This is a genomic window from Streptomyces sp. NBC_01546 (assembly GCF_045208355.1).
In the GTDB taxonomy this organism is placed as follows: Bacteria; Actinomycetota; Actinomycetes; order Streptomycetales; family Streptomycetaceae; genus Streptomyces.
In genome coordinates, this window is record NZ_CP109379.1 from 5,322,201 (window position 1) to 5,379,871 (window position 57,671).

Annotated in this window: 46 protein-coding genes, 2 tRNA genes and 2 pseudogenes (2 of these 50 cut by a window edge); 39 read left to right on the forward strand and 11 right to left on the reverse strand. The window is 70.7% G+C overall.

Annotated elements, in window-relative coordinates:
- Together OHA89_RS24320 and OHA89_RS24325 are read right to left on the reverse strand one after the other, a co-directional pair.
- Nucleotides 1-383 carry the 5' portion of a superoxide dismutase gene (locus OHA89_RS24320; RefSeq protein WP_266609710.1) on the reverse strand. Its footprint begins 277 nt before the window's first position, so only the first 383 of its 660 coding nucleotides appear in the window; its start codon is at nucleotides 381-383; the stop codon falls past the left edge of the window.
- Nucleotides 384-555: 172 nt separating this feature from the next.
- Nucleotides 556-1,980, reverse strand: coding sequence for an amino acid permease (locus tag OHA89_RS24325; protein WP_266609711.1), 1,425 nt, complete (start codon nucleotides 1,978-1,980; stop codon nucleotides 556-558).
- 166 nt (nucleotides 1,981-2,146) lie between these two features.
- Between OHA89_RS24325 and OHA89_RS24330 the strand changes: the two genes are divergently transcribed.
- Nucleotides 2,147-2,941, forward strand: coding sequence for an SDR family NAD(P)-dependent oxidoreductase (locus OHA89_RS24330; protein WP_266609712.1), 795 nt, complete (start codon nucleotides 2,147-2,149; stop codon nucleotides 2,939-2,941).
- A gap of 51 nt (nucleotides 2,942-2,992) precedes the next feature.
- Here the strand turns inward: OHA89_RS24330 and OHA89_RS24335 are convergent, their stop codons facing one another.
- On the reverse strand, nucleotides 2,993-4,390 hold the full coding sequence (locus tag OHA89_RS24335; protein ID WP_266609713.1) for an amino acid permease: 1,398 nt from the start codon (nucleotides 4,388-4,390) through the stop codon (nucleotides 2,993-2,995).
- A 286-nt stretch (nucleotides 4,391-4,676) separates the two neighbouring features.
- On the opposite strand from OHA89_RS24335, the gene OHA89_RS24340 reads away from it, so the two are divergent.
- Complete coding sequence (locus OHA89_RS24340) at nucleotides 4,677-5,261, forward strand: biotin transporter BioY (RefSeq protein ID WP_266609714.1); 585 nt, start codon at nucleotides 4,677-4,679, stop codon at nucleotides 5,259-5,261.
- Between the two features lie 120 nt (nucleotides 5,262-5,381).
- On the opposite strand, the gene OHA89_RS24345 is transcribed toward OHA89_RS24340, so the two are convergent.
- Nucleotides 5,382-6,815, reverse strand: coding sequence for an amino acid permease (locus tag OHA89_RS24345; protein ID WP_215140021.1), 1,434 nt, complete (start codon nucleotides 6,813-6,815; stop codon nucleotides 5,382-5,384).
- A 220-nt stretch (nucleotides 6,816-7,035) separates the two neighbouring features.
- On the opposite strand from OHA89_RS24345, the gene OHA89_RS24350 reads away from it, so the two are divergent.
- Nucleotides 7,036-7,521, forward strand: coding sequence for a ribose-5-phosphate isomerase (locus OHA89_RS24350; protein ID WP_266609715.1), 486 nt, complete (start codon nucleotides 7,036-7,038; stop codon nucleotides 7,519-7,521).
- 67 nt (nucleotides 7,522-7,588) lie between these two features.
- Complete coding sequence (locus tag OHA89_RS24355; protein WP_266609716.1) at nucleotides 7,589-8,395, forward strand: Fpg/Nei family DNA glycosylase; 807 nt, start codon at nucleotides 7,589-7,591, stop codon at nucleotides 8,393-8,395.
- Nucleotides 8,396-8,405: 10 nt separating this feature from the next.
- On the opposite strand, the gene OHA89_RS24360 is transcribed toward OHA89_RS24355, so the two are convergent.
- Nucleotides 8,406-9,641 (reverse strand): GNAT family N-acetyltransferase, encoded by a 1,236-nt coding sequence (locus OHA89_RS24360; RefSeq protein ID WP_266609717.1) that lies wholly within the window; start codon nucleotides 9,639-9,641, stop codon nucleotides 8,406-8,408.
- Between the two features lie 117 nt (nucleotides 9,642-9,758).
- Between OHA89_RS24360 and OHA89_RS24365 the strand changes: the two genes are divergently transcribed.
- From OHA89_RS24365 to OHA89_RS24385, 5 genes and pseudogenes are all read left to right on the forward strand, one after another.
- A complete protein-coding gene (locus OHA89_RS24365; RefSeq protein ID WP_215140024.1) occupies nucleotides 9,759-10,901 on the forward strand; it encodes a PP2C family protein-serine/threonine phosphatase in 1,143 nt (380 codons plus the stop codon).
- 114 nt (nucleotides 10,902-11,015) lie between these two features.
- Nucleotides 11,016-11,715: pseudogene (locus OHA89_RS24370) on the forward strand (ABC transporter ATP-binding protein).
- Between the two features lie 86 nt (nucleotides 11,716-11,801).
- The gene (locus OHA89_RS24375; RefSeq protein ID WP_266609719.1) at nucleotides 11,802-13,193 is read left to right on the forward strand and encodes a pyridoxal-dependent decarboxylase; all 1,392 of its coding nucleotides are present in this window, start codon (nucleotides 11,802-11,804) and stop codon (nucleotides 13,191-13,193) included.
- Entirely contained in the window at nucleotides 13,190-13,639 is a 450-nt protein-coding gene (locus OHA89_RS24380; protein WP_257556326.1) for an HD domain-containing protein, read from the forward strand. Before OHA89_RS24375 ends, OHA89_RS24380 begins: the two co-directional genes overlap by 4 nt.
- A gap of 151 nt (nucleotides 13,640-13,790) precedes the next feature.
- Nucleotides 13,791-13,985 carry a hypothetical protein gene (locus OHA89_RS24385; RefSeq protein WP_215140028.1) on the forward strand — a complete coding sequence of 65 codons (195 nt, stop codon included), beginning with the start codon at nucleotides 13,791-13,793 and terminating at the stop codon, nucleotides 13,983-13,985.
- Here OHA89_RS24385 and OHA89_RS24390 read toward each other — a convergent pair.
- Entirely contained in the window at nucleotides 13,975-14,457 is a 483-nt protein-coding gene (locus OHA89_RS24390; RefSeq protein ID WP_406367102.1) for a DUF4231 domain-containing protein, read from the reverse strand. The two genes, OHA89_RS24385 and OHA89_RS24390, sit on opposite strands and share 11 nt — an antisense overlap.
- A gap of 127 nt (nucleotides 14,458-14,584) precedes the next feature.
- Nucleotides 14,585-14,655 (reverse strand) — tRNA-Gly (locus OHA89_RS24395).
- 178 nt (nucleotides 14,656-14,833) lie between these two features.
- Here OHA89_RS24395 and OHA89_RS24400 point away from each other — a divergent pair.
- The 6 genes from OHA89_RS24400 to OHA89_RS24425 all read left to right on the forward strand — a co-directional run bounded on the left by OHA89_RS24400 (nucleotide 14,834) and on the right by OHA89_RS24425 (nucleotide 20,003).
- Nucleotides 14,834-14,910, forward strand: a tRNA-Pro gene (locus tag OHA89_RS24400).
- Between the two features lie 186 nt (nucleotides 14,911-15,096).
- Complete coding sequence (gene tig / locus OHA89_RS24405; protein WP_266609721.1) at nucleotides 15,097-16,485, forward strand: trigger factor; 1,389 nt, start codon at nucleotides 15,097-15,099, stop codon at nucleotides 16,483-16,485.
- 276 nt (nucleotides 16,486-16,761) lie between these two features.
- On the forward strand, nucleotides 16,762-17,379 hold the full coding sequence (locus tag OHA89_RS24410) for an ATP-dependent Clp protease proteolytic subunit (protein WP_215140031.1): 618 nt from the start codon (nucleotides 16,762-16,764) through the stop codon (nucleotides 17,377-17,379).
- 67 nt (nucleotides 17,380-17,446) lie between these two features.
- Entirely contained in the window at nucleotides 17,447-18,118 is a 672-nt protein-coding gene (locus OHA89_RS24415) for an ATP-dependent Clp protease proteolytic subunit (protein WP_285443927.1), read from the forward strand.
- Nucleotides 18,119-18,271: 153 nt separating this feature from the next.
- A complete protein-coding gene (gene clpX, locus OHA89_RS24420) occupies nucleotides 18,272-19,558 on the forward strand; it encodes an ATP-dependent Clp protease ATP-binding subunit ClpX (protein WP_215140032.1) in 1,287 nt (428 codons plus the stop codon).
- Nucleotides 19,559-19,727: 169 nt separating this feature from the next.
- On the forward strand, nucleotides 19,728-20,003 hold the full coding sequence (locus OHA89_RS24425) for a hypothetical protein (RefSeq protein ID WP_266609722.1): 276 nt from the start codon (nucleotides 19,728-19,730) through the stop codon (nucleotides 20,001-20,003).
- Nucleotides 20,004-20,055: 52 nt separating this feature from the next.
- On the opposite strand, the gene OHA89_RS24430 is transcribed toward OHA89_RS24425, so the two are convergent.
- On the reverse strand, nucleotides 20,056-20,961 hold the full coding sequence (locus OHA89_RS24430; protein WP_406367103.1) for a hypothetical protein: 906 nt from the start codon (nucleotides 20,959-20,961) through the stop codon (nucleotides 20,056-20,058).
- 126 nt (nucleotides 20,962-21,087) lie between these two features.
- Here OHA89_RS24430 and OHA89_RS24435 point away from each other — a divergent pair, with 126 nt between their 5' ends.
- Together OHA89_RS24435 and OHA89_RS24440 are read left to right on the forward strand one after the other, a co-directional pair.
- Nucleotides 21,088-23,709 (forward strand): valine--tRNA ligase, encoded by a 2,622-nt coding sequence (locus OHA89_RS24435; RefSeq protein ID WP_257556331.1) that lies wholly within the window; start codon nucleotides 21,088-21,090, stop codon nucleotides 23,707-23,709.
- Nucleotides 23,710-23,911: 202 nt separating this feature from the next.
- On the forward strand, nucleotides 23,912-25,060 hold the full coding sequence (locus OHA89_RS24440) for a sensor histidine kinase (protein WP_257556332.1): 1,149 nt from the start codon (nucleotides 23,912-23,914) through the stop codon (nucleotides 25,058-25,060).
- A 19-nt stretch (nucleotides 25,061-25,079) separates the two neighbouring features.
- Here OHA89_RS24440 and OHA89_RS24445 read toward each other — a convergent pair whose 3' ends face one another.
- Nucleotides 25,080-26,129: a rod shape-determining protein gene (locus OHA89_RS24445; RefSeq protein ID WP_266609725.1), complete on the reverse strand. Its 1,050-nt coding sequence runs from the start codon at nucleotides 26,127-26,129 to the stop codon at nucleotides 25,080-25,082.
- A 118-nt stretch (nucleotides 26,130-26,247) separates the two neighbouring features.
- Between OHA89_RS24445 and OHA89_RS24450 the strand changes: the two genes are divergently transcribed.
- The 18 genes and pseudogenes from OHA89_RS24450 to galE all read left to right on the forward strand — a co-directional run bounded on the left by OHA89_RS24450 (nucleotide 26,248) and on the right by galE (nucleotide 50,571).
- Nucleotides 26,248-27,792, forward strand: a complete 1,545-nt coding sequence (locus tag OHA89_RS24450) for a folylpolyglutamate synthase/dihydrofolate synthase family protein (protein WP_215140038.1) — start codon at nucleotides 26,248-26,250, stop codon at nucleotides 27,790-27,792.
- Nucleotides 27,793-27,794: 2 nt separating this feature from the next.
- A complete protein-coding gene (locus OHA89_RS24455) occupies nucleotides 27,795-28,163 on the forward strand; it encodes a DUF4233 domain-containing protein (protein ID WP_266609726.1) in 369 nt (122 codons plus the stop codon).
- 64 nt (nucleotides 28,164-28,227) lie between these two features.
- Nucleotides 28,228-28,638, forward strand: a complete 411-nt coding sequence (gene ndk / locus OHA89_RS24460; RefSeq protein WP_215140040.1) for a nucleoside-diphosphate kinase — start codon at nucleotides 28,228-28,230, stop codon at nucleotides 28,636-28,638.
- A 318-nt stretch (nucleotides 28,639-28,956) separates the two neighbouring features.
- Nucleotides 28,957-29,976, forward strand: a complete 1,020-nt coding sequence (locus OHA89_RS24465) for a rod shape-determining protein (protein ID WP_008738981.1) — start codon at nucleotides 28,957-28,959, stop codon at nucleotides 29,974-29,976.
- 135 nt (nucleotides 29,977-30,111) lie between these two features.
- A complete protein-coding gene (mreC, locus tag OHA89_RS24470) occupies nucleotides 30,112-31,059 on the forward strand; it encodes a rod shape-determining protein MreC (protein ID WP_215140041.1) in 948 nt (315 codons plus the stop codon).
- 13 nt (nucleotides 31,060-31,072) lie between these two features.
- Entirely contained in the window at nucleotides 31,073-31,777 is a 705-nt protein-coding gene (gene mreD / locus OHA89_RS24475; protein ID WP_266609727.1) for a rod shape-determining protein MreD, read from the forward strand.
- A gap of 13 nt (nucleotides 31,778-31,790) precedes the next feature.
- Nucleotides 31,791-33,971, forward strand: a complete 2,181-nt coding sequence (gene mrdA / locus OHA89_RS24480) for a penicillin-binding protein 2 (protein ID WP_266609728.1) — start codon at nucleotides 31,791-31,793, stop codon at nucleotides 33,969-33,971.
- A gap of 20 nt (nucleotides 33,972-33,991) precedes the next feature.
- The gene (gene rodA, locus OHA89_RS24485) at nucleotides 33,992-35,191 is read left to right on the forward strand and encodes a rod shape-determining protein RodA (RefSeq protein ID WP_215140044.1); all 1,200 of its coding nucleotides are present in this window, start codon (nucleotides 33,992-33,994) and stop codon (nucleotides 35,189-35,191) included.
- 49 nt (nucleotides 35,192-35,240) lie between these two features.
- Entirely contained in the window at nucleotides 35,241-36,785 is a 1,545-nt protein-coding gene (locus OHA89_RS24490) for a CYTH and CHAD domain-containing protein (protein WP_266609729.1), read from the forward strand.
- Nucleotides 36,786-36,857: 72 nt separating this feature from the next.
- Nucleotides 36,858-38,783 (forward strand): TIGR03960 family B12-binding radical SAM protein, encoded by a 1,926-nt coding sequence (locus OHA89_RS24495; protein WP_257556340.1) that lies wholly within the window; start codon nucleotides 36,858-36,860, stop codon nucleotides 38,781-38,783.
- Between the two features lie 134 nt (nucleotides 38,784-38,917).
- Nucleotides 38,918-40,264: a hypothetical protein gene (locus OHA89_RS24500; protein ID WP_406367107.1), complete on the forward strand. Its 1,347-nt coding sequence runs from the start codon at nucleotides 38,918-38,920 to the stop codon at nucleotides 40,262-40,264.
- A gap of 127 nt (nucleotides 40,265-40,391) precedes the next feature.
- Nucleotides 40,392-41,171, forward strand: a complete 780-nt coding sequence (locus OHA89_RS24505) for a TIGR03936 family radical SAM-associated protein (RefSeq protein ID WP_215140047.1) — start codon at nucleotides 40,392-40,394, stop codon at nucleotides 41,169-41,171.
- A 236-nt stretch (nucleotides 41,172-41,407) separates the two neighbouring features.
- A pseudogene (locus OHA89_RS24510) lies at nucleotides 41,408-45,335 on the forward strand (ribonuclease E/G).
- 260 nt (nucleotides 45,336-45,595) lie between these two features.
- Nucleotides 45,596-45,916 (forward strand): 50S ribosomal protein L21, encoded by a 321-nt coding sequence (gene rplU / locus OHA89_RS24515; RefSeq protein ID WP_214950890.1) that lies wholly within the window; start codon nucleotides 45,596-45,598, stop codon nucleotides 45,914-45,916.
- 13 nt (nucleotides 45,917-45,929) lie between these two features.
- A complete protein-coding gene (gene rpmA, locus OHA89_RS24520; protein WP_048480572.1) occupies nucleotides 45,930-46,184 on the forward strand; it encodes a 50S ribosomal protein L27 in 255 nt (84 codons plus the stop codon).
- Between the two features lie 167 nt (nucleotides 46,185-46,351).
- The gene (gene obgE, locus OHA89_RS24525; RefSeq protein WP_215141836.1) at nucleotides 46,352-47,797 is read left to right on the forward strand and encodes a GTPase ObgE; all 1,446 of its coding nucleotides are present in this window, start codon (nucleotides 46,352-46,354) and stop codon (nucleotides 47,795-47,797) included.
- 70 nt (nucleotides 47,798-47,867) lie between these two features.
- On the forward strand, nucleotides 47,868-49,484 hold the full coding sequence (locus OHA89_RS24530; protein ID WP_266609731.1) for a glycosyltransferase family 2 protein: 1,617 nt from the start codon (nucleotides 47,868-47,870) through the stop codon (nucleotides 49,482-49,484).
- Nucleotides 49,485-49,545: 61 nt separating this feature from the next.
- The gene (gene galE, locus OHA89_RS24535; protein ID WP_406367108.1) at nucleotides 49,546-50,571 is read left to right on the forward strand and encodes a UDP-glucose 4-epimerase GalE; all 1,026 of its coding nucleotides are present in this window, start codon (nucleotides 49,546-49,548) and stop codon (nucleotides 50,569-50,571) included.
- A 72-nt stretch (nucleotides 50,572-50,643) separates the two neighbouring features.
- Here the strand turns inward: galE and OHA89_RS24540 are convergent, their stop codons facing one another.
- On the reverse strand, nucleotides 50,644-51,816 hold the full coding sequence (locus OHA89_RS24540; protein ID WP_215141842.1) for a glycosyltransferase: 1,173 nt from the start codon (nucleotides 51,814-51,816) through the stop codon (nucleotides 50,644-50,646).
- On the reverse strand, nucleotides 51,813-54,683 hold the full coding sequence (locus tag OHA89_RS24545) for a bifunctional glycosyltransferase family 2 protein/CDP-glycerol:glycerophosphate glycerophosphotransferase (protein WP_266609732.1): 2,871 nt from the start codon (nucleotides 54,681-54,683) through the stop codon (nucleotides 51,813-51,815). Before OHA89_RS24545 ends, OHA89_RS24540 begins: the two co-directional genes overlap by 4 nt.
- Before the next feature lie 177 nt (nucleotides 54,684-54,860).
- On the opposite strand from OHA89_RS24545, the gene OHA89_RS24550 reads away from it, so the two are divergent.
- The 4 genes from OHA89_RS24550 to OHA89_RS24565 form a co-directional block, all read left to right on the forward strand.
- Nucleotides 54,861-55,898, forward strand: coding sequence for a glycosyltransferase family 2 protein (locus OHA89_RS24550; RefSeq protein ID WP_266609733.1), 1,038 nt, complete (start codon nucleotides 54,861-54,863; stop codon nucleotides 55,896-55,898).
- Nucleotides 55,895-56,329, forward strand: coding sequence for a GtrA family protein (locus OHA89_RS24555; RefSeq protein WP_266609734.1), 435 nt, complete (start codon nucleotides 55,895-55,897; stop codon nucleotides 56,327-56,329). The genes OHA89_RS24550 and OHA89_RS24555 overlap by 4 nt, the downstream gene beginning before the upstream one ends.
- A gap of 77 nt (nucleotides 56,330-56,406) precedes the next feature.
- Nucleotides 56,407-57,534, forward strand: a complete 1,128-nt coding sequence (gene proB / locus OHA89_RS24560) for a glutamate 5-kinase (RefSeq protein WP_266609735.1) — start codon at nucleotides 56,407-56,409, stop codon at nucleotides 57,532-57,534.
- 88 nt (nucleotides 57,535-57,622) lie between these two features.
- Nucleotides 57,623-57,671 carry the 5' portion of a hypothetical protein gene (locus OHA89_RS24565; RefSeq protein WP_406367109.1) on the forward strand. It continues 371 nt past the right edge of the window, so the window shows 49 of its 420 coding nt (coding positions 1-49); it begins with the start codon at nucleotides 57,623-57,625; its stop codon lies beyond the right edge, outside the window.

Below are 57,671 nucleotides of genomic sequence, written 5' to 3' on the forward strand. Positions count from 1 at the left end.
GCGGAGGACGCGAAGGTCAGCTGCTTCCTGAAGGCGGCGAAGGAGCCGAAGGACTCGGTGATCGCGGCCGGGAGCTCGCCCAGGCCGTCCTTCTCGTCCGGGACGCCGCCGCCCTCACCGGTCTTCGGGCTGGCCATGTTGTGCCAGTAGATGCTGTGCAGGATGTGGCCGGAGAGGTGGAACGCGAGGTTCTTCTCCAGGCCGTTCAGCGCGCCCCAGTTCTCCTTGTCGCGCGCCTCCTCCAGCTGTTCCAGCGTGGTGTTGGCGCCCGCGACGTAGGCCGCGTGGTGCTTGTCGTGGTGCAGTTCGATGATCTGCGGGTTGATCACCGGCTCCAGCGCCGCGTAGTCGTAAGGAAGCTCAGGAAGCGTGTAGATGGCCATGCGTGTATCCGGTCCCCTCGGCGTGCCAACTGCTTATTGCAATCCATGCGCAACTGCACGCTAGCAGTATCTATCCCTGGTTACGCATAAGGGTTACCTGAGTGCGGGGGCGCACGAAGAAGGCGGGCCCCGTGCCTGTGCACGGGGCCCGCCTTCGGTTGCCGTCGGGGCGTCAGGCGCGCGCGGCGGCCCGGCGCTGGAGTGCACGCTTCTGAAGCACCCAGCCGGTCGCCGCGAGGGCGAGGGTCAAGCCACCGGTGAAGATCACCTGGATCCGGGTGTCCTCGCCCAGGGCCATCAGCACCAGCACCCCGGCCACGCCCGCCAGCGCCACCCAGGTCAGATACGGGAACCCCCACATCCGCACGACCAGCTTCTCGGGAGCCTCCCGCTCCAGCCGGCGGCGCAGCACGAACTGCGAGACGGCGATGAAGCCCCAGACGATCAGGATCACCCCGCCGACCATGTTCAGCAGCCAGGCGAACAGGGTGTCCGGGTACCAGTACGACAGCAGCACGGTGACGAAACCGAAGCCGGAGGAGGCGAGCACCGCCCGGCGCGGCACGCGGCCGGTGACCTTGCCCAGCGCCTTCGGGCCCTGGCCGCGGGAGACGAGGGAGTAGGCCATGCGCGAGGAGCCGTAGATGTTGGCGTTCATCGCCGACAGCAGGGCGATCAGGATGACCACGTTCATGATCTCGCCGGCGGCCGGGATGCCCAGGTGGTCCAGGGTCGCGGCGTAGGGGCCGTCCGCCGTGACCGCCGGGTCGTTCCACGGCAGCAGGGTGACGATCACCAGCATGGAGCCGACGTAGACGACCGCGATCCGCCACATGGTCGTCTTTACCGCCTTGGCCACGCCCTTGACCGGGTTCTCGGACTCGGCGGCCGCGATGGTCACCGTCTCCAGCCCGCCGTACGCGACGACCGAGGCCAGCAGTCCGACCAGCAGGCCCTCCACCCCGTTGGGCAGGAAGCCGCCGTCGTGCAGCAGGTTGGCGGTGCCGGGGGAGCCGGCGCCGGGCAGCACGCCCAGGACGGCCAGCACGCCCAGGCCCAGGAAGAGCCCGATGGCGCCGATCTTGAGGGTGGCGAACCAGAACTCGAACTCGCCGAAGTTCGAGACGGCGGCCAGGTTGGACCCGCAGAAGACCGCCATGAAGACCAGCACCCACATCCAGGAGGGGGTGCCCGGGAACCAGCCGGTCATGATGTGCGCCGCTCCGATGGCCTCGATGGCCACGCCCACGCACAGCAGCGTCCAGAACATCCAGCCGGCGGTGAATCCGGCCCACGGGCCGATGGCCCGCTCGGCGTGGACGGAGAAGGCGCCGGAGGCGGGATCCGCGGCGGACATCTCGCCGAGCATCCGCATCACGAACATCACCAGGATCCCGGACGCGGCGTACGCGAGCACGATCGAGGGGCCGGCGGCGGCGATGCCCGCGCCGGAGCCCACGAAGAGTCCGGCGCCGATGACACCGCCGAGGGCGATCATCGAGAGGTGGCGCTGCTTGAGTCCGTTGCCGAGGGGGGATCCGGCGTCGGTCAGCGGCGGCGCCTGCTGCCCGGGGGGTGTGATGGTGCTCTGGCTCATTGGGGTGTGCCTGTCCGGTGTGCGGGGGACGTGATGAGGTGCCCCAGTCTCACCTCTGTCCGATCTTCGGATGGTCGACGTCCGATATTCGGACAGCCGGATGACCGGCCGTGATCATCCCCGTACGCTGCCGACAGGACGCGCTGACGCGACGACAGGGGGACCGATGAACGACCGAACGGACCACGTCATACGGGAATTGCCGGCGACGGGCCGGGGGGTGCTCGTCACCGGGGCCTCCCGCGGGATCGGACGGGCCATCGCCACCGCCTTCGCAGGGCAGGGCGACCGGGTCGCCGTGCACTGCACGGCCCGGCAGGCGGACGCCGAGCGCACCCTCGCGGAACTGCCGGGAGAGGGCCACGTCCTCGTCAGCGGCGACCTCCGCGACCCGGACCGCGTGGAAGCCCTCGCGGCCGAGGCCGAGGAGGCGCTCGGCGGCATCGACGTCCTCGTGAACAACGCCGCCGTGATGCTCGCGCACCCGCTGCCCACGACCTCGTACGCCGACTGGCAGGAGGCCTGGCGGCAGACGGCCGCCGTGAACCTCTTCGCCCCGGCCAACCTCACCCACTGCGTCGCCCGCCACATGATCGCCGGCCGGCGGGAGGGCCGCGTCGTCAACATCGGCTCGCGCGGGGCGTTCCGCGGCGAGCCCGACCACCCCGCCTACGGCGCCACCAAGGCGGCCCTGCACGCACTCGGCCAGTCCCTCGCCGTCTCCCTGGCTCCGCACGGCATCGCCGTGGCCTCCGTGGCGCCCGGCTTCGTGGCCACCGAGCGGGTCGCCGGGCGGCTCGAAGGGGAGGAGGGCGAGCGGATCCGGGGGCAGAGTCCCTTCGGCCGGGTCGGCGCCCCGCAGGAGGTCGCCGCCGCCGTGCTGCACCTGGCCTCGCCCGCCGCTCGCTGGAGCTCGGGCACCGTGCTCGACGTCAACGGAGCCTCGTACCTGCGCACCTGACGCGACGAGGCCCCCGCGCACCCGGCGCGGGGGCCTCGGGCCGGTGGCCGGTCAGGACTTCGGGGTGCGCCGCTCCCGTACGAAGGCCACCACGAGGACGAGGGCCGCCGCACCCGTGGACCACAACAGTTGCGGGCGGGTCGCGTCGTCGAACAGCATCAGGAGCAGCACCGCCGCCATGCCCAGCAGCGCCGCCCACGTCGCGTACGGGAACAGCCACATGGGCAGGGTCAGCCGCTCCGGCATGTCCCGCTCGATCACGCGGCGCAGCTTCAGCTCCGAGACCGCGATCAGCGCCCACACGAACAGCAGCACCGCGCCGACCGCGTTGAGCATGTAGAGGAAGATCGTGTCCGGCCACAGCAGGTTCAGCACCACCGACACGAAACCGAAGGCCACGGAGGCGAAGACCGCGCGGCGCGGCACTCCGCCGCCCGAGACCTTCAGCAGCGCCTTCGGCGCCTCTCCCCGCTCGGCCAGCGAGAACACCATGCGCGAGGACCCGTACAGGTTCGCGTTCAGCGCCGACAGCAGGGCCACGAACACCACGATGTTCATGATCTGGCCGGCCGCCGGGATGCCGATCGAGTCGAGGACCGCGACGTAGGGGCTCTCGCCCGGCTTCAGCGAGTCCCACGGCAGCAGGGTCACGATGACCACCATCGAGCCGACGTAGAAGAAGAGGATGCGCCACACCGCGCTGCGCACCGCCCGGGACACCGACCGAGCGGGGTCGTCCGACTCGGCGGCCGCGATGGTGACGACCTCCAGGCCGCCGAAGGCGAAGATGACGGCCAGCATGCCGGCGACCACTCCGCCGAAGCCCTCGGGGAAGAAGCCGCCCTGGCCGGTCAGGTTGGCCATGCCCACGGGGTCGGTGTCGGGGAGGACGCCGAAGATCGCGAGGGTGCCGAGGATCAGGAACAGCACGATCGCGCCGACCTTGAGGGCGGCGAACCAGAACTCGAACTCGCCGAAGTTCCGTACGGCGGCCAGGTTGCTCACGGTGAAGACCACCATGAAGAGCAGCACCCAGACCCACTGGTCGATCGAGGGGACCCAGCCGTTGGCGATCTTCGCGGCGCCGGTGGCCTCGACGGCGAGCACCACGACCAGCAGGAACCAGTAGAGCCAGCCCGCCGAGAAACCGGCCCAGCGGCCCAGGGCCTTCTCCGCGTAGACCGAGAAGGAGCCGGAGGCGGGCATCGCCGCGGACATCTCGCCGAGCGCCCGCATCACCAGCATCGCGAGCACGCCCGCGAGCAGGTAGGAGCAGATGATCGCCGGTCCGGCGATGCCGATGCCGGCGCCGGAGCCGACGAAGAGCCCGGCGCCGATCACGCCGCCGAGGCCCAGCATGGTCAGGTGGCGCTGCTTGAGGCTGTGACTGAGGGGTTCCGCGGGCAGGTCGCCCGTCATCGGAGGTGCTTCGGGCAAGCGGTCGCGCATGAGGGGGTGCTCGTACTCTCGTTCGGCCCAGCGGCGGTGGGGGCTTCGCCTCAGGATTGGCGGGACCCTACAGTCTCGCTGAGCGGCGGCCTTGCGTGCAAAACGGACGTGTTGTGGGATCTTCCCCGTGACGCGGATCACGCGAACACAGGTGTGAGTGAGGGTCTTTGTGCGGTCTCCACCAAACCGAGGAGTATGCCTTTGTACCGGGCGGCGGTGGGGGCGCGGCGGGCCTCGGACTAACGTCGGTGATCGTCCTGTCACCACCACCCTTCCGGAGCCCCCGATGAGCACCGCTTCCGTCTCCTTCCGGCCCGGCGCCGTCCTCGCCGATCTGCTGCCCGCGAGCCGCGTCCGCGACATCGCGCTCGTCGTCGGCGGAGCCGCGCTCACCGGACTGGCCGCGCAGATCGCCGTGCCCGTGCCCGGCTCCCCGGTCCCGGTCACCGGCCAGACCTTCGCGGCGCTGCTCGTCGGCACCGCGTTCGGCGCCCGCCGCGGTTTCCTCGCGCTGGGGCTGTACGCCCTCCTCGGCGCGGCCGGGATGCCCTGGTTCGCGAACGGCACCTCCGGTGCGAGCGGCGCCTCCTTCGGCTACGTGCTCGGCATGCTGCTCGCCGCCACCCTCGTCGGCGCCCTCGCGCGGCGCGGCGCCGACCGCTCGGTCCTGCGCACGGCGGGCACGATGGTGCTCGGCTCCGCGGTGATCTACGCGGTGGGCGTGCCGTACCTGATGGCCGCCACCGGGATGTCCCTGAGCGCCGCCGTCGCGGCGGGCCTGACCCCGTTCCTGATCGGCGACGCGCTCAAGGCCGCCCTGGCGATGGGCGCCCTGCCGGCCGCCTGGAAGCTGGTCGGCCGCCGGGGCTGAGCAGAACCCGGCTGAGCAGAACCCGGCCGAGCGGTTCCCGGCCGAGCGGTTCCCGAACGTGCCGGAGCCCGGCCCGCCGTGACGGCGGGCCGGGCTCTGTCGTACGTACGCGATCAGGGGTCAGCCCTGCAGCGCCCGCTTGCGGCGGAAGTCCAGCACCACGCCGACGAGCACGACCAGGCCGGCGACCAGGGTGGACAGGGTGACCACCTCGCGGTTGGCGTCGTCCACGAACATGTAGCCGATCACGAACGTGATCAGTGCGGCGGTGGCCCAGGTCAGCCACGGGAAGAGCCACATCTTCACGGTCAGCTTCTCCGGGGCCTCGCGGACCAGGATCCCGCGCATCCTCAGCTGGGTGAAGCAGATCACCAGCCACACGAAGAGCGCGATGGCACCCGAGGAGTTCAGCAGGAAGTTGAAGACCGTGTCCTTGAACGCGTAGTTGAAGTACACGGCGACGAAGCCGAAGACCGTGGAGCCGAGGATCGCGGCCACCGGCACGCCCCTGGAGTTGACCTTGGCGAACGCCTTCGGGGCGTCGCCGCGCTCACCGAGCGAGAAGGCCATGCGGGAGGCGGTGTAGAGGCCCGAGTTCAGGCAGGACAGCACGGCGGTCAGGACGATGACCTCCATGATCGTGCCGGCGTGCGCGATGCCGATCGAGTCCAGGGCGGCGACGTACGAGCCCTTCTCGGTGATCGACTTGTCGTTCCACGGGAGCAGGGTCAGCACGATGAAGATCGAGCCGAGGTAGAAGACGCCGATCCGCCAGATGACGGAGTTGGTGGCGCGGGTGACCGCCTTGCGGGGGTTCTCCGACTCGCCCGCGGCCAGCGTGACGATCTCGCTGCCCATGAAGGAGAAGACGACCATCAGCACGCCGGTCAGGACGGCGCCGTAGCCGTTGGGGAAGAATCCGCCCGCGTCGGTCAGGTGCGCGAAGCCCGCACCCGGGTTGTCCGAGCCCGGCAGCAGGCCGAAGACGGCCAGCATGCCGACGATCACGAACGCGCCGATGGCGACGACCTTGATGCCCGCGAACCAGAACTCGAACTCGCCGTACGAGGCGACGGAGCCGAGGTTGGTGGCGGTCAGCACCGCCATCACGATCAGTGCCCAGGCCCACTGCGGGACGGCCGGGATCCAGCTCTCCAGGATGGCGGCACCGGCGGTGGCCTCCACGGCGAGAACGACGACCCAGAAGAACCAGTACAGCCAGCCGATGGAGAAGCCGGCCCAGCGGCCGAGCGCGCGGTCGGCGTAGGCGGAGAAGGAGCCCGAGTTCGGGCTGGCAGCGGCCATCTCGCCCAGCATCCGCATCACGAAGACCACCATCGCGCCGACCAGCGCGTAGGAGATCAGGATGGCGGGACCGGCCTTGGCGATACCGCCACCGGAGCCGACGAAGAGGCCGGCGCCGATGACGCCGCCAATGGCGATCATGGACAGGTGGCGGTTCTTGAGACCGGCCTTCAGACCATCGGAGGGCTGGCCCTCACCGGAGTTACCGGTGGGGTTGCCTTCTTTTTGGAGGGTCGTCGTGGAGCTCATGGACGGATCCTTAGGTTCTCGGGTTGCGAGCCCCGGCATTCAAACCTGAGATGAACGCAGGACGGAAGACCTCAGTCCGGATCGTTGCGTAGGGACGAACGTCCCGGACCAAAGCCCCGCCGTGTCCCATCTGCGTTCTTTGGGTTTACTTGAGCTTTAGAAGTGACTTACGCGACACCCCGTTGCGGGCTGCCGGGCCCCCTCGTGCCACACTCGACCCATGCGCGTGTACCTCGGATCCGACCATGCCGGCTTTGAGCTCAAGAACCACTTGGTGGACTGGCTCAAGAACAACGGCCACGAGCCCGTCGACTGTGGGCCCCACATCTACGACGCGGTGGACGACTACCCGCCGTTCTGCCTCCGCGCCGCGGAGAAGACCGCCGCGGACGCCGGCAGCCTCGGCATCGTGATCGGCGGCTCCGGCAACGGCGAACAGATCGCCGCGAACAAGGTCAAGGGCGTCCGCGCCATCCTCGCCTGGAGCGTGGAGACCGCGAAGCTCGGCCGCGAGCACAACAACGCCAACGTGATCTCCGTCGGCGGCCGGATGCACACGCAGGACGAGGCCGTCAGCTTCATCGAGGCCTTCCTGGCGACCCCGTACTCCGACGAGGAGCGCCACACCCGCCGCATCGACATGCTCTCCGCGTACGAGACCACCGGCGAGCTCCCCCCGATCCCGGCCCACCACCCGCAGGGCTGATTCCGCTTCCGGCCGTGCCGCCTTCCGGGGCGGTGCGGCCGGTTTCTCTTTCCCGAGGAGCTTTGCCGTGCCCGAGGGGCATACGATCCACCGCCTCGCCCAGGACCACACCGAGCGGTTCGCCGCCCGCCCGGTCCGGGTCAGCAGCCCGCAGGGCCGCTTCGCCCAGAGCGCGGAACTGCTCGACGGGCGCGAGCTGGAGGGCGCCGAGGCGCACGGCAAGCACCTCTTCCTCGAGCTGGGCGACGCCTGGATCCACATCCACCTCGGCCTCTTCGGCAAGCTCGGCTTCGGCCCCGCCCCGGCGCCGCCCGCGACCGACACGGTCCGGCTGCGGCTGCTGAACGAGGAGCACTACGCCGACCTGCGCGGGCCCACCGCGTGCGCGCTGATCGGCGAGGGCGAGAAGAAGGCGATACACGACCGGCTCGGGCCGGACCCGCTGCGGCCGGACGACGACCCCGAACGGGCCTGGAAGCGGATCTCCCGCTCCCGCACCACCGTCGCCGCCCTGCTCATGGACCAGAAGATCGTCGCGGGCATCGGCAACGTCTACCGCGCCGAGGTCCTCTTCCGCCACGGCATCGACCCGTACCGGCTGGGCAAGGACCTCACCCGCGCCGAGTGGGACGCCATGTGGGCCGACCTGGCCGCGCTGATGCGCGAGGGCGTACGGAACAACCGGATCGACACCGTCCGCGACGAGCACCTGCCCGAGGCGATGGGCAGGCCGCCGAGGGTGGACGACCACGGCGGCGAGGTGTACGTCTACCGCAGGGCGAACCTGCCCTGCCACATCTGCGGGGGCGAGATCCGCACCGCCGACCTCGCCGCCCGCAACCTCTTCTGGTGCCCCGCCTGCCAGCAGCGCTAGACGGGGTCGGCTAGAAACCGTGCGGCAGCCAGGGCGCCACGTCCCCGGCGAAGGCGCGCGAGGTCCGGGCCAGGGCGCCCGGACGCAGTTCGCGCACCCGCCCGGCCGCGGCGAGCGAGGCCAGCGTGATCCCGCCCAGGTAGGCCGAGCCCAGCTCCCGGACCGACAGCGCCAGGTCCGCCGGCTCCTCGGTCCGCGTGCAGACCGCGGAGCCCGCCCCGTCGGCCACCAGCCGCCACCGCCCTTCGTTCCACGGGCAGAACGCGTCCTCGACCTCCAGCACCACGTCCACCGCGGCCCCGTACGTCCGCGCCCCGAGCGCCGCCGCCACGTCCACCAGCCGTAGGTGGAGCGCGTCGCGCGAGATCGCCCGTGACCGCCGGACATCGCTCACCAGGTGCAGCACCGGATCGTCCACCGGCCGCTTGTGCGCCCGTACCGTCCAGGTCAGGTCGATCCCGAACAGATAGCGCCACAGCGCCGCCGTCGCCGCCGGGTCGAGCGCGTCGAGGTCCACCACCTCGACCTTGCCGTCCGAGCCGGACGGGCCCCACTCGGGCTTGACCCGGTAGCGGGCGTACCCGACCACCTCGCCGTCCGGGCCCTCGGCGACCACGCACTTCAGCGGGGAAGCGCCCTCACGGCCCTCCGGCGGATCCACCAGCGCCTGCCGCTCCCAGCCGGGCTGCCGGGCCGGCATGCCGGGCCGCCGGGTGACCAGTTCGGCGTACACCCGCTCGCAGTCGGCCAGCGCCTTCTCCGGGTCGACGAGCCGCAGCCGCACCCCGTCCGTCCCCGGCGGCACGGAGAGCCGTACCCGGGTCGTGTCGATCTCCAGAGACAGGGCGTACGTCGCCGTGCCGTAGCCGAAACGCCCGTAGATCGCCGGATCCGAGGCCGTCAGCACGGCGAGCGGCTCACCGGCCGCCCGTACGTCGTCCAACTGGCGCCGCATCATCGAGCTGAGCACGCCCTGCCGCCGGTGCGTGGGGGAGACGCCCACCATCGTGACCCCGGCCGCGGGCACCAGCCCCCCGCCCGGCACCGAAACGCGGAAGCTGAACGCCGAGGCCGAGCCGACGCAGTCCTCGCCGTCCCAGACGGCGAGCGAGCGTTCCGGCTCGGTCAAGGACCGGTAGAGCTCCCGGCCCTGCGCGAGCTCGGGCACTCCGCCGAACGCCAGTTCCAGATGATCGAACCAGGCATCCCACTCATCCCACTTCAAAACGCGCATCTCAAGAGACATATGGCCATCCCTATCAGGGCATTCGGTCCCAGTCGAAGAGTTTTCGGGCGCCGTGGGACCCCAGGACGAGGGGTACCCCTGCGCATCCACAGCCGGGATGGATAGGGTCCCGATGCAATGGCCGGAGCACGCGTGGACACCGTCATGGCCCGGATGCGCATGCTGTCGCACCGGGCACGCACCTCCCTGCGCAAATCCGCTGTCGACTACTTCCGCGGAGACGCCTCCGACTGGCTCGCCTTCGCCGGGCTGCTGATCACCATCCCCGCCATCGCCTGCGGCACCATGATGCTGCCGGTCTGGTTCTCGCCCGCGGCGCTCGTCCTGCCGATCGTGGCCGGCGGCCTGCTGCTGCGCCCCGCCAGCCTCCTCGCGCTGTACGCCGCCTCCGCGGCCGCACTGATCGTCGAGGCCCTCGTCCTCGGCCCCTACACCCAGGGACCGGCACGCGTCACCCCCGGCACCGTCCTGGTCGTCGCGGCCTGCGGCCTCTTCGGGCTGGTCATCGCCCAGTTCCGAAGCCGCGTCGGCGTGCCCTGGCGGCGCGGCGGCACCATGCTCTTCGACCTGCGCGAACGGATCCGGATCCAGAGCAAGCTGCCCGCCCTGCCGCGCGGCTGGCACCGCGAGATGGCCCTGCGCCCGGCCGGCGGCCAGTCCTTCTCCGGAGACTTCGTCGTCGCGGCCCGCACCAACGGCGGCCGCACCCTGGAGATCGTCCTGACCGACGTCTCCGGCAAGGGCATGGAAGCGGGCTCCCGGGCCCTGCTGCTGTCCGGCGCCTTCGGCGGCCTGCTCGGAGCGCTGCCGCCGCACGGCTTCCTGCCCGCCGCCAACGGCTACCTGCTCCGCCAGGACTGGGACGAGGGCTTCGCCACCTCCATCCACCTCGTCCTGGACCTGCAGACCGGCGACTACGAACTCCTCTCCGCCGGCCACCTCCCCGCCCTCCAGCTCTCCGCGGGCACCGGCCGCTGGCAGGAGAAGACCGGCGAGGGCCCGCTGCTCGGCGTCTACGACGGCGCCGAATTCACCCCCGCCCGCGGGAACCTCCGCCGCGGCGACGTCCTGATGCTCTTCACCGACGGCCTGGTCGAGACGGCCGACCGCGAGATCAGCGAGGGCATCGACCGGCTCACGGGCGAGGCCGACCGCTACGTCGCCGCCGGCTGGGAGGGCGCCGCCTGGCACCTCATCGAAAAGGTCGCCAAGGACGTCAACGACGACCGCGCCCTGCTCCTGATCCGCCGCTCTCCCTGACCGGGGGTGGGGTTTGCCCCACCCCCGGCCCGCCGGGCTCCGCCATGGCCGCCGCCCCGCCGTGATCCGTAGCGTCGGAGCCACGACCAGGACGGCATCGAGAGGCGGCCCACCATGGGAATCCGGCGAACCAAGCGGCGCAGCGACGACGCGGCACACACGTACGACGGCGCGGCCGCCGTCGAGCTGCGCGGCGTACGGCGCCGGTACGGATGCGGAGCCGAGGCCGTGCACGCCCTGCGCGGGATCGACCTGAGCCTGCACCGAGATCACCGGCATGAACGAGAACGAGCTCACCGAACTCCGCCGCAGCCGGCTCGGCTTCGTCTTCCAGGCCTTCAACCTGCTGCCGTCGCTGACCGTCGAGCAGAACGTGCTGCTCCCGATGCGGCTGGCCGGCGGCCGGTCCGCGCACCAGGGCCGCGCCCGGGCCGCCGACCTGCTCGCCCGCGTCGGTCTCGAGGGCAAGGGCGGCCGCCAGCCCGCCGAACTCTCCGGTGGGCAGCAACAACGGGTGGCGATCGCCCGGGCGCTGGTCACCTCGCCCGACGTGGTCTTCGCCGACGAACCCACCGGCGCCCTCGACACCACCACCGCCGCCGAGGTCCTCGGGCTGCTGCGGTCCGCCGTCGACTCCCTGCGCGCCAGCGTCGTCATGGTCACCCACGACCCGGCCGCCGCCGCCCACGCCGACCAGGTGCTCTTCCTCGCCGACGGCCTCATCGCCGACCGGCTGCCGCGCAGCTCCGCCGCGGCCGTCGCCGCCCGCATGACCGCCCTCACGGCCCGCCCGGCCCAGGCGTACGCGGCCTGAGGAAGCCCGGGCGGGGCGGGCGGAGGTGGGCCACTCGGCGCGGATTGGCCCGCCCCGGCGGCCCCGGCGAGGCCTAACGTGCCCCCATGGACCGTACGCTCGCCGCCGACCTCGCCCGGCTCCCCGACCTCCTCGACGCCACCCGCCGCGCCGCCGCCGACGCCCTCGCAGCCCTGGACGCGCGTCCCGTCGTACCGCCCGCCGGGAAGCCGGACGAGGCTCCCGAGGCCCTCCCGGAGCACGGCGCGGGCGCCGAAGCCGCCCTCGCCGCCTTCCGGGACCGCTGGGAGCCGCGGCTGTCCGCCTCCGCCGGCCCCCGCTACCTCGGCTTCGTCACCGGCGGAGCCACCCCCGCCGCCCTCGCCGGGGACTGGCTCACCGCCGCCCACGACCAGAACTCCAACTCCGCCCTCGACGGCGCCGGCCAGGACCTCGAACGCGAGACCGTCGGCTGGCTCCGCGCCCTCTTCGACCTCTCGCCCGACCACTCCGGCACCTTCGTCAGCGGCGCCACCATGTCCAACACCACCGGCCTCGCCATCGCCCGCGAATGGCTCGGCGAACGCCTCGGCGTCTCCCCGGCCGAGGACGGCGTCGCGGCCCTCGGCGCCGTCCGCGTGCTCTCCGGCGCCCCGCACTCCTCCATCGCCAAGGCCCTCTCCGTCCTCGGCCTGGGCCGAAGCTCCCTCGTCAAGGTCCCGACCCTGCCCGGCCGCGAGGCCGTGGACCCGGCCGCCCTGGACCGGGCACTGGCCGACACCCCCGGCCCGGCCGTCGTCGTCGCCAACGCAGGCACCGTCAACACGGTCGACTTCGACGACCTCCGGGCCGTCGCCGCCCTCAAGCGGCGCCACGACTTCTGGCTGCACACCGACGCCGCCTTCGGCGCCTTCGCCGCCCTCTCCCCGGACCACGCCCACCTCGCCGCCGGCCTCGACGCCTCCGACTCCCTCTGCGTCGACCTGCACAAGTGGCTCAACGTCCCCTACGACAGCGCCGTCCAGTTCACCCGCCGGCGCGACCTCCAGGCCCGCGTCTTCCAAAACTCCGCGGCCTACCTCGGCCCCCTCGGCGACGACCCCGACCTGGTCCACCTCACCCCGGAGAACTCCCGCCGGCTGCGCGCCCTCGCCGCCTGGTTCACGCTCCGCGCGTACGGCCGCCAGGGCCACCGGGAGATCGTCGAACGCGACATCGCCTGCGCCCGCGCGCTGGGCGAGCGGCTCTCCCGGGACCCCGCCTTCACCCTGCTCGCCCCGGTCCGGCTCAACGTCGTCTGCTTCACCCTCGCCGCCGACCCCACCCCGGCCCGGCTGACCGCCCTGCGCGAGGCGGCCGCCGCCGAGGTCTTCGTCACCCCGACCGTCTACGAGGGAACCCCCGCCCTGCGCGCCGCGTTCTCCAACTGGCGTACCACGCAGGCGGATGTACACCGGGCCGCGGAGGCCCTCCGGACAGCGGCAAGGGAGATCGCATGACGAGCAGCCCCCTGACCCTCATCGAGGTCGAGGCGCTCGCCCGCGCCGCGCACGAGGGCCAGACCGACAAGGCCGGCCGGCCGTACGCAGAGCACCTCGCGGCCGTGGCCGAGGGCGTCCGCCTGCGCGGCGGCAGCCCCGAACAGCAGGCGGCGGCCTGGCTCCACGACGCGATCGAGGACGAGGCGCTCAGCCTCACCTGGCTGGATTCCGCCGCCCTGCCGCAGCCCGTGAAGGACATGGTCCTCGCCGTCACCAAGCGCCCCGGCGAACCGGTCGAGCAGTACGCGGCCCGGATCCTCGCCACCCCGGGCGCCCTGCTGGTCAAGGAGGCCGACCTCGCGCACAACGCCGATCCCGTACGGCTCTCCGTGCTGGACGGCCCCACGCGTGAGCGGCTGTCCGCGAAGTACGCGTATGTCCGCTCGCTCCTCGGCCTCACCTGACCCCGTCGCCAGGGCGGCCGGAAGAAACGGAACGATGGCGATTCGTCACGGGGCGGATAGCCGGGGCCCGTTGGTGGGAGGATGGTCCATGTGGGTGTGCGTGGCCGTACGCCCCGGGCCGACCAGGGGACGACCGAAGGTGTGATCAGTAGTGGCCATTTCGCTGTCAGTGGTGGTTCTGTTGGCGGTCATCCTGGTGGTGCTGATCCGCGGCAACCACATCAAGACGGGCCCCGCCATCGTCGCGGCCCTCTTCGGCTTCTTCCTGGCGTCCAGCTCGATCTCGGACGACGTGAACCGTTTCCTCAACTCCCTCGCGACGATGATCGCGAACATCAAGCTCTAGGCGGCGTGACGTCCGTGGGCTGCAGGTCGGCGCTCACCTGACCCCCCAGGGTCATGACGTTCAAGGTGGCCGAGTTCTCGTTCGCTATGGCCTTCTCCACCCGTGCCACCAGGGTCGTGAAGGACTCGCTCTCCGACAGGCCGAGATAGGGGCCCACGCCCGACTGGAAGTAGACCTTCTCGTGGCCGAGCAGCTGCTCGGTCGACCGGTAGTTCTTCCACTGCTCGCGGTAGCGGTACACGCTCTCCAGCGAGACGGAGCCGACGACGACCAGGCTGAGCGCCGTCGCGGTGAGCCGGGCGAACGGCAGGTCGATGTTGACCAGTACGGGCACCATCGCACCCCCGACCACCGACACGGTCCGCATCCTGAGATGCATGGCCTTCATCTTGACGGCCTTCCGGTCGTACCACTTCTGGTACTGGGAAAGCCTGGTGTCCACGTAGCGCTCGGCCTTGCTCGCCTCCGGCATGCGTGGGAGTAGACCGGCGAACTCGTGTGGAGTCAACCCACCGTCTGCCGGGGCCTGTTGGCCGAACCCGGAACGACTGAGGGCCAGGTGGAGGAAATATCCTCCGACCTGGCCCTCGAGTACTCAGAGCGGGCGACGGGAATCGAACCCGCGTAGCTAGTTTGGAAGACTAGTGCTCTACCATTGAGCTACGCCCGCAACGCGCGCGCCGCAGGTCCGGGGACCGCGGCACGGACAGCATCCTAGCGGGTCGCGCGGGGGGAGCGCACACCGCATTCGAGCCCGCCGCGAGCACCTGCCGAGAAGCCGGCCGGGAAACTCGGGAAACCCCGCACATCGGAGGGTCTCCGGGCATGTACCCTACGTGTCGCACCGACGGGGTGTGGCGCAGCTTGGTAGCGCGTCCGCTTTGGGAGCGGAAGGTCGTCGGTTCGAATCCGGCCACCCCGACCACAGCAGTGTCCCCTCCGATCCCATCGAGGGTCCTCCACAAGATCGCGTTGTGGGCTGATTGCCGCTTGCGGTTACTATGCAAGCTGCGTGCCCGTGTGTCTGATGTACCGGGCCGAAGTCCGCTGAACCGCTGAATCACAGCGTGACGGCAGAACCCCCAGCAGTCAGCCACAAGGAGACCGAACCGTGAAGAGCGCCGTGGAGACCCTGAACCCGACTCGGGTTCGGCTCACTGTTGAGGTGCCCTTCGAGGAGCTCAAGGACAGCCTCGACGCGGCGTACAAGAAGATCAACCAGCAGGTCACGGTGAAGGGCTTCCGCAAGGGCAAGATCCCGGCCCGCGTCATCGACCAGCGCTTCGGCCGCGGTGCGGTGCTGGAGGAGGCCGTCAACGACGCCCTCCCGAAGTTCTACACCGAGGCGGTCAACGAGGCCGACCTGAACCCGCTGGGCCAGCCCGAGGTCGACATCACGGAGCTGAAGGACGGCGAGCTGCTGGCCTTCACCGCCGAGGTCGACGTTCGCCCCGAGATCGAGATTCCGGACTACTCCGGCATCGAGGTCGAGGTCGACGCCATCGAGGTCTCCGACGAGGACATCGAGAAGTCCGTCGAGCAGCTGCGCGGCCGCTTCGCGTCCACCAAGGACGTCGAGCGCGCCGCCCAGGACGGTGACGTCGTCACCCTCGACCTCGAGGCCAAGGTCGACGGAGAGGTGCTGGAGGACGGCGTCGCTTCCGACGTGTCCTACACCATCGGCTCGGGCGAGCTCCTCGAGGGCATCGACGAGGCCGTCAAGGGCCTGGAGGCCGGTGGCGAGGCCACCTTCACCTCCCAGCTGAAGGGCGGCTCCGCCGAGGGCAAGGACGCCGAGGTCACCGTCAAGGTCACCAAGGTCTCCGCCCGCGAGCTGCCGGAGCTGGACGACGAGTTCGCGCAGATGGCGAGCGAGTTCGACACCCTCGACGAGCTCAAGGCCGACAGCCGCAAGCGCCTCGAGAACATGAAGCAGTACGACCAGGCCACGCAGGCCCAGGAGCGCGTCCTGGAGAAGCTGCTGGAGCTCGTCGAGGTGCCGATCCCCGAGAAGCTCCTCGCGGACGAGGTCCAGACCCGCAAGCACAACCTGGAGCACCACCAGCTCGGCCAGATGGGTCTGACCATCGAGAAGTACCTGGAGTTCCAGGGCAAGACGGTCGAGGAGTTCGACGCCGAGACCTCCGAGCAGGCCATCAAGGGCATCAAGACCCAGTTCGTCCTCGACGCGCTGGTCAACAAGGAGAAGCTGGGCGTCAACCAGGAGGAGCTCACCGAGCACCTCATGCGCCGTGCCCAGTCCTCCGGCATGTCCCCCGACCAGTTCGCCCAGGCCGTCGTCGAGGGCGGCCAGGTCCCGATGCTGGTCGGCGAGGTCGCCCGCGGCAAGGCCCTCGCGGTCGTCGTCGAGGCCTCCAAGGTCGTCGACACCAACGGTGAGGTCGTCGACCTCTCCGACGAGGACGAGGAGCAGGCCGTCGAGACGGTCGAGGCCGCCGTCGAGGGTGACGCCGAGGACAAGGCCGAAGAGGCCAAGTAACACCCAGGGCGAAGCCCACTGAGCAGTACCCCGAAGGGCCCGGACGCCGTCGCGTCCGGGCCCTTCGGCACTGCCGCCGAAAGGCTCCCGGACCTTGCGCTCCGAGCGAACAGTTCGGGAAGCGGGATGGCGTTGTCCTACCTGCGCGTTAGGGTCCATGAATACGAGGGCACGTGAGTACCCGGATGCCGGCGGACTTGTCCGCACCGGCCGGACCGCGCCCCAGAACGAGACGCTGAGACGGCACATGGCCGTCGGAGACGAGCAGGTGGATACGTGACGAATCTGAAGCCTTACGCCGCGGGTGAGCCGTCCATCGGTGGCGGCCTCGGCGACCATGTCTACAACCGGCTGCTCGGCGAGCGCATCATCTTCCTCGGCCAGCAGGTCGACGACGACATCGCCAACAAGATCACCGCACAGCTCCTCCTCCTGGCCGCCGAGCCGGAGAAGGACATCTACCTGTACATCAACAGCCCCGGTGGCTCCGTGACGGCGGGCATGGCGGTCTACGACACCATGCAGTACATCCCGAACGACGTCGTCACCATCGGCATGGGCATGGCGGCCTCCATGGGCCAGTTCCTGCTCACCGGTGGCGCCAAGGGCAAGCGCTTCGCCCTGCCGAACACCGACATCCTGATGCACCAGGGCTCCGCGGGCATCGGTGGCACCGCGTCGGACATCAAGATCCAGGCCCAGTACCTGCTGCGCACCAAGCAGCGCATGGCCGAGATCACCGCGTTCCACTCGGGCCAGACCGTCGAGGCGATCATCCGCGACGGCGACCGCGACCGCTGGTTCACCGCCGAGGAGGCCAAGGAGTACGGCCTCATCGACGAGATCATCTCGGCCGCGTCCAACGTGCCGGGCGGCGGCGGCACCGGGGCCTGATCCCGGCGCGCGACCTCTCGTACGCCCGCCCGTACAGGCAAGCCTCAGCCCGCAGAACGCCACCAGGATGGTGAACACCCAGATGCACATGAACAACCTCTCTCCCGCGAGCGGCCTCTACACCGGCGCTCAGGTGGACAACCGCTACGTCATCCCGCGCTTCGTCGAGCGCACCTCGCAGGGAGTGCGCGAGTACGACCCGTACGCGAAGCTCTTCGAGGAGCGCATCATCTTCCTCGGGGTGCAGATCGACGACGCCTCGGCGAACGACGTCATGGCGCAGCTGCTGTGCCTGGAGTCGATGGACCCGGACCGGGACATCTCGATCTACATCAACAGCCCCGGCGGCTCCTTCACCGCGCTGACGGCCATCTACGACACGATGCAGTTCGTGAAGCCGGACATCTCCACGGTCTGCATGGGCCAGGCGGCCTCCGCCGCCGCGGTCCTGCTCGCCGCCGGCGCCCCCGGCAAGCGCATGGCCCTGCCGAACGCCCGCGTGCTGATCCACCAGCCGTCCGGCGGCACCGGCCGTGAGCAGCTCTCCGACCTGGAGATCGCGGCCAACGAGATCCTGCGCATGCGCGACCAGCTGGAGACCATGCTGGCCAAGCACTCGACGACGCCGATCGAGAAGATCCGCGACGACATCGAGCGCGACAAGATCCTCACTGCCGAGGACGCGCTGGCGTACGGCCTGATCGACCAGGTCGTCTCCACCCGCAAGAGCTCGGCCTGATCCTTGCCTCCAGTTGGCGTGGGCACGCTGCCGGATTCGGCGGTGTGAACCACGTCAAGGGGGCCCCGCACGGGGCCCCCGGCAAGGTACCGTCGGATATGAGGCACCAGGAGCGCTGAACCAGGCGTCTCCCAGGCGAAGGGGAAGCACCTCGTGGCACGCATCGGTGACGGCGGCGACCTGCTCAAGTGCTCGTTCTGCGGAAAGAGCCAGAAGCAGGTGAAGAAGCTCATCGCAGGGCCCGGTGTGTACATCTGCGACGAGTGCATCGACCTCTGCAACGAGATCATCGAAGAGGAACTCGCGGAGACCTCCGAGGTCCGGTGGGAGGAACTCCCCAAGCCCCGTGAGATCTACGAGTTCCTGGAGAGCTACGTCGTCGGCCAGGAGCCGGCGAAGAAGGCGCTCTCCGTCGCGGTCTACAACCACTACAAGCGGGTCCAGGCCGGCGAGAACGGCGGCGCGCAGGGCCGGGACGACGCGATCGAACTCGCGAAGTCCAACATCCTGCTGCTCGGCCCCACCGGCTCCGGCAAGACGCTGCTCGCGCAGACGCTCGCCCGCATGCTCAACGTTCCGTTCGCCATCGCCGACGCGACGGCGCTGACGGAGGCCGGGTACGTCGGCGAGGACGTCGAGAACATCCTGCTGAAGCTGATCCAGGCGGCGGACTACGACGTCAAGAAGGCCGAGACCGGGATCATCTACATCGACGAGATCGACAAGGTCGCCCGCAAGAGCGAGAACCCGTCGATCACGCGCGACGTGAGCGGCGAGGGCGTTCAGCAGGCCCTCCTGAAGATCCTGGAAGGCACGACGGCCTCCGTTCCGCCGCAGGGTGGCCGCAAGCACCCGCACCAGGAGTTCATCCAGATCGACACGACGAACGTGCTCTTCATCGTGGGCGGCGCCTTCGCCGGCCTGGAGAAGATCATCGAGTCGCGTGCGGGTTCCAAGGGCATCGGCTTCGGGGCGACGATCCGCTCGAAGCGCGAGATCGAGGCCAGCAACCAGTTCCAGGAGGTCATGCCGGAGGACCTGGTGAAGTTCGGGATGATCCCCGAGTTCATCGGCCGCCTCCCCGTGCTGACCTCCGTGCACAACCTGGACCGCGAGGCCCTGCTCCAGATCCTCATCGAGCCGCGTAACGCCCTGGTGAAGCAGTACCAGCGCCTGTTTGAACTCGACGGTGTGGAACTGGACTTCGAGCGGGAAGCCCTCGAAGCCATCGCCGACCAGGCGATCCTCCGCCAGACGGGCGCGCGCGGCCTGCGCGCCATCATGGAGGAGGTCCTGATGTCGGTGATGTACGAGGTCCCGTCCCGCAAGGACGTGGCCCGCGTGGTCATCACCTCGGACGTGGTCCGCTCCAACGTCAACCCGACGCTGGTCCCCCGCATCGTTCCGAAGGACCAGGGCCCGCAGGAGAAGTCGGCGTAGCCGCCGCCAAGCAGCAAGCAGAAGGGGCGCCCCCCGACCGGGGGCGCCCCTTCGCGCATTCAGGACTTCGTTGCACGATAATCGGTCAACTGTTCCAGTTTGCCCTGGTGTGGGGAAGTCTTCCTTGATCAAATTCATCCCGGAAACGCTTCCACGGAGGGATGAGGACATGAAGAAGAAGCGGGCGCTCGGCGTTCTGGCGGCCACATTCATCGCGGCTGCGCTGCCCATGGTGGCGGCTTCACCGGCGTCGGCCTCGTCGGCTGACTGTCAGGTCTACCTGCGCAATCTGGGCTACAACGTGGGTCCGAGGGTGCAGGACTCATGCAATATCGGCGCCGCATGGGATATCCATGGGTTGAACCGCCTTACCTGCTTCAGGGCCTTGACGGACCTTGGAGTGAAGGTGAATGACGCTTCCACGGCGTGCTTCGACCTGGCGTGAGGACGCGGACGGATCGGCGCGGGGCGCGCGCCCCGCGCCGACGTCCTTCTGATCAGGCCTTGACGCGGGCGGTGTTGTAGAGCTTCGCGGTGAGGTCTGCGGTCTGCTCCAGGGTGTAGCCCGGCTTGCCGGCGAGGATGGATGCCACGTCCGAGGCGCTGACCACGCTCAGGGTGCTGTAGTCACCCCAGATGCAGAACGGGAGCGTGGCTTCCTTCGGTCCCTTGGTGCTCGTGTCCTTCGAGGTGAACTTGATGTTCTGGCACTTCATCACGGCACCCTTGAAGCCGGCCGGGGTCATCGCCTGGGGGCTGCCAACGAGTTCCACCTCCGACTTGCCGTCCTTGGCGGCGTTCAGCTTGGCCATCGCGAAGTAGCCGTCCACCGACTTCTCCGGGTCGGCGAGCTCCCCGTAGAAGCCCTGGAAGTTGAGGCCCTTGGCCGACAGCGGGTTCTTCGGGTCGCCGGACTGGTAGGTCATGCTCACCTGGGCCGGGTTCTTGATGCCCGCCGCCTCGGCTTCCTTCTTGTCCTTGTCGCTGAACTCCTTCTCCTTGTACTTCGGGTCCTTCTTGAAGTCGTCCACCGACTCCGGGGCTACCAGCTTGTAGCCCTTGGTGTCGGCGGAAACGGAGCCGCCCGCGCCGCCGCCCAGGAAGTACCAGCCGCCGCCCGCGATCACCGCGACCGCGACGACCACCGCGATGACCACGCCGGCTTTGGACTTCTTCGGCTGCTGCGGGGGCATCCCGCCGTACGGGGGCTGCTGGTAGCCGTAGCCCGGCTGCTGCTGGGGCTGCTGGGGGTATCCCTGCGGCGGGACGCCCGGCTGCTGCGGGTAGCCGTAACCGGGCTGGGGCGCGGGCTGACCGTAGGGCCCCGGCGGCGGGGGCTGCTGCCCGTACGGTCCGGGCTGCTGCGGCTGCTGTCCGTAAGGTCCCGGCTGGTTGTAGCTCATCCCGCGTCCCCCAATGAGGTTGCTTATACGTTCCACACATCCTGTCGGAAGCCGAAGTCTCCGGGTTCGCCGGGTCACCTGAATACCGGTTTCAGTACCGGACCGTTACGCCTCTAAACTGACCCCGTGACCGAGAACACGCAGACACCCAGCAGCCCCAACTCCGAACTGCCGACCCAGTACGCGCCGGCCGAGGTAGAGGGGAAGCTCTACGAGCGCTGGGTAGAACGTGGTTACTTCACGGCCGATCCCGCGAGCGAGAAGCCCGCGTACACCATCGTCATCCCGCCGCCGAACGTCACCGGCTCCCTGCACCTGGGGCACGCCTTCCAGCACACGCTCATGGACGCCCTGACCCGCCGCAAGCGGATGCAGGGCTACGAGTCGCTGTGGCTGCCCGGCATGGACCACGCCGGCATCGCCACCCAGAACAAGGTCGAGCAGCAGCTCGCCGAGGAGGGCAAGTCCCGCCACGACCTGGGCCGCGAGGAGTTCGTCGAGCGGGTCTGGCAGTGGAAGGAAGAGTACGGCGGCAAGATCCTCGGCCAGATGAGGCGGCTGGGCGACGGTGTGGACTGGTCGCGCGAGCGGTTCACGATGGACGAAGGGCTGTCCAAGGCCGTCCAGACGATCTTCAAGAAGCTCTTCGACGACGGGCTCATCTACCGCGCCGAGCGCATCATCAACTGGTGCCCCCGCTGTCTGACGGCCATCTCCGACATCGAGGTGGAGTACCAGGAGGACGCGGGCGAGCTCGTCTCGATCAAGTACGGCGAGGGTGAGGACACCCTGGTCGTCGCGACCACCCGCGCCGAGACGATGCTCGGTGACACGGCCATCGCCGTCCACCCGGACGACGAGCGCTACAAGCACCTGGTCGGCAAGCTGATCAAGCTGCCGCTCACCGACCGCTCCATCCCGGTCGTCGCGGACACCCACGTCGACCCGGCGTTCGGCACCGGCTGCGTCAAGGTGACCCCGGCGCACGACCCGAACGACTTCGCCATCGGGCAGCGGCACGGCCTGCCCAACCTGACGATCATGGACGAGCACGGCGTCATCACCGTCCACGGCCCCTTCCTCGGCCTGGACCGCTTCGAGGCCCGCTCCGCCGTCGTCGGCGCCCTGCGCCAGCAGGGTCGGATCGTCGCCGAGAAGCGTCCGTACATGCACTCCGTCGGGCACTGCTCGCGCTGCTCCACCACCGTCGAGCCCCGCCTGTCCCTCCAGTGGTGGGTCAAGGTCGAGACCCTCGCCAAGGCCGCCGGTGACGCGGTCCGCGACGGCCGGGTCGCGATCCACCCGCAGGAGATGGAGAAGCGCTACTTCGACTGGGTCGACAACCTCAACGACTGGTGCATCTCGCGCCAGCTGTGGTGGGGCCACCGGATCCCGGTCTGGTACGGCCCGGACGGCGAGGTCGTCTGCGTCGGACCGGACGACGAGGCGCCGACGGGCGAGGGCTGGGTCCAGGACACCGACGTCCTCGACACCTGGTTCTCGTCCGGGCTGTGGCCGTTCTCGACGCTCGGCTGGCCGGAGCAGACCCCGGACCTGAAGAAGTTCTATTCCACGGACGTCCTGGTCACCGGGCACGACATCATCTTCTTCTGGGTCGCCCGGATGATGATGTTCGGCCTGTACGCCATGGACGGCGAGGCCCCGTTCAAGACGATCGCGCTGACCGGTCTGGTCCGCGACGAGCGCGGCAAGAAGATGTCGAAGTCCTTCGGCAACGTGGTCGACCCGCTGGACTGGATGGACAAGTACGGCTCCGACGCCGTCCGCTTCACCCTGGCCAAGGGCGCCAACCCCGGCACCGACGTCCCGATCGGTGAGGACTGGGTCCAGGCCTCCAGCAAGTTCGCCAACAAGATCTGGAACGCCACGCGCTTCGCGCTGATGAACGGCGCGACGATCGAGGGCGAGCTGCCGGCCGCGGAGCAGATGTCCGCGACCGACCGCTGGATCCTGTCGCGGCTCAACAAGACCGTCGCGCAGGTCGACGCGTACTACGAGGACTTCCAGTTCTCGAAGCTCAGCGAGGCGCTGTACCACTTCGCGTGGGACGAGGTCTTCGACTGGTACGTCGAGCTGTCGAAGACGACCTTCTTCGCGGGCGGCGAGCAGGCCAAGGTCTCCGGCCGGGTGCTGGGCGAGGTCATCGACGTCATGCTGCGGCTGCTGCACCCGGTGGTCCCGTTCGTCACCGAGACGCTGTGGACCACGCTGACAGGCCGCGAGTCGCTCGTGATCGCCGAGTGGCCCAAGGACAGCGGCTTCCGCGACGAGGCCGCCGAGGCCGAGATCGGGAACGTCCAGTCGGTCGTCACCGAGGTCCGTCGCTTCCGCAAGGAGCAGGGTCTGCAGGACGGCCAGAAGGTCCCGGCCCGCCTGGACCTGGCCGGCACCGCGCTGGCCGCGCACGAGGCCGCCATCCGGCAGCTGCTGCGTCTGCAGCCGGAGGGCGACTCCTTCAGCGCCACCGCGACCCTCCCGGTCGCCGGCGCGAGCGTCGCGCTCGACCTGTCGGGCACCATCGACGTGGCCGCCGAGCGCAAGCGCCTCTCCAAGGACCTCGCGGCCGCGGAGAAGGAGAAGCAGCAGGCCGAGGCGAAGCTCGGGAACGAGGCGTTCATCGCCAAGGCTCCCGACAACGTCGTGGACAAGATCAAGGGCCGGCTGGCCAAGGCCGAAGCGGACATCGCCCGGATCCAGGCCCAGCTGGACACGCTGCCGCCCGCGTAGCCGCCCGCAAGCGAGTGAAGGCCCCCACACCGTCGGTCGATGTGGGGGCCTTCCCCGTATGCCTTCCCCGCGCGGGGGCCGGCGTCACAGGAGTCATCGGGGGTGCGCAGGGACCTCCGGCCTGTCCGAAGTGCCCTATATCACTCCTTATCTGGTCCGGGGGGACCCCGATCCGAGGGGATGACCACGGATGATGGAGGGCATGCAGGCCAAGCCCGTCGTCTCGGCGCTCCACTGGGCCGCGGCCTCCGGCCGCCGGCTCGCCGAGAGCTGGGCCGGTTCACCGCGGGCGCTGGACGTGCTGACGGCGCTCAGCTGCCTCGCCCTGATGGCGCTGGACCTCCCCGGCCTCGCCGCCGCAGACAACTCCCTCAACGGGCCGCTCGCCGCCGTGGTGCTCGCCGTCGGCTGTTCGAGCCTGCTGGTGCGCCGCCGGGCGCCCTGGATCTCGTACTTCGCCGCGCTGCTCTTCATCGGCTGGCTGCACGAGCTCACCCTGATCCAGTTCGCCCTCTACTCGGTCGGCCGCTACCGCGGGCGCCGGGCCGGGATACTCGCCACCCTCGGGTACGTGGGCTTCGCGCTGGTGGTGTTCAGCGTGCCGGGCTGGCCCGGGCCGAAGGCCGAGAGCCTGAGCGCCTTCCTCAGCCTGGTCGTGCCCATCGGGGTGCTCGCCTCGGCCGTCGGCATCGCCGCCTACCGGCACGACCTGGTGTCGGAGCTCACCGCCCGGCGGGCCGAGTCCGCCGTGCTCCAGGCCGTGCAGCAGGAGCGCACCTCCGTGGCCAGCGACGTCCACGACTTCGTCGGGCGGGAGCTGACCCTGCTGACGGTGCGCTCCGAGGTGCTGTCGACGCGGGCGCGCGAGACGGCGTACGGATCAGACTTCGAAGAGCTGGCGGACACCGCGCGCCGGGCCCATCTGGTGCTCAACGAGATCATCGTGCTGCGCGGGGAGCGGGCCTCGACCCCGGGGGTGGACGGGCTGCCGGCGCTCGCGGAGGAGAGCGGGCGGGCCGGTTCGCCCGTACGGCTCGCCGTGGACCCGGACGTACACGCGCTGTCGCCGCTGCGGCAGGCGGCGGTCTACCGGGTCGTGCAGGAGTGCCTGACGAACGCGGCCAAGCATGCGCACGGCGAGACGATCGAGGTGTCGGTCAAGGCGGACGGCCCGCGGCTGCGGATCGCCGTCAGCAACGCGCTGCCAGCCCGGACCCCCGGCCGGGCCCCGGTCTCGGCAGGTTCGGGCACGGCGAGCATGTCCGAGCGGGTGCGCAGCCTGGGCGGCGACCTGACGGCGACGCGCACGCGGGACTCGTACGAGGTCGTCGCCACCCTGCCGCGCCACTAGGGCGTGTCCGGGCCGCGCGCTACGCCTTCGCCGGGGCCAGCAGGCTGTTCAGGGTGTCCAGGTCCTCGACGCAGCGGCCCGAGCCCAGGGCCACGCAGTCCAGGGGGTTGTCGGCGACGAAGACCGGGATGCCGGTCGCCGAGGCCATCCGCAGGTCGAGGCCGGGCAGGAGCGCGCCGCCGCCGGTCAGGACGATGCCGTGTTCCATCACGTCGCCGGAGAGTTCGGGCGGGCACTCCTCCAGGGTGGTGCGCACGGCGGCGATGATCGCCTCGATTGGCTCGTGCAGGGCGGCCCGTACGTCCGGCGCGGTCAGCTCCAGCGTCTTGGGCATGCCGCCGACCTTCTCGCGGCCGCGCACGGTGAAGGTGCGGGTCTCCAGCTCCGGCCGGCCGGGCACCGGCCAGGCCGATCCGATGCCGACCTTGATGTCCTCGGCGGTGCGCTCGCCGATGAGCAGCGCGTGCTCCTTGCGGACGTAGTCCATGATCGCCGCGTCCAGCCGGTCTCCGCCGGCACGCAGCGACTGGGAGGTGACGATGCCGCCGAGCGAGATGACGGCGACCTCCGAGGTGCCGCCGCCGATGTCCACGACCATCGAGCCGCGCGGTTCGGCCACCGGGAGCCCGGCGCCGATGGCCGCGGCCATCGGTTCCTCGATGAGGTGGACGGTCCTGGCCCCGGCCCGGGTGGAGGCGTGGACGATGGCGCGCCGTTCGACCGGAGTGACCCCGGACGGGACGCAGATCACCATGCGGGTGCGCGGCCGCCGGCCGGGGACCGCCTTGCGCACGAAGTGCCGGATCATCTCCTCCGCGGCCTCGTAGTCGCAGATCACGCCGTCCTTGAGGGGGCGGATGGCGGTGATGGAGCCAGGGGTTCGGCCGATGGTCTCCTTGGCCTCCGTCCCGACGGCAAGGGCGGTGGTGGTGCCCGCTTTCACGGCGACCACGGACGGCTCATTGAGGACGATCCCGTGCCCCCGTGCGTAGATCAGGGTGTTCGCGGTCCCCAGGTCCATCCCTATGTCGCGGCTGGATGCTGTCTTGTTGCTGCTGGCCTGCGGCATTTGTTCCCCAATCTCCTGCCCGCAAGGCTTGCATAACGATCTGGTCGCTTTGCCGGTCGAAGGTCCTGAAACGCCCGGGTCGAAGGTCCCGCCGGTCCTCGTCCGTAGACTGGGCCCCGTGAGTGAGCAGCAGCCCGAGAGCCACGACCGCGACCGCGATGGCGCCTTCGACGAATCCGACGAGTTCGACCAGATCGTGGCGGAAGAGTCCGACCGCGACCCCGACCTGGCGGTGATCGAGGCCGGCAGCCGCACCCTGCGCGCGCAGGCCGGACCGCCGCAGGGCGACCCGGTGCCCGCCCGGCCCGTCGACCCGGAGGTCGCCAAGGCGCTGCTGGAGGTGGAGCAGGAACTGGCCGGCCGCTGGGGCGAGACCAAGCTGGAGCCGTCCGTGACGCGGATCGCCGCGCTGATGGACGTCCTGGGCGAGCCGCAGCGCGCGTACCCCTCCATCCATGTCACCGGCACGAACGGCAAGACCAGCACGGCCCGCATGATCGAGTCATTGCTGAACGCCTTCGAGCTGCGTACCGGCCGCTACACCAGCCCGCACGTGCAGTCGGTCACCGAGCGGATCAGCCTCGACGGGGCGCCGATCACCGCCGAGCGGTTCGTCGAGACGTACCACGACATCAAGCCGTACGTGGAGATGGTCGACGCCGCCGAGGAGTTCCGGCTGTCGTTCTTCGAGGTGCTGACCGGGATGGCGTACGCGGCCTTCGCGGACGCCCCGGTGGACGCGGCCGTGGTCGAGGTCGGCATGGGCGGCACCTGGGACGCGACCAACGTCATCGACGGCTCGGTCGCCGTGGTGACCCCGATCAGCCTGGACCACACCGACCGGCTGGGCACCACGCCCGGCGAGATCGCCCTGGAGAAGGGCGGCATCATCAAGCAGGGCGCCACCGTGATCCTGGCGCAGCAGCCGGTGGACGCGGCGCAGGCGCTGCTGAAGAAGGCCGTCGAGGTCGACGCGACGGTGGCCCGCGAGGGCATGGAGTTCGGCGTGGTCACGCGCGAGGTCGCGGTCGGCGGCCAGCAGCTGACGCTGCGCGGGGTCGGCGGCGAGTACGACGGCATCTTCCTGCCGCTGTACGGGGCGCACATGGCGCACAACGCGGCGGTGGCGCTGGCCGCGGTCGAGGCCTTCTTCGGGGTCGGGACCGGCGGGCAGGAGCACGCGCGCGTGCTGGACCTGGACACCGTGCGGAAGGCCTTCGCCTCGGTGACCTCGCCGGGCCGCATGGAGGTCGTGCGGCGCAGCCCGACGGTGGTGCTGGATGCGGCGCACAACCCGGCGGGGGCCGCGGTCACCGCGGACGCCGTCACCGAGTCCTTCGGCTTCAGCCGGCTGATCGGCGTCGTGGCCGCGAGCGAGGGCAAGGACGTCCGCGGGGTGCTCGAGGCCTTCGAGCCGATCTGCGCGGAGGTGGTGGTGACGGAGAACTCCAGCCACCGGTCGATGGGCGCGGACGAGCTGGCGGCCGTCGCGGTCGAGGTGTTCGGCGTGGACCGGGTGCAGGTGGAGCCGCGGCTGGACGACGCACTGGAGGCGGCGATCACCCTGGCGGAGGAAGAGGCCGAGTACGGAGGGGCCGGGGTCCTGGTGACCGGTTCCGTGATCACGGTGGGCGAGGCCCGCCTGCTGCTGAAGAGGGGCTGAGGATGCGCACGCTGTGTGCGAGCACGCTGATCGGCGAGTTCTTCGTGATCGGCTTCGCGGGCCTGGTGGCCATGAAGAACCCCGACCTGACCCAGACCGCGGTGTGGACGGTGTGCGGGGTCACGATGCTGCTCTCGGTGCTGCTGTGCGGGATGCTCTCGCGTCCCGGGGCGGTCCAGCTGGGCTGGGCCCTGCAGATCGGCCTGATCGTGAGCGGGTTCGTCGTCCCGGCGATGTTCTTCCTCGGTGCGGTGTTCGCGGGGCTGTGGTGGTGCTCGGTGCACTACGGCCGCAAGATCGACGCGGCCAAGGCCCGGTGGGCGGCCATGGCGGAGGCGTCGGCGGTCCCCGGGGCGCCTGACGCTGTGTGACAGGTCCCCGGAACGGCCCTGTAGATTCGTCCTACCGCACCCGTATGCCGCAAGGAGCCGCAACATGACCCAGCGCACCCTCGTCCTGCTGAAGCCCGACGCCGTCCGTCGCGGTCTGGTGGGCGAGATCATCGGCCGTATCGAGCGGAAGGCCGGCTGGACCATCCCCGCGCTGGAGCTGCGCACGCTGGACCAGGAGACGCTCGAGGCGCACTACGGCGAGCACAAGGGCAAGCCGTTCTACGAGCCCCTGATGGGCTTCATGGCCAGTGGTCCGATCGTGGCCCTGGTCGTCGAAGGGGAACGCGCGATCGAGGGTGTCCGCCAGCTGGCCGGTCCCACCGACCCGATCGCCGCGGCGCCGGGCTCCATCCGGGGGGACTTCGGCACCATCGTCCGGGAGAACTTGATCCACGCCTCGGACTCCGAGGAGTCCGCGGAGCGCGAGCTGAAGCTGTTCTTCCCGGCTCTCTGACCATTCCGTGAATATTCTGTGAGCACTATTTCCTGACGTGACATCAGCCGAATAGCGCTCATGACCTGGGGCGACCGAAGTAATTTCGGTCGCCCTGCGGTATTTCCGGGCGATACCGGGAACGCCTGGGCAGGACACGTCGTCACCACTAAGGGGGCGGGTATCCATTCCGGCGGGATTGCCGGAGTCCCGTCGCGCGGTGTCCGTACTCCCGGCACTACGATGGGGCCTCCACCCACACACCCACCTCGCCGACCTGACAGCAGCCGCTATCAACTGGAAGGCCAGACGCTCCTCATGGGGAACAAGGGGAACACTATGTCGTTCATCGGCCGTGACATGGCGATCGACCTCGGGACCGCCAACACGCTGGTGTACGTGAGGGGCCGGGGGATCGTCCTGAACGAGCCGTCCGTGGTCGCCATCAACACGAACACCGGCGGCATTCTGGCGGTCGGCTCCGAGGCGAAGAAGATGATCGGGCGCACGCCCGGCAACATCGTCGCCGTAAGGCCCCTCAAGGACGGCGTCATCGCCGACTTCGAGATCACCGAGCGCATGCTCCGGTACTTCATCCTCAAGATCCACAAGCGCCGCTACCTGGCCCGCCCGCGCGTCGTGGTGTGCGTGCCCTCCGGCATCACCGGAGTGGAGCGACGCGCCGTCATCGAGGCGTCCACGCAGGCCGGCGCCCGCCAGGTGCACATCATCGAAGAGCCCATGGCCGCCGCCATCGGCTCGGGCCTGCCCGTCCACGAGGCCACCGGCAACATGGTCGTGGACATCGGCGGCGGCACCACCGAGGTCGCCGTCATCTCCCTCGGCGGAATCGTCACGGCACAGTCCATCCGGGTGGCCGGCGACGAGCTCGACAACGCGATCATCCAGCACATCAAGAAGGAGTACTCGCTCCTCCTCGGCGAGCGCACCGCCGAGCAGATCAAGATCACCATCGGGTCGGCGTACGACCTCGACAAGGACGAGCACACCGAGATCCGGGGTCGCGACCTGGTCTCCGGCCTGCCCAAGACGGTCGTCATCTCGGCTGCCGAGGTGCGCAAGGCCATCGAGGAACCCGTCAACGCCATCGTCGACGCCGTCAAGACCACCCTCGACAAGTGCCCGCCGGAGCTCTCCGGCGACATCATGGACCGCGGCATCGTCCTGACCGGCGGCGGCGCCCTGCTGCGCGGCCTCGACGAGCGGCTGCGGCGCGAGACCGGGATGCCCATCCACATCGCGGAAGACCCGCTCGACTCCGTCGCACTCGGCTCCGGCAAGTGCGTCGAGGAGTTCGAGGCCCTCCAGCAGGTCCTGGACGCCCAGCCCCGTCGCTGACAGACACCCCTCCACGCCGGAGGGATCATGCGGAACACACAAGGATCCGCCGTACGGGTGCTACCGGGCCCGTGCGGCGGATCGTTGATATACAGGCAAAACAACATTCCGACGAGGAAGGCACGGCCGCCGCACGTGAGGGACACACGAGAAAGCCGGCTGCTCCTGGTGCTTCTGATCGCCATCGCGTTCGCATTGATCACGGTGGACATCAGGGCAGGCGAGGAGTCGCCGGTCGACGGTGCCCGGCAGGCCGCCGCAGCGGTCTTCGGCCCGGTCGAGAAGGGCGTGGCAACCGCCGTCGACCCGGTCGCCAACGCCATAGGGGCGGTACGGGACTCCGGCGAACGCCACAACCGCATCGCCGTGCTGGAGCAGCAGAACGCGGCCCTGAAGGCCAAGCTGGGCAGCGAGGACCAGACCCGCAGCCGCATCCACGAGCTGGACGAGATGCTCAAGCGGGCGGGCGCCGGACAGTACGGCATCAAGGGCGCCGAGGTCATCGCCATAGGAGCGGCCCAGGGCTTCTCCTGGACCGTCACCATCGACGCCGGCAGCAAGGACGGCATCGAGCGCGACATGACCGTCCTCAACGGGGACGGACTCGTCGGCCGGGTCACCACCGTCGGCCCCGACACCGCCACCGTCGTCCTCGCCAACGACCCCGACTTCACGGTCGGGACCCGCCTGGAGAAGACCGGCGAACTCGGCTTCGCCACCGGCCAGGGCGACCGCGCCCTGTCCGTCCAGATGCTCAACGGCAAGGCCAAGGTCAGCCCCGGAGACCGCCTCCTGACCTTCGGCTCGCACGGCAACAAGCCCTTCGTGCCCGGCGTGCCGATCGGCGAGATCGTCAAGGTCGACCCGGCCCGCGGCGACCTGACCCGCACCGTCTGGGTGCGTCCGTTCGTCGGCTTCTCGCGACTGGACATCGTCGGCGTCGTGGTGATGCCGCCGCGCGAGGACCCGCGCGACGCCGTCCTGCCGCCCAAGCCCGAGGCCCCCAAGCCCACCCCGACGGTCACCGTCACGGTCACCCCGTCCGGGTCCGCCAGTGTGCCCGGCACGCCGGCCGACGAGTAGGAGCAGACCGACCATGCGCTTCAACCGGATCCTGCTCTCGGCCACGCTCGTCGTGGTCGCCCTCGTCGTGCAGGTCACCGTCCTGGGCCGGCTCCAACTGCCCGGCGCCGTGCCCGACCTGCTGCTGCTCACCGTGGTCGCCCTCGCACTCGTGTACGGGCACGTCAGCGGCGCCCTCATCGGCTTCGCCGCCGGTCTCCTCGCCGACCTGGCACCCCCCGCCGACCACGCCGCCGGACGGTACGCGCTCGTCCTGTGCGTCATCGGCTACGTGTGCGGCCTGGTGCGCCCCGACAACGGACGGTTCCGCTCCGCCTGGGGCCCCCTGCTGACCGTCGTCGCCGCCGCGATCGGCTCCACCCTGCTCTACGCGGGCGTGGGCGCCCTCGTCGGCGACACCGCCGCCCGCCACGTGGGCCTGACCGGGCTGCTGTTCACCGCCACCCTCTACGACCTGCTGCTCGCGCCGTTCACCGTGCCGTTCATCATGGCGCTGGCCCGGCGCGCCGAGAACGACCCGATGGCCGTCGAGGCCGGCGGCGGACCGCCGCAGGGCAAGGACGTGACCTCGGGCTGGCTGGCCGGCGGCACCGGCCTGCGCATCGGCAGCCAGCGCGGCGGCCTGCGGCTGAAGACCGCGCGCGGCCGCGCCAACCGGGCCGGCCGGATAAAGGGCGTCAAGGCGGTCAAGATCGTGAAGAGCGTCAAGAAACTGTGAGGGAGGAGCGGACGTGACCAACATCCCCGAGACCGGCCGCACTTCCCGGGTGCAGATCCGGCTCGTCATGATCCAGGTACTCGTCCTGTCGATGCTGGTCACCCTCGGCGGTCGCCTCTGGTACCTCCAGATCCGCAACGGGGACGAGTACTACCACGAGGCGAAGAGCAACCACGTCCAGCGGGTCGTCCAGCCCGCGGTGCGGGGGTCGATCCTCGACGCCCGCGGGGTCCCGCTCGCCGACAACGAGACCCGCCTGGTCGTATCCGCCAGCCGCACCTCGCTGATGAAGATGAAGGACCGGGGCAAGTCCGTCATGACCCGCCTCGCCGACGTCCTGGGCATGACCCCCAAGGAGGTCATGGAGAAGGTCCGCCTCTGCGACTCCCAGACCCCTGCGCCCTGCTGGAACGGCTCCCCGTACCAGCCGATTCCGGTCACCCTCGAAGCCACCACGCAGCAGGCGCTGCAGCTGCGCGAACGCCCCGAGGAATTCCCCGGCATCACCGCGGAGCCCACTGCCGTGCGCCGCTACCCGGCCCCCGGCGGAGCCCGTACCTCACAGGTGCTCGGCTACCTCTCGCCGGTCACCGACGAGGAGATCCAGAAGGCCAAGGACACGGACTCGCCGCACCTGCGGTCCGATCAGGTGGGCCGCTCCGGGATCGAACGCACCTATGACAAGCAGTTGCGCGGCAAGGCGGAGGTCACCTCGTACGAGGTCGACAACCTCGGCCGGGTCATGGGTCAGACCAAGTCCGACCCCGGTGTGGCCGGGGCCACCCTCATCACCAGCATCGACGCCCGGGTCCAGGCCGTCGCCGAGTTCGAGCTCCAGCAGGCGATGAAGGTCGTCCGCCACGAGACCGACAACATCACCGGCCGCAAGTACGAGGCCGACTCGGGCGCCGTCGTCGTCATGGAGACCAAGACCGGCCGCGTCGTCGCGATGGCCTCCCAGCCCGACTACGACCCCAACGCCTGGGTCGGCGGCATCTCCGGCAAGGACTACGCCCGCCTCACCAGCAAGAACTCCAACTACCCGCTGCTCAACCGGGCCATCCAGGGCCAGGCTCCCGCCGGCTCCATCTTCAAGGTGGTCTCGGCGAGCGCGGCCGTGCGGGCCGGCTACGACTTCAACGGCAAGTACAACTGCAGCGCTTCCTACAACATGGGCGGCCGGAGCTTCGCGAACTTCGAGTCCAAGGGACACGGCCCCATCACCCTCGGAGACGCCCTCAAGTTCTCCTGCAACACCGTCTTCTACGCCCTCGGTCACAAGGAGTGGAACCGCGACGGCGGCCTCAAGCCGAAGAAGGACGCCCACGACTGGTTCTACCGGACCGCCCGCGAATTCGGGCTCGGCTCCGAGACCCATGTCGACCTGCCGAACGAGGTCACCGGCCGCATCCCCGACCGCAAGTGGAAGCAGAGCTTCTGGGCGGCCAACAAGGACTCCTGGTGCAAGCAGGGCAAGCGGGGCGGCACCTACGTCGAGCAGATCGCCTACGAGAGCTGCCTCGAAGGCAATCAGCTGAAGGCCTACGACAGCATCAACTTCGCCATCGGCCAGGGCGACGTGCTCGTCACCCCCATCCAGATGGCGACCGCCTACTCCGCCATCAGCAACGGGGGCACCCTCTACAACCCCACGGTCGGCAAGGCCGTGATCAGCCCCGACGGCAAGCGCATCGAGTGGATCAAGCCCCAGGCCCACGGCAGGCTGCCGATCACCGCCGAGACCATCGGCGACCTCGACAAGGGACTGCGCTCCGTCGCCGAGCCCGGCGGCACCGCCGCCTGGCGGTTCATCGGCTGGCCGCTGGACAAGATCCCGATGCGGGCCAAGACCGGCACCGCCCAGGTCTACGGCAAGCAGACCACCTCGTGGCTGGCGACCTACACCGACGACTTCGCGATCGTCATGACGATCTCCCAGGGCGGCACCGGCTCCGGAGCCTCCGGCCCCGCCGTCCGCAACATCTACAACGCCATCTACGGCCTCGACATGGCCGGCAAGCAGGACCTGAAGAAGGCCCTGCTGCTCAAGCCGGAGGCGAAACTGCCCAAGATCCACCCCGACGGCTCCATCGACTCACCCGAGATCCGGCCGTACGTACCGCCGTCCCCGGAGGAGCTGGAGCCGCCCGCGCTCGCCGGGCCGCCCGCCCCGCCCCCCGCGCGTCAGGACTGAGGACCGAGGACCGAACGACCATGCAGACCGCCAACAAGTTCTCCGTCTCCCGGTACGCGCCCCAGCGCGGGACGGTGGCCCGGCTCACCGCCCGCGACTCGGTGGTGCGCCGGCTCGACTGGCCGATACTCCTCTCCGCGCTCGCGCTGTCCTTCATCGGCGCCCTGCTGGTGTGGTCGGCGACCCGCAACAGGACGCAGCTGAACCAGGGGGACCCGTACTACTTCCTCGCCCGGCACGCCCTGAACACCGGCATCGGCCTCGTGCTGATGATCGGCACCATCTGGCTCGGCCACCGCACCCTGCGCGGCGCGGTGCCGATCCTCTACGGGCTCTCGCTCGTGCTGATCCTCGCGGTGCTCACCCCGCTCGGCGCCACCATCAACGGCGCCCACGCGTGGATCGTGATCGGCGGCGGATTCTCCCTCCAGCCCTCCGAGTTCGTGAAGATCACGATCATCCTGGTCATGGCGGTGCTGCTGGCGGCCCGGGTGGACGCGGGAGACCTCACCCATCCCGACCACCGCACGGTCGTCAAGGCCCTGTGCCTGGCCGCCGCCCCCATGGGCATCGTCATGCTGATGCCCGACCTCGGCTCCGTCATGGTCATGGTCGTCATCGTGCTCGGCGTTCTGCTGGCCTCCGGCGCCTCCAACCGCTGGGTGCTGGGCCTGCTCGGCTCGGGCGCGGGCGGAGCCATCCTGATCTGGCAGCTCGGCGTCCTCGACGAGTACCAGATCAACCGCTTCGCGGCCTTCGCCAACCCCGAACTCGACCCCGCCGGCGTCGGATACAACACCAACCAGGCGCGCATCGCGATCGGCTCCGGCGGGCTGACCGGCTCCGGGCTCTTCAAGGGCTCGCAGACCACCGGCCAGTTCGTGCCGGAGCAGCAGACCGACTTCGTCTTCACGGTGGCGGGGGAGGAGCTGGGCTTCCTCGGAGCCGGGCTGATCCTCCTGCTGCTGGGCGTGGTGCTGTGGCGAGCGTGCATGATCGCCCGCGAGACCACCGAGCTCTACGGGACGATCGTGTGCGCCGGGATCATCGCCTGGTTCGCCTTCCAGTCCTTCGAGAACATCGGGATGACCCTCGGGATCATGCCGGTGGCCGGGCTCCCGCTGCCGTTCGTCTCGTACGGAGGCTCGTCGATGTTCGCCGTGTGGGTGGCCATCGGGCTGTTGCAGTCGATCAAGGTGCAACGGCCATTGTCGGCCTGATGTCCCGTTCACCCTGCCGTCGTGATCCGTTCAGGACTAAGTTCGGTCTATGGCGGACACGAAGCGCGAGATCGAGCGGAAATTCGAGTTCACTAAGGCGTCGGCGGCCCGGCGCGGGGTGCCGGACCTGACGGGCACTGCCGCGATCGCGGCCGTCTCCGACCAGGGCACGGTCGACCTCGACGCCGTCTACTACGACACCCCGGACCACCGGCTCGCCGCCGACGGTCTCACCCTGCGGCGCCGAACCGGCGGCGGCGACGCGGGCTGGCACCTCAAACTGCCCGTCTCCCCGGGCGTGCGCGACGAGATCGGGGCCGCGCTCAGCGACACCATCCCCGGCTCACTGGCCGCCCTGCTCCGCTCCCGGGTGCGCGGCGCCGGGCTGGAGCCGCAGGTCAGACTCCTCTCCTCGCGCAAGCTCAGCCATCTCCTGGACGCCGACGGAGCGCTGCTCGCGGAACTGAGCACCGACACGGTCCGGGCGGAGCGCGGCGAGGCCACCGCCGCCTGGACCGAGGTCGAGGTGGAACTCGCCGACGGGGTCGACCCCCAACTGCTCGACGCGGTCGAGAAGGCCTTCCGCAAGGCCGGGCTCCGGGTCTCCGCCGCCCCCTCGAAACTCGCCCGGGCCCTCACCGAGACCGAGGCCGCGACCGAGGCCGAGCCCGGCGCCGAGCCCGCGGCCCCGCCCGTGGCGGATCCCGGTGACGGCACGGCGGGCGCGTACGTCCTCTCGTACCTGCGCGAACAGCGAGACGCCCTGATCACCCTGGACCCCGCCGTGCGGCGGGGTCTGCCGGACTCCGTACACCAGATGCGGGTCGCCACCCGGCGCCTGCGCAGCGCCTTCAAGACGTACCGCAAGGTGCTGGACCGGGCCGTGACCGACCCGATCGGCGAGGAACTGCGCTGGCTGGCCGCCGAACTCGGCGTCGACCGGGATCAGGAGGTCCTGCTCGAGCGGATCCAGACCCGCCTCGACGAGCTCCCGCGCACCCTGCTGCTCGGCCCGGTCCGCAGCCGGCTGCGGACGTGGAACAACACCCGCCGCTCCGGATCGCGCCGCCGGGCTCTGGCCGTGCTCGACAGCGCCCGGTACCTCGCCCTGCTGGACTCCCTCGACGCCGTGCTGGACGCGCCGCCGCTGCTCAAGGCCTCCGGCGGGCGGGCGGAGCGGGTCCTGCCCAAGGCGGTGCTGCGCGACTACGAGCGACTCGCAGGCCGGGTCGAGGACGCGCTCGCCATGGAACCGGGCGGGGAACGCGACCTGGCCCTGCACGAGGCCCGCAAGGCGGCCAAGCGCGCCCGCTACGCGGCGGAGGCGGCCACCCCGGCCCTCGGCAAACCGGCGAAACGCCTGGCCAAGGCCGTGAAGGCGGTCCAGACCCTGCTCGGCGACCACCAGGACAGCGTGGTCGCCCGCGAGGCCTTGCGCGGCCTCGGCGTCCAGGCGGCGGCCGCGGGCGAATCGGCTTTCACCTGGGGCGTGCTCTACGCCCGCGAGGAGGCCCTGGCCGAGCGCCGAGAACGGGAGCTTCCGGACGTCTGGGGCAAGACCTCCGAGCCGGGGCTGCGGGCCGCCCTGGGATGATCATGTGGATGGGGGCAGCTGGGCCTAGAGGTACGCTTGAGAGCTGCCCCCTGCCCGCTTCACGAAAGTCGCGTGATGACCGAGTCGGTCTTCCCTCAGCTTGAGGCCCTGCTTCCGCATGTGCAGAAGCCCATCCAGTACGTCGGCGGTGAACTCAACTCCACGGTCAAGGAGTGGGAGAGCTGCGACGTCCGCTGGGCGCTCATGTACCCGGACGCGTACGAAGTCGGGCTGCCCAACCAGGGCGTCATGATCCTTTACGAGGTGCTCAACGAACGCGAGGGCGTCCTCGCCGAGCGCACCTACAGCGTGTGGCCCGACCTCGAAGAACTGATGCGCGAGCACAAGGTGCCGCAGTTCACCGTGGACAGCCACCGCCCGGTCTCCGCCTTCGACGTGTTCGGCCTGTCCTTCTCCACGGAGCTGGGCTACACCAACATGCTCACGGCACTGGACCTCGCGGGCATCCCGCTGGAGGCCAGGAACCGTACGGTCGACCACCCGATCGTCCTCGCGGGCGGCCACGCGGCCTTCAACCCCGAGCCGATCGCGGAGTTCATCGACTGCGCGGTCATCGGCGACGGCGAGCAGGCCGTCCTCGACATGACCGAGATCATCCGCACCTGGAAGGCCGAGGGGCGGCCGGGCGGACGCGAGGAAGTCCTGCTGCGCCTGGCGAAGACCGGCAACGTCTACGTGCCGGGCTTCTACGACGTCGAGTACCTGCCGGACGGCCGCATCGGCCGTGTCGTGCCCAACCGCTCCGGCGTGCCGTGGCGCGTGTCCAAGCACACGGTCATGGACCTCGACGAGTGGCCCTACCCCAAGCAGCCCCTGGTCCCGCTCGCCGAGACCGTCCACGAGCGCATGTCCGTGGAGATCTTCCGCGGCTGCACCCGCGGCTGCCGTTTCTGCCAGGCCGGCATGATCACGCGCCCCGTGCGGGAGCGAAGCATCACCGGCATCGGCGAGATGGTGGAGCGCGGCCTGAAGGCCACGGGCTTCGAGGAGGTCGGCCTCCTCTCCCTCTCCTCCGCGGACCACACGGAGATCGCCGACATCGCCAAGGGCCTCGCGGACCGCTACACGGACGACAAGGTGGGCCTGTCCCTGCCGTCGACCCGCGTGGACGCCTTCAACGTGGACCTGGCCAACGAGCTGACCCGCAACGGCCGCCGCTCCGGTCTGACCTTCGCCCCCGAGGGCGGCTCCGAGCGCATGCGCAAGGTCATCAACAAGATGGTCTCGGAAGAGGACCTGATCCGGACCGTCGCCACCGCGTACGGCAACGGCTGGCGCCAGGTGAAGCTGTACTTCATGGTCGGCCTGCCGACCGAGACCGACGAGGACGTCCTCCAGATCGGCGACATGGCGGTCAACGTCATCGCCAAGGGCCGCGAGGTCTCCGGCCAGAACGACATCCGCTGCACGGTGTCCATCGGCGGGTTCGTGCCGAAGCCGCACACCCCGTTCCAGTGGGCGCCTCAGCTGTCGGCCGAGGAGACGGACGCCCGCCTGGGCAAGCTCCGCGACAAGCTCCGCGGGGACAAGAAGTACGGCCGCTCCATCGGCTTCCGCTACCACGACGGCAAGCCGGGCATCGTCGAGGGCCTGCTCTCGCGCGGTGACCGCCGCATCGGCGACGTCATCCGTGCCGTCTACGAGTCGGGCGGCCGCTTCGACGGCTGGCGCGAGCACTTCTCGTACGACCGCTGGATGCAGGCCGCGGAGAAGACGCTGCCCGCCTACGGCGTGGACGTGGCCTGGTACACGACGCGTGAGCGCACGTACGAGGAGGTCCTGCCCTGGGACCACCTGGACTCCGGTCTCGACAAGGACTGGCTCTGGGAGGACTGGCAGGACGCCCTCGACGAGACCGAGGTCGAGGACTGCCGCTGGACCCCGTGCTTCGACTGCGGCGTCTGCCCGCAGATGGACACCCAGATCCAGATCGGCCCGACGGGCAAGAAGCTGCTGCCGCTGTCGGTCGTGAAGTGACCTCGCGCTGAACCCGCCCACATGTGCCCCCCACCGGGAACGGTGGGGGGCACACGTGCGTCGTCACAGGCATGGACCTGGAAAAACGTACAGCGCACGAGCCGCGTGAGCCCCAACCCGGTGGGCAGGGGTGCGTGTTCGCGATGGTCCGGATCCCGGTGCGGATCCTGGCCGTGGTGATCGTGCTGCCCGTGCGGGTGGTCTGGGACCTGCTCGTCCTCGCGGCGCGCACCGTGTACCGGCGCGCCCTGCGCCCGGCCGGGGACGCGGTGGCCCGCGCCTGCGCCTGGCTGCGGCGGTACGTGCTGACTCCGGTCGGGCGCGCCCTCGCCTGGCTGGCGCGGGGGACCGGGCTGGTGCTGAAGTGGGCCGCGCTGGCCGTCTTCTACTGGCCCTGGGCGGGACTGTGGCGGTACGTGCTCGCGCCGGCCGGGGCCGCCCTGTGGCGCTGGATCCTGGTACCGCTAGGCAAGGGGATCGCCCTGCTGGGCCGGGGAACCGCCGTCGCGCTGGAGTGGCTGGCCAAGGCGCTGTTCGTGTGGCCGTGGGCGGCGCTGTGGAGGTACCTGCTCGTCCCCGTCGGCGCCGCGCTGTACCGGTACCTGCTGAGGCCGGCCGGCAAGGGGCTCGAATGGGTGGTCCTGGCTCTGGTCCGGTACCTGCTGAAGCCGTCGGGCGCGGCCGTGGCCTGGACGGTCACCGCCGTCTACCGGTACCTGCTCGTGCCGCCGGTCCGGGGCATCGCCTGGCTGGTCCGCAGGCTGTACCGGTACGTCCTCACCCCGGCCGGGCACGCCCTGGTGTGGTTCCTGCCGCGCGCCTTCGCCGCCGTGTTCGTGTGGCCGTGGGTGGCGCTGTACCGGTACGTCCTCACCCCCGGCGGACACGGCGCCGCCTGGCTGGCCCGCGGTGCCTGGGCCGTACTCGGCTGGCTGGGCAAGGCGCTGTTCGTCTGGCCCTGGGCCGCGCTGTGGCGCCACGTCCTCGTTCCGGCCGCGATCGCCACCCACCGGTACCTGCTGACCCCGCTCGGGCACGGCGCCGCCTGGCTGGCCCGGGGCCTGTACCGGTACGTGCTGACGCCCCTCGGTCACTTCGCCGCCTCCACCTGGCGGCTCGCCGGGCGCGTCAGCCGCGCCCTGGGCCGCGGGCTCGTGTGGCTCTGGCGCGGCTGCGTCGCCCGCCCCGCGACCTGGGCCTACCGGCAGGTGGCCACGCCCGCCGGACATCTGGTCCGCGAGGTGTGGCGCGCCTCCCGGACCGCGGCACGCGAGGTATGGCGTACCTCCCGCGCCGCGGCACGCGAGGTGTGGCACACCGCCCGCAGCGCCGTCCGGGAGGCGCGGGCCGGGGTGCGGCAGGCGCTCTTCGGTACTCCTCCCCGGGAACCGGCGAGGTCACGGGCGCGTACTCTGGGTAGTACGACAGCCGCAGGCAAGACGCCCGCTCCCGAGATCTCCCTCCACGAACGGCAGGGGTGAGCCGGAGGCAGGGCGTGGCCCGCAGGCCCCACAGACGCTCAGGGCGACGCGCGAGCCGCGGAGCCCCGCACAAGGAGAAGAACCACTGGGCAAGCGACAGCCCGAAGGCCCGCCTCCCGCACCGGTGGTGCAGCGCATCCGACTGCGCTACACCAAGCGCGGCCGCCTCCGGTTCACCAGCCACCGCGATTTCCAGCGCGCCTTCGAGCGGGCCCTGCGCCGCGCCGAGGTGCCGATGGCGTACTCGGCCGGTTTCACCCCGCACCCCCGCGTCTCGTACGCGAACGCCGCCCCGACCGGGACCGGCAGCGAGGCCGAGTACCTGGAGATCGCCCTCGCCGAGCCCCGCGACCCCGAGAAGCTCCGTGAGCTGCTCGACGAGTCGATGCCGGCCGGGCTCGACATCATCGACGCCGTGGAGGCCCGCACCTCGGGCCTCGCGGACCGGCTCACGGCCTCCGTCTGGGAGCTGCGCCTGGACGGCGTGGAGCCCTCCGAGGCCGAGCGGGCCGTGGCGGCCTTCCTCGCCGCCGAGACCGTGGAGGTGCAGCGACGTACCAAGAACGGCATCCGGACCTTCGACACGCGCGGCGCTGTAGTCAGTCTCGAGGCACTTCCTGCCCAGGCTGATAGGCCCCTGGACAATGCCTGTGCGATACTGCGCCTGGTTGTTCGGCATCTGACACCTGCCGTGCGACCCGACGACGTCCTGTCCGGTCTCCGAGCTGTGGCCGACCTGGCGCCGCCGGTCCCCTCAGCGGTGACCAGGCTGGCGCAGGGGCTCTTCGACGAGGAGTCCGGCACGGTGACCGACCCGCTCGCGCCCGACCGCGAGGCTGATACGGCCGCTACACCCACGGCCGCCGTAGCCGCCGACGCGAAGGCGCCGGAAGGTCCCGCCGCGTAAGGAACGCCGTCGTCGCGCAGCCCTGGCACTCGGGAGCCACCTGGGTCGGGCCGCGCACACGACCTGAAGACTTCCGCCAGGCCGTACGGACAACACGTACGGAACCGGCGGCCATGAAACTGAGCTCCCGTGTGGCGAACGCGCCCCGGAGGCCGGTTCCGCGCTCATTACGCGGAGCCGTGCCGGACCGGAAGTCAGCCGCGGCGCCCGGGAGCGTGACGGGAGAACCGCCCGCAATGCTCAACAACGAAAACGACACCAACACCACCAACGCCGACAACGGCAGCCCCAGCGACAACCTGCCTCCGCGCAGGCGTCGCCGCGCCGCCTCCCGGCCCGCCGGCCCGCCCGGTGCCACCGCCGCCGAGACGACCCCGGTGACCGAGGCCGCCCCGGCCGCCCCCGTGGAGGAGGCCGCTCCGGCCGCCGCCCCCGCTCGTACCCGCCGCCGTGCGACCCGCGCCGTGACCGCCCCCGAGGCTCCGGCCGCAGAGGCCGTCGCCGAGGCCCCGGCCGCCGCCGAGGAGGAGCCCGCCGCTCCCGCCCCGCGGGCCCGCCGCCGCGCCACCCGCGCCGTGGCCGCTCCCGAGGCTCCCGCCGCCGAGGCTCCGGCCGCCGCCGAGGAGGAGCCCGCCGCTCCCGTCCCGGCCCGTGCCCGCCGTCGTGCGACCCGCGCCGTGACCGCCCCCGAGGCTCCGGCCGCAGAGGCCGCGCCCGTGGTGGAGGAGGAGGCTCCGGCCGCTCCCGCCCCGGCCCGTGCCCGTCGCCGCGCCACCCGCGCCGTGACCGCCCCGGCCGCCGAGGTCGCGGAGGTCGTGGAGGCCCCCGTAGCCGAGGCTCCGGTCGTCGAGGCTCCGGCCGCCGCCGAGGAGGAGCCCGCCGCTCCCGCCCCGGCCCGTGCCCGTCGCCGCGCCACCCGCGCCGTGACCGCCCCGGCCGCTCCCGCTGCCGCCCCCGTCGTGGACGAGGCTCCCGCCGAGGCGGAGGAGGCCCCCAAGGCCGCCGCCCGTGCCTTCACCGTGGCCGACGCCCTGGACTCCCCGAAGCGCGGCGGCCGCCGCCGCGCCACCCGCGCCGGTGCCGCGCCCGCCGCGCCGCAGCCCGCCGCCGAGCCCGAGGCGCCCGCCGCCCCGGCCCGTGCCCGCCGTGCCGCGCGTCCCGCCGTCGCCGTGTTCCAGGCCCCGGTGTTCGCCGAGCCGATGTTCCAGACCCCGAGACCGCCGCCATGGCCGCCGCGGCGGCTGCCGCCGCCGTGCAGGCCGAGGACGCGGAGGAGGAGGCCGAGACCGAGCTCGAGGCCGAGGTCGTCGGAAACCCCGCCCCGCAGCCGGCCGGCCGTCGCCGCCGCCGTGGCCGCGGCGCCGCCGCCGAGAGCGCGCCGGTGTCCCTCCCCGAGGTGCTCGCCGAGGAGGAGCCCGAGGCCGAGGCCGCCGAGCTCGAGGACGAGTCCGCCGAGTTCGAAGAGGGCGACGAGTCGGGCGAGCGCCCGTCGCGCCGCCGCCGTCGTGGTGGCCGTCGCCGCCGCCGCGGTGAGGCCGCCGACCTCGACGAGTCCGCCGAGGAGGAGACCGAGGCCCCGGCCGCCGAGCAGGAGTCCGACGAGGAAGAGGGCGAGGACGAAGAGGGCGAGGACGCCGAGGCGCTGGGCTCCAGCTCCAGCCGTCGCCGCCGTCGCCGTCGCCGTCGCAGCGGTGAGCCCGCCGACACCGATGGCGAGTCCGCCGCGGGCGACGAGGACGGCGTACGCACCGTCGTCAAGGTCCGCGAGCCGCGTCCGGCCCGCGAGCGCGGCGAGTCCACCTCCTCCGACGAGGTCCAGTCCATCAAGGGCTCGACCCGCCTGGAGGCGAAGAAGCAGCGCCGCCGCGAGGGCCGCGAGCAGGGCCGCCGCCGCGTCCCGATCATCACCGAGGCCGAGTTCCTGGCCCGCCGCGAGGCCGTCGAGCGCGTGATGGTCGTCCGCCAGAACGGCGACCGCACCCAGATCGGCGTCCTCGAGGACAACGTGCTCGTCGAGCACTACGTCAACAAGGAAGAAGCCACCTCGTACGTCGGCAACGTCTACCTGGGCAAGGTCCAGAACGTGCTGCCGTCCATGGAGGCCGCCTTCATCGACATCGGCAAGGGCCGCAACGCGGTCCTGTACGCCGGTGAGGTCAACTTCGAGGCGCTCGGCATGGCCAACGGGCCGCGCCGCATCGAGTCCGCCCTCAAGTCCGGCCAGTCGGTCCTCGTGCAGGTCACCAAGGACCCGATCGGCCACAAGGGCGCCCGCCTGACCAGCCAGGTCTCGCTGCCCGGCCGCTACCTGGTCTACGTGCCCGAGGGCTCGATGACCGGCATCAGCCGCAAGCTGCCCGACACCGAGCGCGCGCGCCTGAAGACCATCCTCAAGAAGATCGTCCCCGAGGACGCGGGCGTCATCGTGCGCACCGCCGCCGAGGGTGCGAGCGAGGACGAGCTGCGCCGTGACGTCGAGCGTCTGCAGGCCCAGTGGGAGGACATCCAGAAGAAGTCGAAGCAGATCTCGACCTCTTCGCCGAGCCTCCTGTACGGCGAGCCGGACATGACCGTCCGCGTCGTGCGCGACATCTTCAACGAGGACTTCTCGAAGGTCATCGTCAGCGGTGACGGGGCCTGGGAGACCATCCACGGCTACGTGAACCACGTCGCCCCGGACCTGGCCGACCGGCTGTCCCGCTGGACCTCCGAGGTCGACGTCTTCGCGACGTACCGGATCGACGAGCAGCTCGCCAAGGCGCTCGACCGCAAGGTGTGGCTGCCCTCGGGCGGCTCGCTTGTGATCGACAAGACCGAGGCGATGATCGTCATCGACGTCAACACCGGCAAGTTCACCGGTCAGGGCGGCAACCTCGAGGAGACCGTCACCAGGAACAACCTGGAGGCGGCCGAGGAGATCGTGCGCCAGCTGCGGCTGCGCGACCTGGGCGGCATCGTCGTCATCGACTTCATCGACATGGTCCTGGAGTCCAACCGCGACCTGGTCCTGCGCCGCATGCTGGAGTGCCTGGGCCGCGACCGCACCAAGCACCAGGTGGCCGAGGTCACCTCGCTGGGCCTGGTCCAGATGACCCGCAAGCGGGTGGGCCAGGGTCTGCTGGAGTCCTTCTCCGAGACCTGCGTCCACTGCAACGGCCGCGGCGTCATCGTGCACATGGAGACGCCGACCGCGATCGGCGGCGGCAACGGCAAGCGCGCCAAGCGCCGCGGCGGCAAGGCCGAGTTCGACCAGCACGACCACGAGGTCGAGACGGTCGAGGCGGAGTTCGAGTCCGAGGCCGAGGTGGCCGCCGAGGCCGCCGCGCCGCGGGCCCTGCCCGAGCCCGAGTTCGTCGCGGACGAGGAGCTGTACGGCAGCCCGGCCGAGGCGGAGGCCGCCGCGGGCCTGAGCGGCCGCCGCAACCGTCGCCGTGCCACCCGCAAGGCGACCGCTCCGGCGGGCGCCCCGCGCGGTGCGGCCGCCCAGGCTCCGGCCCCGGCGCCCGTCGTCGAGGCCGAGCCGGTCACCGAGCCGGCCGACACGGTCCTGGAGCCGGCCGCCGAGGTCGTCGCCGAGGCCGTGGAGGCCCCGGAGACGGTCGAGGCCGCCCCGGTCGAGGAGGCCGCGCCGAAGGGCCGCACCCGTCGCCGGGCGACCCGCAAGGCCACCCCCCGGCGGGTGCCCCGGCCCCCGCGGCCGAGGTGGCCCCGGAGCCGGTCGTCGTGGCGGAGCCCGAGCCGGTCGTCGAGCCGGAGCCGGTCGTCGAGCCCGAGCCCGTCGTGGAGCCCGTGGCCGAGGCCGCGCCGGCCCGTCCGCGCCGCCGTGCCACCCGTAAGGCCACCGCACCCGCCGGTTCCCCGGCAGGCGCGGCAGAGGCCGCCGTGGTGGTCGTCGAGGCCCCGGTGACCGAGGCTCCGGTCGAGGAGACCGCCGAGGAGACGGCCGAGGCCGCTCCGGCCAAGAAGGCCGCCCGCAAGGCTCCGGCCAAGAAGGCGACCGCGGCGAAGAAGGCCACCACCGCCAAGAAGGCGACGGCGGCCAAGAAGACCGTGGCCAAGAAGGCGGCCACGACCAAGAAGACCGTGGCGAAGCGGGCGACGAAGAAGACCGCGGCGGCCGAGCAGCAGACGCTGCCCTCCGTCTCGGCTCCGACCGAAGCCTGATCCGCTTCAGAGCCGTGGGCCCCGCCGCGAGGCGGGGCCCACGGCCGTGCGGGAGCCGGTTTGACCCCCTGGAACCGGCCCCGTAACCTAGACCGTCGGCATGCTTAGACGAATAACGTCTAGCGCGCCGCGCTCCTGAGCACCTTCCTTCGGGCCCTGCCCGGAGAGGCCGCTCGTCCATTCCGGATCAGTCGCGGGCCCCCGGCCCGACTGAGCGGCTGGCTTCAGGAGCATCCGTCCCGAGTGAGAGAGAGATCCGCGTGTACGCCATCGTGCGCAGCGGTGGTCGCCAGCACAAGGTTGCTGTCGGCGACATCGTTGAAGTTGACAAGATTCCCACTGCCAAGGTTGGCGACACGGTCGAGCTCTCGACCCTGCTCGTTGTCGACGGCGAAGCCGTGACCAGCGACCCGTGGGTCCTGGCCGGCATCAAGGTCCAGGCCGAGATCGTGGACCACCACAAGGGTGCCAAGATCGACATCCTTCGGTACAAGAACAAGACCGGCTACCGCCGTCGCCAGGGTCACCGCCAGCAGTACACGGCGATCAAGGTCACCGGTATCCCCGCGGCTGCGAAGTAAGAGGGACTGAGACATGGCACACAAGAAGGGCGCATCGTCCACCCGGAACGGGCGCGACTCCAATGCCCAGCGGCTCGGCGTGAAGCGCTTCGGCGGTCAGGTCGTCTCCGCCGGCGAGATCCTCGTCCGCCAGCGTGGCACCCACTTCCACCCCGGTTCGGGTGTCGGTCGTGGTGGCGACGACACGCTGTTCGCGCTGCAGGCGGGTGCCGTCGAGTTCGGCACGCACCGTGGCCGCAAGGTCGTCAACATCGTTCCGGCCGCCTGATCCAGCTTCTGCTGATCAAGCGTTCGTAACTTCCCGAGGGCGGATCTCAGCTCTTCCCGGCGCAAGCCGGGAAGAGAGGTCCGCCCTCGGCGCGTTGTCACATAGACACGTTTAATGGGCAGCAAGGCCTGCCCGGGACATTCCCGTATGTATCTGGAGGAACACCCATGACCACCTTCGTGGACCGCGTCGAGCTGCATGTCGCCGCGGGTAACGGGGGCCACGGCTGCGCCTCCGTTCACCGGGAGAAGTTCAAGCCGCTCGGCGGCCCCGATGGCGGCAACGGCGGCCGTGGCGGCGACGTCATCCTGGTGGTGGAGCAGGCGATCACCACCCTGCTGGACTACCACCACAGCCCCCACCGCAAGGCCACCAACGGCAAGCCCGGCGAGGGCGGCAACCGCTCCGGCAAGGACGGCCAGGACCTGGTCCTGCCCGTGCCGGACGGCACCGTCGTCCTCGACAAGGAGGGCAACGTCCTCGCCGACCTCGTCGGCCAGGGCACCACCTACGTCGCCGGCGAGGGCGGCCGCGGCGGCCTCGGCAACGCCGCGCTCTCCTCCGCGCGCCGCAAGGCCCCCGGCTTCGCGCTCCTTGGCGTCCCCGGCACCACCGGCGACATCGTCCTGGAGCTCAAGACAGTCGCCGACGTGGCGCTGGTCGGCTTCCCGAGCGCCGGCAAGTCCTCGCTGATCTCGGTGCTCTCCTCCGCCAAGCCGAAGATCGCGGACTACCCCTTCACCACCCTCGTCCCGAACCTGGGCGTCGTCACGGCCGGCTCGACCGTCTACACGATCGCAGACGTCCCGGGCCTGATCCCCGGCGCCAGCCAGGGCCGTGGCCTGGGCCTGGAGTTCCTGCGCCACGTCGAGCGCTGCTCGGTGCTCGTGCACGTCCTGGACACCGCCACCCTGGAGTCCGACCGCGACCCGATCGCCGACCTCGACGTCATCGAGGAGGAGCTGCGGCTCTACGGCGGCGGCCTGGAGAAGCGCCCGCGCCTCGTCGTCCTGAACAAGGTCGACATCCCGGACGGCCAGGAGCTCGCCGACATGGTCCGCCCGGACCTGGAGGCGCGCGGCTACAAGGTCTTCGAGGTCTCCGCGGTCGCCCGTACGGGCCTCAAGGAGCTCTCCTACTTCCTCGCCGAGGTCATCGCCAAGGCCCGCGCCCGCAAGCCGAAGGAGGAGGCGACCCGTATCGTCATCCGCCCGAAGGCCGTGGACGACTCCGGCTTCACCGTCACCTACGACGAGGTCGAGGACGTCTACAACGTGCGCGGCGAGAAGCCGGAGCGCTGGGTCCGCCAGACCGACTTCAACAACGACGAGGCCGTCGGCTACCTGGCGGACCGCCTCAACCGCCTCGGTGTCGAGGAAGCGCTGAGGAAGGCCGGCGCCCGCGCCGGCGACGGCGTGGCCATCGGCTCCGACGAGAACGCGGTCGTCTTCGACTGGGAGCCGACCATGATGGCCGGCGCCGAGATGCTGGGCCGCCGCGGCGAGGACCACCGACTGGAGGCTCCGCGCCCGGCCACCACGCGCCGCAAGGAGAAGGACGCCAAGCGCGGCGACTCGGCGCAGCAGGAGTACGACGAATTCCGGCCGTTCTAGTTCCGTTCCCCCGGAGGGCACCCGGGCGGCATTGAAGGCGTCTTTACGTCGGTCGCCTAGGATCCTTCGGGTGAACAGCACCAACCTCCCCACCGTTTCCGTCGTGGTGATCGCGTACAACGACGCCGGGCTCGTGGGCGAGGCCGTCTCCTCGGCCCTCGCCCAGGGCCCGGTGGTCGCCGAGGTCATCGCCGTGAACGACGCCTCGTCCGACGGCACCGCGCGGGTGCTGGACGAGCTGGCTGCCGCACACCCCCGCCTGAAGGTCGTTCACCGTACGGAGAACAGCGGAGGGTGCGGCACTCCGCGCAACGACGGGATCGCCGTCGCGTCCTGTCCGTACGTCCTGTTCCTCGACAGCGACGACATCCTGCCGGCGGGCGCGGCCGAGGCGCTGGTGCGCGCCGCCGTCCAGCACCGCGCCCCGGTAACCGTCGGCGCCGCCGTACGGCGCGAGCTGCCGCTCCACCACGACGTGCCGTGGATGCCGGGGCTCTACACCCCGGGCGACGTCATCGAGCGGCCCGCGGACCGCCCGGAGCTGGTCCGCGACACCCTCTGCGTCAACAAGCTGTACGAGCGCTCCTTCCTGGAGGAGCACGGACTGCGCTTCCCCGACGGCCGGTTCGTCTACGAGGACTTCGTCTTCACCTCCCGGGTGCTGGCCGCCGCCCCGCGCATCGCCGTCATCGGCGACCTCGTCTACGTCTGGCACGTGCGCCGCAGTGCCGCCCAGGTGTCGATCTCCCTGGACCGCAAGGACGTCTCGAACTGGCGCTCGCGCATCGAGGCCCACCGCACGGCCTCGCGCACCCTCGCGGCGGCCTCCCCGGCACTGGGCAGCGCCTGCCAGGTGAAGTTCCTCGAGTACGACCTGCGCATGTACCTGCGCGAGCTCGGCAAGGACCCCGAGTACCAGGCCGCCTGGTGGACCCTGACCCGCGAGTACCTCGACACCTTCGCCGAGGCCGACGTCGAGGCCGCCGGGGCCCACGCCCGCTGGATCGTACGGGTGCTGCGCGCCACCCCGGCCCCGCCCGCCGACATCGAGCGGCTCACCCGGCTGGCCGCCGAGCCGCCGCGCCTGCTGCCCCCGTACGCGGCCGCCGCCGACGGGACGCCGGTGTGGAGCGAGGAGCTCCCGGTCGAGCTGGACGGCCTGGCCGGGCTGCCGACGGACCGGCTGCCCCTCACCGTCGACGCCGAGCCGGCCGGCCGCGCGGCCGTCCGGATCCGCGTGCACGACCTGTACGGGCGCCTCGCCGAGGCCGGTCCGCGCACCGTGCAGCTGCGCTTCCTGCCCCGCGCGGGCGGCGAGCCGGTCCTCGCCCAGCCCGTGGAGCTGCATCCCGACCCGACGGGCGGCTGGGTCGCGCTGCTGCCCTTCCGCCTCGCCGACGTGGCCGCCACGGGCCGCCGCCAGGGGCTGCGCCGGATGCAGGCGTGGAACGTGGGGGTGGGCGTGCAGTGCGCCGACGGGACCTCCGTGTTCACCTCCCTGCGCCCCCGGGGCCGGCTGCTCCGCCGCCGGGCCCTGCCCAGCAGCCGGTACGGTGTTCTGCTGGCGCAGCCCTACCGCACGGGGGCCGGCGCGCTCGCGCTGCGCCTCGCGCCCGGCGCCGAGGGCGCGCTGTACCTCGTACGCAACCGCCTCCACCGGGCCAGGGCAGGCCACGGGGCGGGCTGAAGGCCGCTTCCTTCACAACAAGCGCCGCACATCGAACTCGGACAGGACCAAGGAGATACACATGACGTTTCTGATCACCGGTGGCGCCGGATACATCGGCGCACACGTCGTCCGGGCGATGCTGCTCGCGGGGGAGAACGTGGTCGTCCTCGACGACCTCTCCACGGGCAACGAGGACCGTGTCCCGGAGGGCGTACCGCTGGTGGTCGGCTCGGTCCTGGACCGGCTGATCCTCGACAAGACCATCCGTGAGCACAAGATCACCGGTGTGGTGCACCTCGCGGGCAAGAAGCAGGTCGGCGAGTCCGTCGAGAAGCCGCTGTACTACTACCACGAGAACGTGCAGGGCCTGACGGTGCTGCTCCAGGCCGTGGCGGCCGCGGGCATCCGCAACTTCCTCTTCTCCTCCTCCGCCTCCGTCTACGGCATGCCCGACGTGGACCTGGTCACCGAGGACACCCCGTGCGCGCCGCTGAGCCCCTACGGCGAGACCAAGCTGGCCGGCGAGTGGCTGGTGCGCGCCGCCGGCAAGGCGCACGGCATCTCCACCGCCTGCCTGCGCTACTTCAACGTGGCGGGCGCCGCGACCCCCGAGCTCGCCGACACCGGCGTCTTCAACCTGGTCCCGATGGTGTTCGAGCGCTACGACGCCGGCCAGGGCGCCAAGATCTTCGGCGACGACTACCCGACCCCGGACGGCACCTGCATCCGCGACTACATCCACGTCGAGGACCTGGCGGAGGCCCACGTGGCGGCCGCCCGCAAGCTCGCCGAGTGGGCCTCGGCCGGGGACTACAAGGACCTCACCGTCAACATCGGGCGCGGCGAGGGCGTCTCCGTCGCCGAGATGGTCGAGCTCCTGAACAAGAACACCGGGCACGACCTCGCCCCGGTGATCAGCCCGCGCCGTCCCGGCGACCCGGCGAAGGTCGTGGCCTCGGCCGACAAGATCACGGGCGAGCTGGGCTGGAAGGCCCGGCACGACGTCCGCGAGATGGTCACCTCCGCCTGGGCGGGCTGGGAGGCCAACAAGGCCGCCCGCCTGGACGCGCACAAGGACGCGCACAAGGACGTCCACAAGGCCTGAGACTCCATCGGCCACACACGGAGCCGCCCGCCCCGGACGCGTCCGGGGCGGGCGGCTCCGTCGTACCTGCGGTCAGCGCTCCAGGAAGGCGAACAGCGTTTCCCACCGGTCGGTGATCTCGGCGCTGGAGTACCGCTTCACCGTCTGGAAGGCGGTGTCGCCGAGTCGGTCGCGCAGTTCGCGGTCGGACATCAGCGCGTTCAGGTGCCCGGCCAGCTCCATCGTGTTGCCCAGCCGGGCCAGCAGCCCGTCCTCGCCGTGCGTGACGATCTCCCGTACGCCCGGCGCGCAGTCGAAGGCGGCCACCGGTACGCCCGCCGCCATCGCCTCCAGCAGGGTGATGGGGAACCCCTCGGCGCGCGAGGCCTGCGCGAAGACCGAGGCGCCGCGCAGGGCGCCCAGTACGTCGTCGGTGCTGCCCATCCACTCCACGGAGTCGTCCAGCCCCAGCGCCGTGCAGTGCGCCCGCAGGGTCGGCTCCTCCAGGCCCGCCCCGTAGATCCGCAGGACCCAGTCGGGGTGGTGCGGGGCGGCGTCGGCCCATGCGTCCAGCAGCAGGTCGACGCCCTTCTCGAAGGCGAGGCGGCCGACGCTGGCGACGACCTTCTCGGTGCGCGGGGCGGGGGAGTCCGGCATGAAGGGCAGCGGGTTCGGCATGCTCCCGACGTTCTCCATGCCCGCCCGGATCCACAGGTCCGCGTCCTCGGCGGTCAGCACCAGCAGCCGGTCGACCTCGGGGTAGTGGCGGCGGACCCGCTCGCCGCGGGTGGACTTCTGGCTGGCCTCGAACGACTCGTGGCTCATGCCGATGACGCTGAGCCCCTTGGTGTCGGCGAGCGCCACCCACTCCATCGCCCAGACCTGGGTGACGATCACGACACTGCCGGGGCGGGCGGCGCGGAACAGTTCGCTCAGCTGCTCCGCCTTGGCCCGCATCCGCGCCCGCCGGGCCGCCTGGCGGCGCCGCTCGGGTGCGTTCAGCCGGCCCTTGATCCCGTGCAGCCGGCGCGCCGCCGGCGGGTGGGCCTCGTACAGGGTGGTCATCTCGTACGGGAGGTCCGCGGGCAGCTTCTGCCGGATCTCCTCGGCGACCGGGGCGATGCCGACGATGTGCACCTTGTGCCCGCGTTCGGTGAACAGCCGGGCCATCTGGTGCGACCAGGTGGTCACGCCACCGAGCTCGTCGACGTTGTTGGAGACGAGGAAGATGTCACGGCCGCCCGGGGTGGCGGTCTGCTGGCTCACTTGCCGCTCCTGGTGAAGAACTTCTCGACGATCTGGCGGGCCGCGTCCCCGCGGTCGTACTCGCCGAACTCGGTGAGGAAGCGCTGCCGCGCCTCCGCGTACTTGGCGTCCGCCTCCTCGAAGGCGGAGAGGGCCTGCAGGAGTTCGTCCGCCGTCGCCACCACCGGGCCCGGGGCCTTCTCCTTCAGGTCGAAGTACGTGCCGCGGATGTCGTTGGCGTACTTCTCGTAGTCGTACGCGAAGAACAGCATCGGCCGGTCCAGGACCGCGTAGTCGAACATCACGGACGAGTAGTCCGTGATCAGTCCGTCGGCGAGGGCCAGCAGCGGGGTGATGTCGTGGTGCCGGGACACGTCGATCACCCGGCCCGCGACCGACGGCGGCAGCGACACGCTGTTGAGGTAGTGGGTGCGCACCAGCAGCGTGAAGCGGTCGCCGAGCCGGTCGGCGAACTCCTCCACGTCGAAGGGGAAGGTGAAGCCCTCCACCGCGCCGTCCGCACCCGCCCGGAAGGTCGGCGCGTAGAGCAGCACCTTCTTCTCCGGGTCGATGCCGAGCTCGGCCGCCAGCGGACCGCGCACCCGCTCACCGCTGTCCGCTTCGCTCAGGTGCGCCTCGACGAGGGCGTCGTTGCGCGGGTAGCCCGTGCGCAGCAGCACCTCGTCGCGCAGCCTGAAGCCCTTGGCGAGGGTGCGGGTGTCGTGCTCCGAACGGATCAGGAAGTGGTCGAAGCGGTCGACGGCCGCCTGGAACCGGGCCTGGCCCGCGCGGCCCTGCGCCTTGGTGCGGGGCTCGTGGAAACCCATCCGCTTGAGCGCGGAGCCGTGCCAGGTCTGGATGTACGTGGTGCCCGGGCGCTTGGCCAGGGCCAGCGGGAAGCCCTGGTTGTCGACCCAGAACTCGGCCTGGGCCAGCGCCCGCAGGTAGGGCCAGCTCCAGCGCCGGACCAGGGTGGCCTCCTTGGGGAAGCCGGTGGGCCGGGCGCCCGCGTAGGACCAGATCGCCTCGAACGGGGCGCCCTGGCGCACCAGCTCCTCGTAGATCGCCTTCGGGCTGTCGCTGTACTGCTTGCCCATGTGGCTCTCGAAGACGACCGTGCCCTTCTTGACCGGCAGCTTCGAGAAGACCTCGTGGTAGACCTTCACCTTCTGCTCGCCGGAGCCCATGCTCCGGCGGACCCGCAGGGCCTTGCGCAGGCCCCGCTTGACCACGTTGGCCGCCTTGCCCTGTATGGCGTTGTTGATCAGGCTCTGGGTGCGGACGGCGGCGGCGCTCTCGGCGGTCAGGACGTAGGAGAGGTTGCCCTTCTTGGTGACCTCCGGCTCGAAGCGGTCGGAGACCAGCCGGGTCAGCCGGGGCCGCACGCGCAGGCGGGCCGCCGAATCCAGGTCGAGGCCGCCGACCGAGACGCGGGTGGTGATCTTGTCACTCCCCGCGGTCAGCTTCAGCCGGACGTCCCAGACGGCGTCGATGATGCCGAGCGGGCGGACGGTGCTGCCGATGTCGGCCGTACCGGTCCACTCGATCGTGTCACCGGCGTGCCGCACGGTTGCCACCGGGAAGCTGAAAGAACGCACGCCGATCTGCCGGCGGGCCCGGAACTCGAGCGAGGCCTTCAGTTCCGCGTCGTCCGGGATCCGGCCGAGCGGGTTCACGACGGTGCCGGAGAGCGTGACGCTGCCGCGCCCGTCGTCCTCGTAGGAGGTGAGACGGTTCCCCAGGGTGAGGGAGGTGAGCGGGGTGGTGTGGAAGCCCTGCTCGGTGACGTCCAGTATCCGGCGGGCCTCCGCGTCGTCGAGGTGTCCGCCGCACCAGTAGACGCGCCCGTCCCGCTCGGCGAGCGGCGAGGTGAGCCGGCCCTTGTTGGTCATGGCGTCGGCGGCCGGGAGCAGGTTGTCCCAGTCCTCCTTGCCCAGCAGGTAGGCGCAGATGGCCTGGAGGTACGTGACGTTCTCGTACGCGGCCGGGTCGATTCCGGCGAGGTAGCCGTTGGCGAGCCGGGCGAACTCCTGGCGGTACGCGTCGCTCAGCAGCGGCAGGTCGCGCAGGTGCAGGACCAGGTCGTGCTTGAGGAACTTGGCGTCCTTCGCGGACTTGATGTCCGTGTGGCCCTTGGACGCCAGCAGCTCGTCGACGCGGCGGTGGATCTCCATCCGGTGGACGAAGTTCGCGATCTCGTGGCGCCGGTTGCTGATCGACTTCGCCGCGGCCTTCTCGATCACGTTCCAGAAGTAGACGTGGTTCGGGATCAGCGTGATGCGGCGGGCGGCGACGTACGCCTGGGCCGAGAACAGCAGGTCCTCGTAGTGGATCCCGACCGGGAACTCCAGGCCCTGCTCCAGCAGGAACGAGCGCCGGTAGCACTTGTTCGTGGAGAGGGTGTCGTAGACCAGCAGGTCGGGGAACTCGGTGATCGACTCCAGCGTGCGCGTGCGCGAGTAGATCCACGGGTACCACTCGGTGGTCTTGTTCCACCGGTTGTCCAGGTGCACGCGCACGCACATGCCCGAGACCAGGTCGGAGCCGGTGCGCTCGGCGGCGTCCAGCATGTTCCGGCAGGCGTTGCGCTCAAGGACGTCGTCGCTGTCCAGGAACATGACGTACGTTCCGGTGGCCTGCTGGATGCCGTGGTTGCGGGGCGCACCGCAGCCGCCGCTGTTCTCCGGCAGCCGGAAGGCGCGCACTCTCCCCGGATGCGCGGATTCCAGTTCCTGGGCGACCGCGTAGGACCGGTCCTTGCTGCAGTCGTCGACGATCACGACTTCGACCCCGTGCAGGGTCTGGTCCAAAACCGACTGGACTGCTGTCGACAGACGCTCTGCGTCGTTGTAGACGATGACGACCACGGAGACGTCGGGCACGTGCACCTCGATCCCTTCGTTTCGTTTCGTTTCGTTCAGCTCATTCCGCTTATCTCGTCCACGCTACCGTGCGCCGCACTCGTCTCAGGCAGGCCGACTCTCGGCGTGCATACTTCTAAGGAAGTGGTGAGTGGCGGGTCCGGTCGCTGACATTCACCCGTTCGGATCCAGCAGGAAGTGTTCATGACGAAGCTGTCCGTAGTTGTCCCTTGCTACAACGAAGAGGCCGTCATCGACAGCTTCGACGTGGAGATCCGCAGGGTTCTGGACGCCCTGCCCGTCGAGTACGAGGTCTGCTACGTCGACGACGGCAGCCGCGACGGCACTCTCGGCAAGCTCCGGAAGATCGCGGCCGAGCACGGCGAGCAGACCCGGTACGTCTCCTTCAGCCGCAACTTCGGCAAGGAGGCCGGCATGCTCGCCGGCCTGCGCGAGGCCACCGGCGACGCCGTCGTGATCATGGACGCGGACCTCCAGCACCCGCCGGAGCTCATCGCGACCATGCTCGACCACTACCGGCAGGGCCACGACCAGATCATCGCCCGCCGTACGCGCGAGGGCGACAAGAAGCTCCGCTCCGCGCTCAGCCGCCTGTACTACCGGGGGGTGAACCGCTGGGTCGACGTCGAGCTCGCCGACGGGGTCGGTGACTTCCGGATGCTCTCGCGCGGCGCCGTGGACGCGCTGCTGTCGCTGCCGGAGTACAACCGCTTCTCCAAGGGTCTGTTCTCCTGGATCGGCTTCGACACCGTCCACTTCGACTACCGCAACGCGCAGCGCGAGGCCGGCGAGACGAAGTGGAAGTTCGGCTCCCTGCTGAACTACGGCATGGACGGCCTGATCTCCTTCAACAACCGGCCGCTGCGGATCGGGATCTGGCTCGGCGTGTCGCTGGTCGCCCTGACCGGCCTGTACGCGCTGTGGATCACCGTCATGGCGATCACCAACGGCGTCGAGTCCCCGGGGTACGTCACCCTCGTGGCGATGATCGCGGGCATCGGTGGCGTACAGATGATCATGCTGGGCCTCATCGGCGAGTACATCGGCCGCATCTACTACGAGACCAAGCGCCGGCCGCACTTCCTGGTGAAGGAATCGCACGGCGCGGAGCGTGCGGACGGTGTCGTGCGCGCGGGCGGCGCGGCGCGCGCCGACGGCGTGGCTGCCCGCGCGGTGGAGGCATCGGTCGTGGAGCGCAGCTCGGAGCGCAGCCCCCGATGAACAGCAGTCGCAAGGACCAGCTCGGCCAGATCTTCCGCTTCGCCCTCGTGGGCGGGGTCAACACCGGCACCTTCTTCGGCATCTACCTGCTCCTGCACCCGTGGATGCCGTACTTCGCCGCCTACTCGCTCGCTTTCGTGCTGGCGATGGTCGGCTCCTTCTTCATGAACACCTACTTCACCTACCGGACCCGGCCGACGTGGAAGAAGTTCTTCCTCTTCCCGCTGACGAACATCACGAACTACGTGATCCAGTCGGTCGGCCTCTACGCGCTGGTGGCCTGGGCCGGGATGGACACCCGGATCGCCCCGCTGGTCGCGGCGGTCGTGGCCATCCCGTTCACCTTCCTGATCTCGCGCAGGATCCTCATCCCGGGGGCGGCCCGGGCCGCGGAGCCGGAGCCCGTGGAGGCCGGGCGGTCCAGGAGCTGAAACCCCCGAGCAGCCGCCCCTTCCCACCCCGTAGATTTGACCAGGCAGGCATTCCGGCAAGGGGCAAGGGGACAGACGTGTCAGCGGCTAGGCAAGGTGTCGTGGACGCCCGCAGGATCGTGGTCAAGGTCGGCTCCTCCTCCTTGACCACCGCGGCGGGCGGACTCGACGCCGACCGGGTGGACGCTCTGGTCGACGTCCTGGCCAAGGCCCGCAGCGGCGGGGAGAAGGAGATCGTCCTCGTCTCCAGCGGAGCCATCGCCGCCGGACTCTCCCCGCTCGGACTGCGCCGCCGCCCCAAGGACCTGGCCCGGCAGCAGGCCGCCGCCAGTGTCGGGCAGGGGCTGCTCGTCGCCCGGTACACCGCCTCCTTCGCCCGGTACGGGGTCCGCGTCGGCCAGGTGCTGCTCACCACGGACGACACCAGCCGGCGGGCGCACTACCGCAACGCCTACCGGACCCTGGACCAGCTGCTGGCCATGGGCGCGCTGCCCGTCGTCAACGAGAACGACACCGTCGCCACGGACGAGATCCGCTTCGGCGACAACGACCGTCTGGCGGCCCTGGTCGCCCACCTGGTCCGGGCCGATCTGCTGGTGCTGCTGTCCGACGTGGACGGCCTCTACGACGGCGACCCGTCGCTGCCCGGCACCACCCGCATCGACGAGGTCCGCGGCCCCGAGGACATCGCGCACGTCTCCATCGGCAGCGCGGGCAAGGCGGGCGTGGGCACCGGCGGCATGGTCACCAAGGTCGAGGCGGCCCGGATCGCGGCCGCCGCCGGCATCCCCGTGGTCCTGACCTCCGCGAGCCAGGCCGCCGACGCGCTGGCCGGGCGCGCCACGGGCACCCACTTCCACGCAACGGGCCGCCGCTCGGCGGACCGGCTGCTCTGGCTCCAGCACGCGTCCACGCCCCAGGGGCACCTGGTCCTCGACGAGGGCGCGGTGCGCGCGGTCACCGAGCGCGGCAGCTCACTGCTGCCCGCCGGGATCGCGGCGGTCGAAGGCGACTTCGTCGCCGGGGACCCCGTGGAGCTGCGCTCCGCCGACGGCCGCGCCGTCGCCCGGGGTCTGGTCAACTTCGACGCCAAGGAGCTCCCGCAGCTCCTCGGCCGCTCCACCCGAGAGCTCGCACGGGAACTCGGACCCGCGTACGAGCGGGAGGTCGTCCACCGGGACGATCTGGTCCTGCTCCAGGGCTGAGGTTCGGCAAAACCGCCGCGCGGCGGGCCGTGGGCTGGTCAACTGTGAGGGGCGGGCGGACACGCGTGGCGGAGACAGGAGGCGGCTGGTGAGACGAGCGCTGACCAGTGTCGGTCCGGGGGACGGTGACGGCGGCG

Excerpts from the sequence above, each read along its gene's own strand:
- OHA89_RS24325 (WP_266609711.1), bottom strand. The coding sequence starts at position 1,980 with ATGAGCCAGAGCACCATCACACCCCCCGGGCAGCAGGCGCCGCCGCTG.
- OHA89_RS24330 (WP_266609712.1), top strand. The coding sequence starts at position 2,147 with ATGAACGACCGAACGGACCACGTCATACGGGAATTGCCGGCGACGGGC.
- OHA89_RS24335 (WP_266609713.1), bottom strand. The coding sequence starts at position 4,390 with ATGCGCGACCGCTTGCCCGAAGCACCTCCGATGACGGGCGACCTGCCC.
- OHA89_RS24340 (WP_266609714.1), top strand. The coding sequence starts at position 4,677 with ATGAGCACCGCTTCCGTCTCCTTCCGGCCCGGCGCCGTCCTCGCCGAT.
- OHA89_RS24345 (WP_215140021.1), bottom strand. The coding sequence starts at position 6,815 with ATGAGCTCCACGACGACCCTCCAAAAAGAAGGCAACCCCACCGGTAAC.
- OHA89_RS24350 (WP_266609715.1), top strand. The coding sequence starts at position 7,036 with ATGCGCGTGTACCTCGGATCCGACCATGCCGGCTTTGAGCTCAAGAAC.
- OHA89_RS24360 (WP_266609717.1), bottom strand. The coding sequence starts at position 9,641 with ATGTCTCTTGAGATGCGCGTTTTGAAGTGGGATGAGTGGGATGCCTGG.
- OHA89_RS24365 (WP_215140024.1), top strand. The coding sequence starts at position 9,759 with ATGGCCGGAGCACGCGTGGACACCGTCATGGCCCGGATGCGCATGCTG.
- OHA89_RS24375 (WP_266609719.1), top strand. The coding sequence starts at position 11,802 with ATGGACCGTACGCTCGCCGCCGACCTCGCCCGGCTCCCCGACCTCCTC.
- OHA89_RS24380 (WP_257556326.1), top strand. The coding sequence starts at position 13,190 with ATGACGAGCAGCCCCCTGACCCTCATCGAGGTCGAGGCGCTCGCCCGC.
- OHA89_RS24390 (WP_406367102.1), bottom strand. The coding sequence starts at position 14,457 with ATGCCGGAGGCGAGCAAGGCCGAGCGCTACGTGGACACCAGGCTTTCC.
- OHA89_RS24415 (WP_285443927.1), top strand. The coding sequence starts at position 17,447 with ATGGTGAACACCCAGATGCACATGAACAACCTCTCTCCCGCGAGCGGC.
- OHA89_RS24425 (WP_266609722.1), top strand. The coding sequence starts at position 19,728 with ATGAAGAAGAAGCGGGCGCTCGGCGTTCTGGCGGCCACATTCATCGCG.
- OHA89_RS24430 (WP_406367103.1), bottom strand. The coding sequence starts at position 20,961 with ATGAGCTACAACCAGCCGGGACCTTACGGACAGCAGCCGCAGCAGCCC.
- OHA89_RS24440 (WP_257556332.1), top strand. The coding sequence starts at position 23,912 with ATGCAGGCCAAGCCCGTCGTCTCGGCGCTCCACTGGGCCGCGGCCTCC.
- OHA89_RS24445 (WP_266609725.1), bottom strand. The coding sequence starts at position 26,129 with ATGCCGCAGGCCAGCAGCAACAAGACAGCATCCAGCCGCGACATAGGG.
- OHA89_RS24455 (WP_266609726.1), top strand. The coding sequence starts at position 27,795 with ATGCGCACGCTGTGTGCGAGCACGCTGATCGGCGAGTTCTTCGTGATC.
- ndk (WP_215140040.1), top strand. The coding sequence starts at position 28,228 with ATGACCCAGCGCACCCTCGTCCTGCTGAAGCCCGACGCCGTCCGTCGC.
- OHA89_RS24465 (WP_008738981.1), top strand. The coding sequence starts at position 28,957 with ATGTCGTTCATCGGCCGTGACATGGCGATCGACCTCGGGACCGCCAAC.
- mreD (WP_266609727.1), top strand. The coding sequence starts at position 31,073 with ATGCGCTTCAACCGGATCCTGCTCTCGGCCACGCTCGTCGTGGTCGCC.
- rodA (WP_215140044.1), top strand. The coding sequence starts at position 33,992 with ATGCAGACCGCCAACAAGTTCTCCGTCTCCCGGTACGCGCCCCAGCGC.
- OHA89_RS24490 (WP_266609729.1), top strand. The coding sequence starts at position 35,241 with ATGGCGGACACGAAGCGCGAGATCGAGCGGAAATTCGAGTTCACTAAG.
- rpmA (WP_048480572.1), top strand. The coding sequence starts at position 45,930 with ATGGCACACAAGAAGGGCGCATCGTCCACCCGGAACGGGCGCGACTCC.
- obgE (WP_215141836.1), top strand. The coding sequence starts at position 46,352 with ATGACCACCTTCGTGGACCGCGTCGAGCTGCATGTCGCCGCGGGTAAC.
- galE (WP_406367108.1), top strand. The coding sequence starts at position 49,546 with ATGACGTTTCTGATCACCGGTGGCGCCGGATACATCGGCGCACACGTC.
- OHA89_RS24550 (WP_266609733.1), top strand. The coding sequence starts at position 54,861 with ATGACGAAGCTGTCCGTAGTTGTCCCTTGCTACAACGAAGAGGCCGTC.
- OHA89_RS24555 (WP_266609734.1), top strand. The coding sequence starts at position 55,895 with ATGAACAGCAGTCGCAAGGACCAGCTCGGCCAGATCTTCCGCTTCGCC.